Source organism: Pseudomonas sp. HOU2 (assembly GCF_040729435.1).
In the GTDB taxonomy this organism is placed as follows: Bacteria; Pseudomonadota; Gammaproteobacteria; order Pseudomonadales; family Pseudomonadaceae; genus Aquipseudomonas.
In genome coordinates, this window is the sequence record NZ_CP160398.1 from 230,525 (window position 1) to 288,195 (window position 57,671).

47 protein-coding genes (2 of these 47 running past the window's edge) are annotated in these 57,671 nt (G+C 59.3%); 27 read left to right on the top strand and 20 right to left on the bottom strand.

Annotated features, from left to right (window positions below; all coding sequences use genetic code 11):
• Nucleotides 1-1,134, top strand: the 3' portion of a protein-coding gene (locus ABV589_RS01060) for a gamma-glutamyltransferase family protein (RefSeq protein WP_367084517.1). The gene continues 477 nt to the left of window position 1, outside the view; only the last 1,134 of its 1,611 coding nucleotides appear in the window; the start codon falls outside the window, past its left edge; the stop codon is at nucleotides 1,132-1,134.
• Nucleotides 1,135-1,241: 107 nt separating this feature from the next.
• Nucleotides 1,242-3,101: an ABC transporter ATP-binding protein gene (locus ABV589_RS01065; RefSeq protein ID WP_367084518.1), complete on the top strand. Its 1,860-nt coding sequence runs from the start codon at nucleotides 1,242-1,244 to the stop codon at nucleotides 3,099-3,101.
• Here the strand turns inward: ABV589_RS01065 and gabP are convergent.
• A complete protein-coding gene (gene gabP, locus ABV589_RS01070; protein ID WP_367084519.1) occupies nucleotides 3,092-4,498 on the bottom strand; it encodes a GABA permease in 1,407 nt (468 codons plus the stop codon). The genes ABV589_RS01065 and gabP overlap by 10 nt on opposite strands.
• 392 nt (nucleotides 4,499-4,890) lie before the next feature.
• Nucleotides 4,891-5,793 carry a LysR family transcriptional regulator gene (locus tag ABV589_RS01075; RefSeq protein WP_367084520.1) on the bottom strand — a complete coding sequence of 301 codons (903 nt, stop codon included), beginning with the start codon at nucleotides 5,791-5,793 and terminating at the stop codon, nucleotides 4,891-4,893.
• 122 nt (nucleotides 5,794-5,915) lie between these two features.
• Here ABV589_RS01075 and ABV589_RS01080 point away from each other — a divergent pair, with 122 nt between their 5' ends.
• The gene (locus ABV589_RS01080) at nucleotides 5,916-7,346 is read left to right on the top strand and encodes an aldehyde dehydrogenase family protein (RefSeq protein ID WP_367084521.1); all 1,431 of its coding nucleotides are present in this window, start codon (nucleotides 5,916-5,918) and stop codon (nucleotides 7,344-7,346) included.
• Nucleotides 7,347-7,416: 70 nt separating this feature from the next.
• Here ABV589_RS01080 and ABV589_RS01085 read toward each other — a convergent pair whose 3' ends face one another.
• Nucleotides 7,417-8,466, bottom strand: coding sequence for a 3-oxoacyl-[acyl-carrier-protein] synthase III C-terminal domain-containing protein (locus ABV589_RS01085; protein ID WP_095135761.1), 1,050 nt, complete (start codon nucleotides 8,464-8,466; stop codon nucleotides 7,417-7,419).
• 457 nt (nucleotides 8,467-8,923) lie between these two features.
• On the opposite strand from ABV589_RS01085, the gene ABV589_RS01090 reads away from it, so the two are divergent.
• From ABV589_RS01090 to ABV589_RS01105, 4 genes are all read left to right on the top strand, one after another.
• On the top strand, nucleotides 8,924-9,595 hold the full coding sequence (locus ABV589_RS01090) for a lipopolysaccharide kinase InaA family protein (RefSeq protein ID WP_367084522.1): 672 nt from the start codon (nucleotides 8,924-8,926) through the stop codon (nucleotides 9,593-9,595).
• Between the two features lie 398 nt (nucleotides 9,596-9,993).
• A complete protein-coding gene (locus tag ABV589_RS01095; RefSeq protein WP_367084523.1) occupies nucleotides 9,994-11,448 on the top strand; it encodes a DUF1254 domain-containing protein in 1,455 nt (484 codons plus the stop codon).
• Nucleotides 11,449-11,482: 34 nt separating this feature from the next.
• Nucleotides 11,483-12,976, top strand: coding sequence for a DUF1254 domain-containing protein (locus tag ABV589_RS01100; RefSeq protein ID WP_103367087.1), 1,494 nt, complete (start codon nucleotides 11,483-11,485; stop codon nucleotides 12,974-12,976).
• A gap of 83 nt (nucleotides 12,977-13,059) precedes the next feature.
• Nucleotides 13,060-14,094 carry a hypothetical protein gene (locus ABV589_RS01105; protein ID WP_367084524.1) on the top strand — a complete coding sequence of 345 codons (1,035 nt, stop codon included), beginning with the start codon at nucleotides 13,060-13,062 and terminating at the stop codon, nucleotides 14,092-14,094.
• Nucleotides 14,095-14,272: 178 nt separating this feature from the next.
• Here the strand turns inward: ABV589_RS01105 and ABV589_RS01110 are convergent, their stop codons facing one another.
• Entirely contained in the window at nucleotides 14,273-14,542 is a 270-nt protein-coding gene (locus ABV589_RS01110; RefSeq protein ID WP_367084525.1) for a hypothetical protein, read from the bottom strand.
• Nucleotides 14,543-14,863: 321 nt separating this feature from the next.
• On the opposite strand from ABV589_RS01110, the gene ABV589_RS01115 reads away from it, so the two are divergent.
• The 3 genes from ABV589_RS01115 to ABV589_RS01125 all read left to right on the top strand — a co-directional run bounded on the left by ABV589_RS01115 (nucleotide 14,864) and on the right by ABV589_RS01125 (nucleotide 17,167).
• A complete protein-coding gene (locus ABV589_RS01115) occupies nucleotides 14,864-15,838 on the top strand; it encodes a quinone oxidoreductase (protein WP_367084526.1) in 975 nt (324 codons plus the stop codon).
• The gene (locus ABV589_RS01120; RefSeq protein ID WP_367084527.1) at nucleotides 15,835-16,773 is read left to right on the top strand and encodes a LysR family transcriptional regulator; all 939 of its coding nucleotides are present in this window, start codon (nucleotides 15,835-15,837) and stop codon (nucleotides 16,771-16,773) included. Before ABV589_RS01115 ends, ABV589_RS01120 begins: the two co-directional genes overlap by 4 nt.
• Nucleotides 16,774-16,924: 151 nt before the next feature.
• A complete protein-coding gene (locus ABV589_RS01125; RefSeq protein WP_007967139.1) occupies nucleotides 16,925-17,167 on the top strand; it encodes a hypothetical protein in 243 nt (80 codons plus the stop codon).
• Between the two features lie 50 nt (nucleotides 17,168-17,217).
• Here the strand turns inward: ABV589_RS01125 and ABV589_RS01130 are convergent, their stop codons facing one another.
• From ABV589_RS01130 to ABV589_RS01170, 9 genes are all read right to left on the bottom strand, one after another.
• Complete coding sequence (locus ABV589_RS01130; protein ID WP_367084528.1) at nucleotides 17,218-18,120, bottom strand: bestrophin family ion channel; 903 nt, start codon at nucleotides 18,118-18,120, stop codon at nucleotides 17,218-17,220.
• Nucleotides 18,121-18,286: 166 nt separating this feature from the next.
• Nucleotides 18,287-19,573 (bottom strand): carbohydrate porin, encoded by a 1,287-nt coding sequence (locus ABV589_RS01135; protein WP_367084529.1) that lies wholly within the window; start codon nucleotides 19,571-19,573, stop codon nucleotides 18,287-18,289.
• Between the two features lie 105 nt (nucleotides 19,574-19,678).
• Nucleotides 19,679-22,084 (bottom strand): glucose/quinate/shikimate family membrane-bound PQQ-dependent dehydrogenase, encoded by a 2,406-nt coding sequence (locus ABV589_RS01140; RefSeq protein WP_367084530.1) that lies wholly within the window; start codon nucleotides 22,082-22,084, stop codon nucleotides 19,679-19,681.
• A 205-nt stretch (nucleotides 22,085-22,289) separates the two neighbouring features.
• Nucleotides 22,290-22,733 (bottom strand): TspO/MBR family protein, encoded by a 444-nt coding sequence (locus ABV589_RS01145; protein WP_367086239.1) that lies wholly within the window; start codon nucleotides 22,731-22,733, stop codon nucleotides 22,290-22,292.
• A 59-nt stretch (nucleotides 22,734-22,792) separates the two neighbouring features.
• A complete protein-coding gene (locus ABV589_RS01150; RefSeq protein ID WP_367084531.1) occupies nucleotides 22,793-24,982 on the bottom strand; it encodes an ATP-binding protein in 2,190 nt (729 codons plus the stop codon).
• Between the two features lie 160 nt (nucleotides 24,983-25,142).
• A complete protein-coding gene (locus ABV589_RS01155) occupies nucleotides 25,143-26,681 on the bottom strand; it encodes a cryptochrome/photolyase family protein (protein ID WP_367084532.1) in 1,539 nt (512 codons plus the stop codon).
• The gene (locus ABV589_RS01160; protein ID WP_367084533.1) at nucleotides 26,678-27,220 is read right to left on the bottom strand and encodes a DUF3833 domain-containing protein; all 543 of its coding nucleotides are present in this window, start codon (nucleotides 27,218-27,220) and stop codon (nucleotides 26,678-26,680) included. Before ABV589_RS01160 ends, ABV589_RS01155 begins: the two co-directional genes overlap by 4 nt.
• A 386-nt stretch (nucleotides 27,221-27,606) precedes the next feature.
• Entirely contained in the window at nucleotides 27,607-28,731 is a 1,125-nt protein-coding gene (locus tag ABV589_RS01165; protein WP_367084534.1) for an alkene reductase, read from the bottom strand.
• Between the two features lie 95 nt (nucleotides 28,732-28,826).
• Nucleotides 28,827-29,504, bottom strand: a complete 678-nt coding sequence (locus ABV589_RS01170; protein WP_367084535.1) for a type 1 glutamine amidotransferase domain-containing protein — start codon at nucleotides 29,502-29,504, stop codon at nucleotides 28,827-28,829.
• Between the two features lie 196 nt (nucleotides 29,505-29,700).
• On the opposite strand from ABV589_RS01170, the gene ABV589_RS01175 reads away from it, so the two are divergent.
• The gene (locus tag ABV589_RS01175) at nucleotides 29,701-30,285 is read left to right on the top strand and encodes a TetR/AcrR family transcriptional regulator (RefSeq protein WP_367084536.1); all 585 of its coding nucleotides are present in this window, start codon (nucleotides 29,701-29,703) and stop codon (nucleotides 30,283-30,285) included.
• 160 nt (nucleotides 30,286-30,445) lie between these two features.
• The gene (locus ABV589_RS01180) at nucleotides 30,446-30,694 is read left to right on the top strand and encodes a CsbD family protein (protein ID WP_007967156.1); all 249 of its coding nucleotides are present in this window, start codon (nucleotides 30,446-30,448) and stop codon (nucleotides 30,692-30,694) included.
• Between the two features lie 132 nt (nucleotides 30,695-30,826).
• Here ABV589_RS01180 and ABV589_RS01185 read toward each other — a convergent pair whose 3' ends face one another.
• Nucleotides 30,827-31,486, bottom strand: coding sequence for a carbonic anhydrase (locus ABV589_RS01185; protein WP_007967157.1), 660 nt, complete (start codon nucleotides 31,484-31,486; stop codon nucleotides 30,827-30,829).
• Between the two features lie 242 nt (nucleotides 31,487-31,728).
• On the opposite strand from ABV589_RS01185, the gene ABV589_RS01190 reads away from it, so the two are divergent.
• Nucleotides 31,729-32,340, top strand: coding sequence for a dTMP kinase (locus tag ABV589_RS01190; protein WP_367084537.1), 612 nt, complete (start codon nucleotides 31,729-31,731; stop codon nucleotides 32,338-32,340).
• A 184-nt stretch (nucleotides 32,341-32,524) separates the two neighbouring features.
• Here the strand turns inward: ABV589_RS01190 and ABV589_RS01195 are convergent, their stop codons facing one another.
• The 4 genes from ABV589_RS01195 to ABV589_RS01210 all read right to left on the bottom strand — a co-directional run bounded on the left by ABV589_RS01195 (nucleotide 32,525) and on the right by ABV589_RS01210 (nucleotide 36,596).
• Entirely contained in the window at nucleotides 32,525-33,040 is a 516-nt protein-coding gene (locus tag ABV589_RS01195; protein WP_367084538.1) for a cupin domain-containing protein, read from the bottom strand.
• Nucleotides 33,041-33,180: 140 nt separating this feature from the next.
• Nucleotides 33,181-34,290 (bottom strand): alpha-xenorhabdolysin family binary toxin subunit B, encoded by a 1,110-nt coding sequence (locus ABV589_RS01200; RefSeq protein ID WP_367084539.1) that lies wholly within the window; start codon nucleotides 34,288-34,290, stop codon nucleotides 33,181-33,183.
• A complete protein-coding gene (locus ABV589_RS01205) occupies nucleotides 34,253-35,332 on the bottom strand; it encodes an alpha-xenorhabdolysin family binary toxin subunit A (RefSeq protein WP_367084540.1) in 1,080 nt (359 codons plus the stop codon). The genes ABV589_RS01200 and ABV589_RS01205 overlap by 38 nt, the downstream gene beginning before the upstream one ends.
• Nucleotides 35,333-35,675: 343 nt before the next feature.
• Nucleotides 35,676-36,596, bottom strand: a complete 921-nt coding sequence (locus tag ABV589_RS01210) for a helix-turn-helix domain-containing protein (protein WP_367084541.1) — start codon at nucleotides 36,594-36,596, stop codon at nucleotides 35,676-35,678.
• Nucleotides 36,597-36,757: 161 nt separating this feature from the next.
• Between ABV589_RS01210 and ABV589_RS01215 the strand changes: the two genes are divergently transcribed.
• The 5 genes from ABV589_RS01215 (at nucleotide 36,758) to ABV589_RS01235 (ending at nucleotide 43,079) form a co-directional block, all read left to right on the top strand.
• Complete coding sequence (locus ABV589_RS01215) at nucleotides 36,758-38,116, top strand: glutamine synthetase family protein (RefSeq protein ID WP_367084542.1); 1,359 nt, start codon at nucleotides 36,758-36,760, stop codon at nucleotides 38,114-38,116.
• A 156-nt stretch (nucleotides 38,117-38,272) separates the two neighbouring features.
• On the top strand, nucleotides 38,273-39,361 hold the full coding sequence (locus ABV589_RS01220; protein ID WP_041063835.1) for a polyamine ABC transporter substrate-binding protein: 1,089 nt from the start codon (nucleotides 38,273-38,275) through the stop codon (nucleotides 39,359-39,361).
• Nucleotides 39,358-40,659 carry an FAD-binding oxidoreductase gene (locus ABV589_RS01225; RefSeq protein ID WP_367084543.1) on the top strand — a complete coding sequence of 434 codons (1,302 nt, stop codon included), beginning with the start codon at nucleotides 39,358-39,360 and terminating at the stop codon, nucleotides 40,657-40,659. Before ABV589_RS01220 ends, ABV589_RS01225 begins: the two co-directional genes overlap by 4 nt.
• Before the next feature lie 196 nt (nucleotides 40,660-40,855).
• On the top strand, nucleotides 40,856-42,511 hold the full coding sequence (locus ABV589_RS01230; RefSeq protein ID WP_367084544.1) for an MlaD family protein: 1,656 nt from the start codon (nucleotides 40,856-40,858) through the stop codon (nucleotides 42,509-42,511).
• Between the two features lie 16 nt (nucleotides 42,512-42,527).
• Nucleotides 42,528-43,079, top strand: coding sequence for a PqiC family protein (locus tag ABV589_RS01235; protein ID WP_367084545.1), 552 nt, complete (start codon nucleotides 42,528-42,530; stop codon nucleotides 43,077-43,079).
• Here ABV589_RS01235 and ABV589_RS01240 read toward each other — a convergent pair.
• A complete protein-coding gene (locus ABV589_RS01240; RefSeq protein WP_367084546.1) occupies nucleotides 43,037-44,347 on the bottom strand; it encodes a HAMP domain-containing sensor histidine kinase in 1,311 nt (436 codons plus the stop codon). The two genes, ABV589_RS01235 and ABV589_RS01240, sit on opposite strands and share 43 nt — an antisense overlap.
• Before the next feature lie 451 nt (nucleotides 44,348-44,798).
• On the opposite strand from ABV589_RS01240, the gene ABV589_RS01245 reads away from it, so the two are divergent.
• The 6 genes from ABV589_RS01245 (at nucleotide 44,799) to ABV589_RS01270 (ending at nucleotide 52,724) form a co-directional block, all read left to right on the top strand.
• Nucleotides 44,799-45,341 carry a histidine phosphatase family protein gene (locus tag ABV589_RS01245; protein ID WP_367084547.1) on the top strand — a complete coding sequence of 181 codons (543 nt, stop codon included), beginning with the start codon at nucleotides 44,799-44,801 and terminating at the stop codon, nucleotides 45,339-45,341.
• Nucleotides 45,342-45,635: 294 nt separating this feature from the next.
• A complete protein-coding gene (arnT, locus tag ABV589_RS01250) occupies nucleotides 45,636-47,357 on the top strand; it encodes a lipid IV(A) 4-amino-4-deoxy-L-arabinosyltransferase (RefSeq protein WP_367084548.1) in 1,722 nt (573 codons plus the stop codon).
• Nucleotides 47,354-48,877, top strand: a complete 1,524-nt coding sequence (locus tag ABV589_RS01255; protein ID WP_367084549.1) for a glycosyltransferase family 39 protein — start codon at nucleotides 47,354-47,356, stop codon at nucleotides 48,875-48,877. The genes arnT and ABV589_RS01255 overlap by 4 nt, the downstream gene beginning before the upstream one ends.
• Before the next feature lie 179 nt (nucleotides 48,878-49,056).
• Nucleotides 49,057-50,070 (top strand): iron ABC transporter substrate-binding protein, encoded by a 1,014-nt coding sequence (locus tag ABV589_RS01260; RefSeq protein WP_367084550.1) that lies wholly within the window; start codon nucleotides 49,057-49,059, stop codon nucleotides 50,068-50,070.
• A 3-nt stretch (nucleotides 50,071-50,073) separates the two neighbouring features.
• Nucleotides 50,074-51,669 (top strand): iron ABC transporter permease, encoded by a 1,596-nt coding sequence (locus ABV589_RS01265; RefSeq protein ID WP_367084551.1) that lies wholly within the window; start codon nucleotides 50,074-50,076, stop codon nucleotides 51,667-51,669.
• On the top strand, nucleotides 51,666-52,724 hold the full coding sequence (locus ABV589_RS01270; protein WP_367084552.1) for an ABC transporter ATP-binding protein: 1,059 nt from the start codon (nucleotides 51,666-51,668) through the stop codon (nucleotides 52,722-52,724). Before ABV589_RS01265 ends, ABV589_RS01270 begins: the two co-directional genes overlap by 4 nt.
• Here ABV589_RS01270 and ABV589_RS01275 read toward each other — a convergent pair whose 3' ends face one another.
• Nucleotides 52,725-53,615: a tyrosine-type recombinase/integrase gene (locus ABV589_RS01275; protein ID WP_027611947.1), complete on the bottom strand. Its 891-nt coding sequence runs from the start codon at nucleotides 53,613-53,615 to the stop codon at nucleotides 52,725-52,727. It lies immediately after the preceding gene.
• Nucleotides 53,616-54,052: 437 nt separating this feature from the next.
• Between ABV589_RS01275 and arnB the strand changes: the two genes are divergently transcribed.
• The 3 genes in view from arnB to arnA are tightly spaced (each overlapping or abutting the next) and all read left to right on the top strand, a layout consistent with a single transcriptional unit that may run on beyond the window.
• Nucleotides 54,053-55,201, top strand: a complete 1,149-nt coding sequence (arnB, locus tag ABV589_RS01280; protein ID WP_027611948.1) for a UDP-4-amino-4-deoxy-L-arabinose aminotransferase — start codon at nucleotides 54,053-54,055, stop codon at nucleotides 55,199-55,201.
• Nucleotides 55,198-56,229 (top strand): undecaprenyl-phosphate 4-deoxy-4-formamido-L-arabinose transferase, encoded by a 1,032-nt coding sequence (gene arnC / locus ABV589_RS01285; protein WP_123586304.1) that lies wholly within the window; start codon nucleotides 55,198-55,200, stop codon nucleotides 56,227-56,229. The genes arnB and arnC overlap by 4 nt, the downstream gene beginning before the upstream one ends.
• A protein-coding gene (gene arnA, locus ABV589_RS01290; protein ID WP_247267606.1) for a bifunctional UDP-4-amino-4-deoxy-L-arabinose formyltransferase/UDP-glucuronic acid oxidase ArnA crosses the window boundary here: on the top strand, nucleotides 56,226-57,671 show its 5' portion. The gene runs 546 nt beyond the window's last position; 1,446 of the gene's 1,992 nt are visible here — the first part of the coding sequence; it begins with the start codon at nucleotides 56,226-56,228; its stop codon lies off the right edge, out of view. The genes arnC and arnA overlap by 4 nt, the downstream gene beginning before the upstream one ends.

Here is a 57,671-nt window from a genome sequence, read left to right on the forward strand (position 1 = left end):
CAATGGCAAATCGCGCTGGATGAGTTCGGCCCGCATCGTAATGAAGTGCTGCAGGCCTGGTTCGATACGTTCCTGATTGATGGTCGCGCGCCGAAGGCCGGTGAAGTTTTCCGTAACCCGGCACAGGCAAGAACCCTTGAAGAGTTGGCGTCGAGCCGCTGCGAAAGTTTGTATCGCGGCGCACTGGCGCAACGCCTGGATGCGCATTCACAAGCAACGGGCGGCTATCTGCGCGCCACCGATCTTGAGCATTACCGCGCGCAGTGGGTGGAGCCGATCCACGTCAATTACCGGGGCGTGGATGTCTGGGAAATCCCGCCGAGCGGGCAAGGCCTGGTGGCGCTGATGGCGCTGAAGATTCTTGAAGGCTTCGACTTCGATCACCGTGACAGCCAACAGACCTGGCACCGGCAACTGGAGGCGATGAAGCTCGCCTACAGTGATGGGCTGCACTACATCACCGATCCGCTGCACATGCGCGTGGCCGTGGCCGATCTGTTGAGCGACGGCTACAGCGCCCGCCGCCGCACGCAGATCGGCGAACAGGCGCAACCGCCGAAACCGGGCGATCCCCATGCCAGTGGCACGGTGTATCTGGCCACGGCGGACGGGCAGGGCAACATGGTGTCGTTCATTCAGAGCAATTACCACGGTTTCGGCTCAGGCGTGGTGCTGCCGGACAGCGGCATTGCCCTGCAGAATCGCGGCCAGGAATTCAGCCTTGATCCCGAGCACGCCAACGCGTTGGCGCCCGGGAAAAAGACCTTTCACACGATCATTCCCGGCTTCCTCACCAAGGATGGCCAGGCGCTAGGGCCGTTCGGTGTGATGGGCGGCTACATGCAGCCGCAGGGTCATGTGCAGATGGTGATGAATCTGGTGGATTTCGGCCTGAACCCGCAGTCGGCACTGGACGCGCCGCGCTGGCAATGGCTGGGCGGGATGAAGGTTGGCATCGAGCAGGGCGCTTCAAGGGATCTGGCCAACGCGTTGGCGCGTCGCGGGCATGAGGTGCAGATCGCCAGTGACCTGACGGATTACGGACGAGGGCAGATTATTCTGCGTGATCCAGTGACGGGCGTACTGTGTGGCGGGACTGAGCCGCGGGCGGATTCGCATATCGCAGTCTGGTAGAGACGGCAGGCACTCGTCCAGGTCAGGAGCACACACTTTTTCACAAAGACCTCCCGGGATCCGATCGGTGGCAGAATCTCCCTGACTTGTAAGTTCAGGAGAACACCATGCTTCGTCTGTTTGAACGAAGACTCGACCCTTTCCCGCCTGACGAGGTGCCACCGCCACCCAACGGTCTGGCTAAATTTCTCTGGGCCTGTACCCGGGGTGCACGCGGCTACGTGCTGGCGCTGGCGTTGCTCAGTGCCGCTGTGTCGATTTATGAAGCGTGGCTGTTTTCCTTCCTCGGTCAGGTCGTGGATCTGCTCTCGACCTGGCAGGCCGGTGGTGAAGCGGCCGCGCAGGAGCGCCGCGTGTTGTGGGGCATGGGCATCGTCATGGTGCTCAGTGTCGGGCTGGTGGCGTTGCGCACCATGGTTCAACACCAGATTCTGGCGATCAATTTGCCGTTGCGTCTGCGTTGGGATTTCCATCGGCTGATGCTGCGGCAAAGCCTTTCGTTTTTCTCCGACGAGTTCTCCGGCCGGGTCACGACCAAGGTCATGCAGACCGCGCTGGCGGTGCGTGACGTGCTGTTCACCCTGATCGAGATCCTGCCCGGGATCGGCGTGTACTTTATCGCGATCATCGCCCTGGCCGGCGGTTTTGCGCTGAAACTGATGCTGCCGTTCCTCGCCTGGGTTGTGCTGTTCGGTCTGGCCATGTGGTACTTCGTGCCGCGTCTGGGCAAGGTCGGCCAGGAGCAGGCCAATGCGCGGTCGATGATGACCGGGCGTATCGCCGACGCGTACACCAACATCACCACGGTGAAGTTGTTTTCCCATTCCAATCGCGAAGCGCACTTCGCGCGGGCGGCGATGGAAGATTTCAAGCTGACCGGGTTTCGCCAGATGCGTCTGGTCAGTCTGTTCGAGATCGTCAATCAGGCCTTGGTGGTGGCATTGATCATGTCTGCCGGTGGTTATGCCCTGTGGCTGTGGCACCAGGGTGATGTCGGCGCCGGTGCGGTGGCGGCGATCACTGCCATGGCGTTGCGGATCAACGGCATGTCGAACTGGATCATGTGGCAGATGACCTCGCTGTTCGAAAGCATCGGCACCGTTCAGGACGGCATGGCAACGCTGACCCAAGGCACCAAGGTGCAGGACGCACCGGATGCCGGCGTGCTGGTGACCTCTGGCGGCGCGGTGACGTTCGACAAGGTGAAGTTCAATTACGGTGGCGAACGTCAGGTGCTCGATGGCCTGAGCCTGAGCATCCGTCCCGGTGAAAAAATCGGTCTGGTCGGCCGCTCCGGTGCCGGTAAATCGACGCTGATCAACCTGCTGCTGCGTTTTTATGACGTCGACAGCGGCGAGATTCGTATCGACGGTCAGAACATTGCGCACGTGACCCAGGACAGCCTGCGCAGCGCGATCGGCATGGTCACCCAGGACACTTCGCTGCTACACCGCTCGATTCGCGACAACATCGCCTACGGTCGCCCCGATGCCACCGACGCGCAGATCCGCCGCGCCGCTGCCAACGCTCAGGCTGACGAGTTCATCAGCCAACTCAGCGACCGCCAGGGCCATACCGGCTACGACACCCTGGTGGGCGAGCGCGGGATCAAACTGTCCGGCGGCCAGCGCCAACGGGTGGCGATTGCCCGGGTGATGCTGAAGAACGCGCCAATCCTGCTGCTGGACGAAGCCACCAGTGCGCTGGACTCGGAAGTCGAAGTGGCGATTCAGGAAAGCCTCGATGACATGATGCAGGGCAAGACCGTGATTGCGATCGCACATCGACTGTCGACGATCGCAGCGATGGACCGGCTGATTGTCATGGACGACGGGCGCATCATCGAGCAGGGCACTCATTCGGAGTTGCTGGAGAAGAACGGCGTGTATGCGCGGCTGTGGGCGCATCAGAGCGGCGGCTTTCTGGGCGAGGACAAAGGCGTGGTCGAGGCGATGGATCAGGCCTGACCCACCGACGTTGCCTGTGCGGCCGATGCAGGCTGACGCGACGTGATCAGGCCGATAAAGGAGATTGCCAGCGCCAGGCCAATGGTGGTGGTGACTTCGGTGCGATGCTGCGGAGTGATCATCATGACCGCCAGCGCCGCGCAGATGAAGCCGATCACCAGCCACGTCAGCCATGGGAACAGCCACATGCGGAGGGTCAGCTCGACCTTGCGCTGTTGCAATATCCGCCGCATGCGTAGCTGCGACACCGCAATCGCCAGGTACACCAGCAAGGCAATCGCCCCGGAACTGGCCAGCAGGAACTCGAACAGCCCGGCGGGCATGAAGTAGCTCCACACGGTGATCGACGCACCCAGCACGGTGCTGGCGATCACGGCGGCCCGTGGCACACCGGCCGCGGAAGTCGCCTTCAGCGCTTTCGGCGCATCGCCGCGACGACCCAGCGAGTACAACATGCGTGAGGCAATGTAGATCGAGGAGTTCATGCAACTGGCCACGGCGATCAGGACGACGACGTCGACCATGAACTTGGCGTTTGGAATATTCATGATGTCCAGGGCGCGCTGATACGAGCCCACCGAGGCCAGCAACGGATCATTCCACGGCACCACGGAAATGACCACGAAGATCGACAGCAGGTAGAACACGCCGATGCGCCAGATCACCGAGCGGGTGGCCTTGGCAATGTTCTGCGCCGGATTATTCGATTCGGCGGCCGCGATGGTCACCGCTTCCGTACCGATGAAGCTGAACATGATCGTGATGAAAGCGCCGACCACCGCCGACAAACCGTTGGGCGCAAATCCGCCGTGCTCGGCCATCAGACCGCTCAAGCCGCTGACTTCGCGCTCGGGCACCCAGCCCATCAACACGGCAAAACCGACCCCGATGAAACCGATGATCGCCACGACCTTGGCCATGGCGAACCAGAACTCGAATTCACCGTATTTGGACACGCTGAACAGGTTGGTCACCACCAGCCCAATGATCGATCCCAACGCGAACAGCCAGGCATCGACCTGGGGGAACCATTGGTGCAGCACATGCCCGGCCGCCAATGCTTCGATGGGAATCACCAACACCCAGAACCACCAGTACAGCCAACCGATGGTAAAACCGGCCCAGCGGCCGATGGCCTGGTCGGCGTAGGTGGAGAACGAACCGGTGTCCGGATTGGCCACCGCCATCTCGCCGAGCATGCGCATGACCAGCACGACGAGCAAACCTGAAAACAGATAGGCGAGAAGCACCGCCGGCCCTGCAGCGGCAATCGCGTGTCCTGAACCGACGAACAAACCGGCGCCGATAATCCCGGCGATGGACAGCATTGTGACGTGACGAGGCTTAAAGCCCTGCGCCAATTGGCTACTCGAATCCATGGAGTTCGGGCTGATCATTGGTTTTTTTGTTCTCTGCTGATCGACATTTAAGCAATTGAACGGGCACACGATCGGTCACCATCGTTGCCTGCTGAACTCCCGAGAGAAGCCCGTCCAACCGCCGCAGTTCTTATCAATCCCATGATCTGACCGGGATTGTTTTGATAGGAAGACACGGCACCTTAGCCGGCCTTGCAGCAGATTCAATAGCCTGATTGCGCCATGATCGTGTCTGATATCGACATGTGAATACCGTGAGGTCGTATTTGAGACCTGTCGGTCACGCAAGGCTCTGGCAATCAAAATCCGGATTGACCAAGTCATGTACGTTTTTTGAGATGGGGGATTGAATTCGACGGTGAAGCCAAACTGGGCCCCACAAGTCAGGCTATCCAGTGGGCAAAACAGGATCAAACCAAAGTGGGCCGCAACTCCTGCGCCAGTTCAATCAATGCGCGCAACCGCGCGGGCACGAAGCGGTGGCCCGAGTAATAGAGCCTCAGTCCGCCAAATGACGGGCACCACGGCATCAACACCGGCACCAAGGTGCCGCTCGCCAGCTCTTGCTGGATGAACCACTCGGAAATGAAACCAATGCCAAGGCCCGACAACACCGCCTGTTTGATTGCGAGCATTTCGTTGGAGGCGAAGCTCACCGGCAGATCCATTTGCAACTTTTGGCCATCGCGCTCCAATTCCCATTGGTAGAGCCCACCATGGGCCATGCGCATGCCGATGCTTCGGTGGGTGAGTAGATCTCGCGGATGTTCGGGCACGCCGTGGCGTTCGAGGTACTCGGGGGGTGCGACCACAAGCATCCGAATGTCACCTGACAGTGCCACGGCAATCATGTCTTGCGGCACGGACTCCGCCAGACGAATCCCGGCGTCGAAGCCACCGGCGATGATGTCGACCATGCTTGATTCGCTGACGATGTCGATACGTACGTCGGGATAGCGCTGAGCGTACTGCTTCAATAGCGGATCCAACAGCAGGTAGGCCGCGCCATGCGGTGCATTGATGCGCAATGTGCCGCTCGGCTCATCGGGGCCGACGCTGGCTTCTTCGCCGGCACTTTTGATCTGTGCCAACGCAGGTGCGATGCGTGCCACATAGCGTTGGCCGATGTCGGTGAGGGCAACGCTGCGCGTGGAGCGATTGAACAGCCGCACTTTCAGGCGTGCTTCCAGACCGGCCACCGCGCTGCTCACGGCAGTAGTGGACATGCCCAGCTCCTGTGCAGCGCCGCGAAAACTGCTGCGCCGCGCCACGGCCAACACCACTTCCAGCTCGGTCATTCCGGTTCTGTGCATAGATCGTCCTGAATATAAGGATGCTTCATCAGCCAAAGGATGGCTTATCGGAATAATGAACCCTTCTTAGACTTCATCACAGAGGCTCGATTCAGACGAGTCGTTTTGAGCGAGGAGTCGCCATGCAACGCATTGAACATATCTACATCAACGGCGAGTTCGTTCTTCCCCACGGTGAGGAATGGTTTGACCTTCATAACCCGAGCACCGAGGAAGTCATCGGTCAGGTTAGGCTGGGCGATGCACTGGACGCACAGCGTGCGATCGCCGCCGCCAAGGCTGCATTCCCGGCGTGGGCCCGTACTAGCCGGGAGGAGCGCATTGCGGCACTGCACCGCATGCACCGGGCCGTGGCGGCAAAGGAGGAAGAGCTGCTGCAAGCCATCCTCATGGAGTACGGTGCACCTGTGGCTCGCGGGCGCTGGATGGCGACTTATCCGGCCGACGTGATTGCGCAAGCAATCGATGCTCTGGAGGCGTTCGATTTCGAGGAGCAGGTCGGCATCGCCAGAGTCATTCTGACGCCCGTGGGTGTGACCGGTCTGATCACGCCATGGAACAGCAATGCGGGCTTCATCTGCAACAAGCTGGCCACCGCGCTGGCGACCGGCTGCACCGCCGTCATCAAGCCTAGCGAGATGAGCGCGTTGCAGACGCAGGTCGTGGTCAGTGCGTTGCACGAAGCGGGGTTGCCACCGGGTGTATTCAATGTCGTCAACGGACGGGGTGATGTGGTTGGCGAGGAGATCGCCGGTCATCCCGACGTTGCCAAGATCTCGTTTACGGGCTCGTCTGCTGTCGGTAAGCATCTGGTCAGAACCGGTGCCGACACCATGAAGCGTGTGACGCTGGAACTCGGCGGCAAGTCGCCCACCGTGGTGCTGGATGATGCTGATCTGCAGGCGGTCATGCCGATGGTGCTGCAAGCCGGATTTCTCAACAGCGGCCAGGCGTGCATCGCGGGGACTCGCATCCTCGTGCCGCGCCGCCGGCTGACAGAATTCGAGCGGATTGCGCAGGAGAGCGTCTCACAGATCCGATCGGGCGATCCGCGTGACACCGACACCGATATCGGTCCGATGGTGAGTCAGAAACAATGGGAACGGGTGCAGCGCTACATCCGTATCGGCCAGGAAGAAGGCGCAAGGTTGCTGGCGGGTGGCGAAGGTCGCCCGGAAGGCTTGCATGCCGGATGGTTTGTGAAGCCCACGATCTTCACTGATGCCAACAACCGGATGCGCATCGCACGTGAGGAAATCTTCGGGCCCGTATTGACGATCATTCCTTACGAGGATGATGCCGATGCGGTCAGCATTGCCAACGATACAAACTATGGGCTGAGCGCCCTGGTACTGGGAAAAAGCGCTGAACGTTGTATGAACGTAGCCCGTCAGATCGATGCGGGACGCGTGCTCATCAACACCCTGACCCACGAGCCGCGCGCCCCCTTCGGTGGATTCAAGCATTCAGGACTTGGGCGCGAAATGGGCAGGTGGGGAATGAGCGCGTTTTTGGAGCCGAAGACGTTGATCAGCCATGACACGTTGAAATGACTGGGTCAGGTTCCTGTCGTCAACTGGGTCGAACAACTTGCCGCCTCACGGCGGCAAGTTGCTTCCGATCTTACAGGGTGAATGACAACGCAGAGAAAACCATCCCGCCACTGCCTGCCCAACCCATGCAAAACTGGCCGTTTTCGGCTTCGCCCCGACTCATCGCATCGAAGATGCCGTAGGGGATGGACGCGGTAATGATGTTGCCGGTTTTATGTCCGACGTGGTGCAGCTTGTGATCGATACCGATCAGTTGGCCGATGTGCTCCCACATCTTTGGCGAACCGGTATGGATAAACACTTTATGAACATCTGCTGCAGAGATGTTTTGCAGATTGAAAACTTTTATCGCTTCATTGCGGCCATCTTCATGCAAGGCTGCCGCGTAGGAATTGAATTGATACTGCCCACCCGTTGGTGAAATACGAGGAATATCCTCCTCATTGCAGAACAGTTTCCAATCCGGCAGGGAGATGGTCGACAAGTCACTCAAGTCCGGCCGGTTGATGTAAGAGAACTTGAAATTGCCGGGGGCCTCATGACTGAGGATGGTGACGGTGACAGCTTCGCCAATGGTAAAACTCGGGAACTTGTAAGCCAGTTCTGCCGACGACTGCAAAGAGAAGTTCTTGGGCATGACCGGCCCGCCGGCAGACATGCCAAATTCCATATTGACGATCGCCGCGTAGCGAATCTCGCCGGCCTGCATTTTACTGTTGATGACATCCATGGCTGTCACCCAGCCGTTGCAGGCGTCGACCACATCGAAGTTTCTGCAGCTCAGGCCCAGCGCCTTGGCGATGAACGTACTGTTGGCCGGCTCGATGAAGCCGCGGGTGACGTTCGGGTAAATCAACAGATCCAGATCGGCCTTGTCGATATTGGCCTGGGCGAGCGCGGAGTTGAATGCCGTCTCCATCAGTTGCATCGGCGTTTCGTTGGCACCCAGCCAATGACGCGTGCCGCTGCCACTTTTTTCAAGCAACTTGCTGATGGTCTTCAATGTTTTAGGCAAGTCTTCCTGGAAGGTATCTTTAGAGTGTTCCTCGACCAGGTTTATAACGTCCTGATTGCTGACGATGCGTGACGGGAGAATCCCGGACAGCCCAACTATTTTCATATGACTTCCTTGTTGAAAGTGTGCATCCGTGGGCAATGGCTGCGGATGAGCAAACCCTTACTCATCCCTGTAAGGAGCCATTGGCGGCAATACTTTTAGCACAAAGAAAATGCGGATCAAGGACGTTGCTCGTTATTTCCATCAATTGAATTGAATCATGATCTGGGTCAATTTAACGGGCTTTCAAGTTGACCAAAAAAAACAGTCGGGCGGACCCTCGCGACACGGTTGGCATCTGTGTTTCCTGTCGTCGGCTATCGGCGAAAAGGACACACCTGAAGGGATAAACACCCCTCAATAGCCTATTTTCGTCACGTAGTTGCGTAAAAGCCCCAAGCTGGCCCTAAAATCATCGAACATCGAGGGAACTATTAACGTCCACCAACAGACTGAGCTGCTGTTGCGACCCTCATGCAAACGTCGCACGAAACGATTTCTACAATAAATGGAGCGCACAATGGGCAGGGCAGGCGATGAGTTCGATTTCTGGTGGGGTACGTCCGGTTCGTGGGTGGAACCGCCGAATGTGCGCCGCAGCGGCACCAGCGGTGTCCAGTTGATCGTTCAAGGTGACAAGACGTTTTTCGTAAAGCGCCAGACTGGCCATCTGTTCCGCAGCCTCCGTTACCCCACTGGCCGACCCACCGCATTGCGTGAAGGCATTGCCCTTTCTAGACTCCAGCAACTGGGTGTGAATGCGCCGAGACCGGTATTTTATGGCGCGAGAAAAGTCGACGGCGTTTGGCAGGGGGTCTTGGTTACCAATGATCTGGGCGGCTTCATTGATCTGGATACCTGGTATAGCCAGGGCGCTGCAAGCCTGTTGACCACGGAACAACATCTGCGACTTCTTGAACGTTTGGCGCAAATGCTGGCGCGGATGCACTCGGGCAAATGGCAGCACGGTTGCATGCGTTCCAAACACATCTTTATCAAGGCGTCGGTTACCGACACAGACTTCGATTTCGAACTGGCGCTGCTTGATCTGGAGAAATCTCGCGGTCGTGTTACGGCAATGGGCGCGGCGCGTCACGACATTCCGCAACTCAGACGGCATTCTTTCTGGGATGAGTCGCAGTGGCGGCATTTCCTTTCGAGCTATGAGCAAGCCAGTGGTAGAACCCTGTAAGCAGGTGTGCCTGTGGCATTCGGCAGGCGGGCTGATTGTTATCTCTCCTTGGGGCTGCAACAACTTCAAGGAGAAGGTTCACTGGCAAAGGGTTGATGGTTTTTTATTGCAATCGTTGGGGGGTGTAACAAGCGGGGTCTGCGCAGTAAGTGAACAAAAAGCTTACTGCTTATGAATGATTGATTTTCGGCCAATCACGACCCTTCAAAGTCGTACAAGAGCAGGCTTTCATGGATAGACCCCGGTGAGAAGCGGTTATCAGAAATGGAAATATAATCGTAAATTCTCATGCCTTTTTCTGGCTGATCGCTGTTCCTCTGCTAGGTTTTTCTAACGAACAATCTTCCATCAGTAGATTCGTTTGCCGAAAAACCGTCCCAAGCAAGGATGCCTTCCGTATGAACAAAACACCTTTATTCGCCAGCGGCCTGCTCGCTACCGCGGTATTGCTCGGCGCAGTTGCCGTGCAGGCACAGACCTCGCCAGTAGTGCAGGTATCCGGCCCCGAAGCCGATGTGAAGGTGACCGAAACCTACGTACGGATGATGGCGCGGGAGGCGTATTTCTGGGGTTGGCCGATGGCCAATATTTATAATCGCCGCCTGAAGTTCAAGGATCTGCCGCAGGCCGGGTTGATGGGGGGCATCGTGCCCGTGGCGCCGATCAACCATCTGTCGATGCTCACCGACTACATTTCACCGGGGGAACGCCTGGTGGCTTGTCCGAATCAGGATGTGGTCTACGGTGCGGGCAGCATTGCGCTGGATATCGAACCGGTGGTGATTCAGGTGCCGGACTTTGGCGACCGGTTTTGGGTTTATCAGGTGGTTGACCTGCGCTCCGACAGCTTCGCCGAGCTAGGAAAGATGTACGCCACCAAACCGGGCTTCTATCTGTTGGTGGGGCCGGACTGGAACGGCAAGGTGCCTGAGGGCATCACCCAGGTGTTTCGTGCAAAGACCAACACCGGTTTCGTGATTCCGCGGGTCTTCCAGGACGATACGGCCGAAGATCGCAAGGCCATTCAACATTATCTGTCGGGCATCGACATGTACCCGCTGTCCAAATACGACGGCAAACTCAAGCAGCGTGACTGGAGCCAGTCGCCGAAATTCCCCGCCGAGGCCTCGGGTGACGAGGAAACGCGTTGGGTGCTGCCGGAAAAGTTCTTCGATGAGCTGCCGGCGATTCTCAAGGACGCCAAACCGCTACCGGGAGAAGAGGCGCGCTATGCGCAATTGGCGGTGCTGGCACAAATTGCCCAACGTGATCCCGAGCTGAAAAAAGCCATGATCGACGAGGCGCAAAAGTCTGATGCAGACGTGGTCAAGCCGTTGTTGCAGTTCCGCAACTACGGGAAGCAATTGCCCAATCACTGGAGCACCATCGTCAACGGCGCAGCGTTCGGCACGGACTACTTCCTGCGTACGGCAGTTGCCCGGTCGAACATCTTCGTCAACAAACAGATCGAGACCAAGTACTTCTACCAGGATCTCGACGAGTCCGGCACCCGACTCAACGGCGCGCAGCGCTACAGCGTGACCTTCCCCAAAGGCGCGCTGCCGCCGGTCAAGGGTTTCTGGTCGCTGACGCTGTACAACCAGCAGCATTTCTTCGCCGAAAACCCGCTGGGCCGTTATTCCCTCGGCACCAAGAACAAGTCGCTCAAGACCAACGCCGATGGCTCGCTGACGCTCTACGTGCAGAGCGATTCGCCGGGCGCCGACAAGGAAAGCAACTGGCTTCCGGCGCCGAAGGGCGCGGACTTCTCGCTCTATGTTCGCGCCTACTGGCCGGAAGCGGCCGCGATGAATGGCCAGTGGACGCCACCGGCGGTGGTCAAGGTCAACTGAACCGATTTCCCAACTGCGTTCATAAGGACAGCCCATGAACCGTTTGCGCACCTCATTGACGGCCCTGGCCGTAAGCCTCTCCCTAAGCGGCCTCGCCGATGCCGCGACGCGCTATGAAGAACTGGCCAATCAGCCTTTTGAAAAAGGCTTCCCGACCGAAGCGACCGCGCGCAGCCTGATCGATGAGCTGGTGTTCCAGCGCGCCGTGCAGTCGTATCTGTGGGCGCTGCCGGCGATCAATATCTGGTCGATGAAGGAAGCGTCGGAAAAGCAGTTCGGCGCGGGCTACAACATCCTGCCGACCTGGAAAAAACGCATCAACGCCAAGACTCTGGTGACCACGCCAAACTCCGACCTGGTCTACGCCATGAGCTATCTGGATCTGGCGAAGTACGGCCCGTTGGTGGTCGAAGCACCGCCCGGCGTGCAGGGCATGTTCGATGATTTCTTCCAGCGGCCGATTGTCGGGCCGACCATCGACGGCAGAACCTGGCGCGGTGACGTTGGCCTGGCGGGTCCCGACAAGGGCAAGGGCGGCACCTATGTGCTGCTCCCGCCCGATTACAAAGGGCCGGAGCCGACCGAGGGATTCGTCTATCGCTCGCGCACCAACAACGTCTTCCTGTTCTGGCGGACCTTTTTCAAGGACCCGAAAGACCTCAGCGTGCCGGTAGCCGAAGTCGAGCGTACGAAGATTTATCCGCTGGGCAAGAAGGACTCGGCGCTGCCGATGCAATTCCCCGACGCCACCGGCGCACCGATCAACATGCTGTTCCCCGAGGACGGTCGTTACTTCGACATGCTCTCGCGTTTCATCGACGCCGAAGCCGTCGATCCGGCGGACATGGACATGCGCGGCTTCCTGCACACCCTGGGCATCGAGAAGGGCAAGCCCTTCGCCCCGGATGCCGAACGACGCAAGCTGCTGGATGACGCCGCGCGTACCGCGTTCAAGATGAGCAAGGTGGTGACCAGTCACCTGCTGTACAAAGAGCCGGGCGGTCTGTACTACAAGGATCGTCAATACGTGAACACGTTTGCCGGAGAGAACACCGAGTTTCAGTCCAGCGGCAGCTTCACCAATCTTGAGCAGCGCGTGGCGTTCTTCACCTCGGCCTATTCCGACAGCCCCGGCATGGTCATGAACATGGTCGGTGCCGGTGCCAAGTATCCCGCGACTACCCGAGACGCCGAGGGCAAGTTCCTCGACGGCGCCCAGACCTACAAGCTCAACCTCCCGGCCAATGTCCCGGCGGCGTTGTTCTGGTCGGTCACCGCCTACGACAACCTGACCGCGTCAGGTCTGGACAACGGCCAGCCGTTCCCGTCCCTCAATCAAATGGATAAACCGGCGCAAAACAGCGACGGCTCCACCGACATTTACTTCGGGCCGACATCTCCAGGTGAAGGCAAGAACTGGATCAAGACCGTACCGGAGAAAGGCTTCCTGGTGATCGTGCGGTTGTATGGGCCGAAGCAGGCGTTTTTTGACCAGAGCTGGAAGCCAAGCGATCTGATCAAACAATAGAAGCTCCCCGGAAGTGAACACTTGGACCCTGCGCCTTCAGTACGCCTGGTGAAATGGAGGGCAAATCGATGCCATCGATAAGGATGCGATCAAGTCTGACACTCTGCGGGGCGGTGCTCAGTGGCTTGGCCTGTGCCGCCAGCCCTCTGCCGAAACTGGGTTCCCCGTCAGTTGCAGGGGCCAAGGTCGATCCGGAAAAATGCCACCAGCTACGACAGGACTTCGACATTGACCTGAAAGAAGTGGTCAAGGCCGGCTGCGAACCGTCCACCGAACAGATATCCAGACTGATGGACAACCCGGTGGGCAACCTTGTTCTGCTGTTCAACCAGTACGATTACACCGCGCTCAAAGGTCCGCACAGCAACGGCACACGGATGCTCGGCAAATACAGTTTCATGCCGACCTTTCCGATCTCTCTTGGCGAAGACTGGAACCTGATCAACCGCCTGCCGATCAGTTACGTCAGCGCCCCGGTCAACCGCAAGGCCGGTAACCTGATTGGCATGGGCCCCAACGAGATTCTGCACGATCGCGGTGACTTCACCTCGGTCGTGCAGGACCCGTTCGACCGTACCAGCGGTTTCGGCGACCTGGCCTACGTCGGCGTGTTTTCGCCCAAGGAGCCGATCCGCTTTGCCGGGGGTGGCAAGATGGTCTGGGGCTTCGGTCCGACCGCGATGTTTCCGACTGCCGAAGAAGACGTGCTCGGTACGGGAAAATATTCGCTGGGCCCGGCGTTCGTCGCCGCGTACCTCGGCCCGGACTGGACCCTTGGCGTGTTCCCGCAGCACTGGTGGTCGGTTGGCGGTGATAGCAAGCGCAAGGATGTCAGCCTGACCAATGTGCAGTACTTCATTCAGCGGGCGATTCCCGGGCCGGAACAGTGGCGCATCGGCATGACCCCCAACGTCACGGTCAACTGGAAGGCCGAGGGCGGCAACAAAGTCACGTTTCCCATCGGGATCGGCGCTGGGCGAATTTTCAATTTCGGCAAGTTGCCGGTGAGGATCTCCGGGGAAATTCAGTACTCGGCGATTCATCCGGATGACCTGATCAGCAGCCGCTGGAATTTCCGGCTGTCGTTCATTCCGGTCATTCCTACCTTTATGTTTTGAGGATTACCCCAGGCCGGGGCGTGCATGTGCGCGCATCAGAGCGGAGGATTTGTGGGGCGGGGCAGAGACGCGGTTGCGGCAGTGGGTCAATCGGCGGCCGTAAGGTCTGTCGTGTTGGCTCCTACAGGTGCTGGTGCGCGCTCAGCACTCAAGTCACGCACCAGACTCGTTTGAATAATTACCACTGACCGCTTCCGACGCAGGCGATTATTTCCCAGCCACTGAATTCCCACCAGGAATAGCGCTCATCAGAGCAACTTCTGGCCAGGCTGGCCGTCTGGATTTCTCCGGCTTTTCGCTGGGTTGCGAAAGGCGTGTCAATCGAGGCGGTCGCCTGCTTGACCGTCTGTGGAGTAGTGATGGTCGTTGGATGCACGGCAGCGTTTGTGACCGTTGCGGCGAGAGCGAGTGTCGCGGCGATGGCCAGAGTAGTCATGGACTTTTTCATGTTCGAATCCTTTCAGTTAGCTGACAGCGGGCTTAAACATTGGCCCCGACCTGCCTTCTGAACAGATCGGGCATTCGCGTATGTCACGCCAGAAAAGCCTATCACTGCGCTATCTGCGGAACAGTCGCACAACCGTGCTATTGACAATTTTGAACCGTTGGTATTTACAGCGCCGCAACTGATGCAGCGCTCCATTCCATGATGTTATTGCTGCAAATCATGCATTAATGTCGTGCAGTCAGCCCGTCTTGTTCATCGGCAAGTCAGTTCTCACACTAGCGGCATCTGTTTGGAAGACTTCTGATCTTAGAGGAAACGACCATGGTATCCGCTATCCGCTTTAATCAGTTCGGCGCGCCTGATGTATTGAGTCTGGAAACGTTGAGCGAACAATTGCCCGGGCCAGGTGAGGTCTGGATTGAACAGGACGCCATCGGGGTCAATTTCCTCGATGTGACTCAACGCAAGGGTGCGGTGCCTGTTGCGCTGCCATCCGGACTCGGATTGGAGGGGGCCGGGCGAGTCGTCATCGTGGGTGAGGGCGTCAGCAATGTGCGCGTTGGTGATAGGGTCGCTTATGCCACTGGGCCCATTGGCTCATATGCTTCGGCCCGACTTTATCCAGCCGAGCGACTGGTGAAGATACCCGACACCTTGTCGTTCGATGGTGCCGCAGCTGTCATGTTCAAAGGCATCACTGCGCAGTACCTGTTAAAAACCACCTATCCAGTGGCACAGGGCACCACAGTCCTGATCTATGGCGTGGCTGGAGGATTGGGGGAAATCATGGTGCCATGGGCCAAGCACTTGGGGGCGACAGTGATCGGTGTGGTTTCAAAACAGGCCAGCGTCGAAAAAGCGCTGAGATCCGGTTGTGATGAGGTGTTGGTATTCAATGCCGACAACCTGGCGTCTGAGGTCAGCCGTCTTACCCAGGGCAGAAAGGTTGACGTGGTCTACGACCCTATTGGTCGTGCGTCTTTCCAGGCGTCTTTGGATAGTCTCCGGCCACGCGGGCTGATGGTTTCGTTCGGGGCCTCGTCAGGTGCTCCCTCGGCTGTAGAACTGTCGACGCTCAACGCTAAAGGCTCGCTGTTCCTCACACGTCCTTCACTGGCAGCACACACCGCCAGTGCCTGTGAGTACCAGGAACGGGCGCAGGATGTGCTGGCCGCCGTAGGCGCAGGTATTATCAAGCCCAGGATTTGGGCCAGCTACGCTCTGAAAGATGCATCGCAGGCGCATACGGCATTGGAGTCGGGGCAGTCATCGGGGGCGATCATTCTAAAACCATGAATCTTGATGTTCTGAATAGTCAGCACAGTGACGAAATCGCTGCGTTTCTGGCCGTTGCCTCGCAAGGCTCGTTTGTCGCTGCAGGTCGGCTCCTGCAGCGACACCCAACCGTCGTATCGAAACGACTGGCCTCCATGGAAAAGCGCCTCGGTGTGCGTCTCGTCGAGCGTTCAACCCGTCAGGTTCGAATTACGCCAGTAGGTGCCAAGCTTGAGCAGCATCTGCGCTCGGCCATCAACCTGATGAATGAAGCGCAAAAGCAGGCGACGCAAGGTGCCAGCGAAGTTCGAGGAACGTTGCGGCTTGCACTGCCGGCAGCCATGGGACGGCGCTGGCTTGGCCCGATGTTGCCGGAGTTTCTCAAGGAGCATCCGCACGTTTCGATCCTCGCAGACTACAGCGAACGTCTGGTCGACATCATCGACGAAGGATTCGACGCTGCGATCCGAATCGGAGAGCTGGAAGACAACCGACTGATCGCCAAACGGTTAAGTGACCACCGCCGGATCCTCGGCGCTTCGCCCGCTTACATAGAAAAGCATGGCATGCCCGACCATCCACACGATCTGATCAAGCACAATTGCCTTCGCTTTAGTGGCCTTGCGTCTTTTCCGCAATGGAGGCTTTTTCGCGGTAGCGAGTTGCAAACAGTTGCGCCAAAAGGAAACCTCACGGCCAACGACAGCGAATCGTTACTTGCCGCCGCTTGCGCTGATTCAGGGATACTCGGCGCAGGCGAATGGCTGATGCGCCATGACATTGCTGCAGGAAAATTGCTTCACGTTCTTCCGGACTGGCAACTCGACACCGCTGGTGGGGTTTACCTGGTCAGGCCGTCAGCCAAGTTTCCCAGCGCCGTGGTAATAGCCTTCAAACAGTGGATCGAGTCAAAGTTTACCCCTGCGCCTCCATGGGCTATTTGCCGGCCTGATTGAAATCCACCTCAAAAATTGCTGGCCTCTTGGTTAAACGCTCTCCAACTCTAAATAATCTGAACCCCGCCCGAACGCCCACGCCTAACGATCAGCTTGTGTTCATTCGCACAGGCCCGGTGCCAATACCGGCACATTCCGAGAGGTGGTCAACGTGGCTAAAGACGAGAAGAAAAGCAAAAAAGACGATGCTTCGAAAGCCAGCAAGGACTTGAAAGACAAAAAGTCTTCGCCGGAAAAGAAATCAGCGGCAGCTTCGGCGCTTTCCAAGTCTTCCGACAAGAAAGACAAGAAGAAGGACGCCGAACCGAAAAAGTCTGCAAAAAAAGCCGATAGCAAGCCGGAAAAGGCCAAGGATTCAAAGAAGGCTGACAAGCCGGCGAAAAAGAAGAAGTAATCCCTGCGACTCGCCAGGGCTTTACGCCCTGGCGTCCCTCAAATCGATCTTCAAGCCGTTTCTTCAACCCTGCGCGCATCCCCCAACGAATCACGCTGCATCGACTGCAGGTTTTTCTCGATGGTTTCGCACAGGGCTTCCATCTGGATCTGGTGTTCGCTGTGACGAAACGGGCTTTGCAGGTCAGTGCCGATGCGTTCGATCGCCAGCAGCATGAAGCCCACCACCGTCGAGGCCAGCGGCGTGAACCAACCCAGCGATTCCACCAGCCCCACCGGCACAATCAGGCAGAACAGCGAGATAAACAGGCGCGGAAAATACACATAGGGGTAGGGCAGCGGTGTGTTGGCAATTCGCTCCATCCCGCCCTGGCTGTTGGACAGCTCGACCATCGTCGATTCCAGCCGTGCCAGCCGAATGCTGTCGAGGCGCCCGGCCTTGTATTCCCGGGCCAGCAACGCCGCGGAACCGGTGAGGATGTCGTTGGCAAAGTTGTTGGTGGTACCGCTGCGGGCGAACTCATCCGCCGGGATAAACGCGCGGACTTCTTCCGGGCAAGGCTGACCTTGCAGATGCGCGGCGAGGCAATTGACGTAGGCCACATGACGGCGCAACAGCGTCGCTTTCACCGGGTTCACTTCGGTGTCGGGATCATCCAGCAGCGTCAGCACCTGCCGGGCGAAGCTGCGCGAGCTGTTGATCATCATGCCCCACAGGGTTCGCGCTTCCCACCAACGGTTGTAAGCGCTGCTGTTGCGGAAACTGATTAGCACCACCAGCGCTGAACCGAGCAGCGTCAGCGGCATCAGCGGCAGGTTGATCTTGGCGTTGAGGAACAACATGAAGTCGACGGTGACGGCGATGTCCCAGAGCAACAGCCAGAACAGCGACCAGCCCACGTAGCCCATGGTCTTGATGATCAAACGGTATTTTTTGACGATGGCTGCTTTCAAACGGAAACCTCGTGGCGAGCGGTAAGCGTTAACGCCTTAGCTCGGACGCAGGTTTGGGGGTAAAGGTTCGGTGTCGACTGAGCATCTTGGTTACGACAATTTTCAGGCAATAAAAAACCCGGTCATTACGCCGGGTTTTTTATTGCCTGCAGTTCTGCCAGAAGACTCAAAGTGAGGCTTTCACCTGCAAGCCAAACACCAATGCACTGTCGATGTCCTGCCCGGAAAACGCGCCCGGTTCGATGATGTATTGCAGGTTCGGGCGCAGCGTCAGCCAAGGCGTGGCCTGATAGCCGTAGCCAAGTTCGATCAACTGCTCGCCACTGTCCAGATTCGGGAACTGCGTGCCGTTGGCCATGGCGGCGTCCTGCTGTACGTCGCGGCTGCGCGGGTTAGGCACGGCGCGGCCGTAGCCCAGAGCGACGGTGTCGCGTGGGCGACCTTCGAACGGCTTGTACAGCACCAGACCGGTGCCGTACCACTTGCTGAATGGTGAAGCCGCTTCGCTGGCCGCCGAGTATTGGCCGAACGCATGCAGGCTGCGGCCCTCGGACGTTGGCGAACTCCATACGGCTTGATCGATCAGCAAGTAGTGACCGCCACGGCCGGAGACTTCTTTGTCGCTGCCGATGCGTTTCACGTCGGAGCTGTCGTAGTAGTAACCGAGCTTGTATTCGCCGGGCAATTGGCCCGCGTGCTTGTACACCAGCTCGATCGGCACCACGGTGCCGGTGGTGTGTTTCGGGCCCAGATGCCAGGCGCGGCTGGAGTTGCCGTTGCTTTCCGGGTCGACATTGAACGCGGCAACGCGCAGTTGCCATGACGGCGACAGGTCGTATTTCACCCGTACGCCCAGGTGCGCGTTCGGGTAGTTGGTCCAGCCGCTGCCGCCGGACATGTTCAGCGGATGGCCGCAGAAACCGGCGTTCATGAAGTTGCACAGAATTCCGCTGTCGAGGCCGCCGAGGTCGTTGCCCATGGCCATGTAGCCCAGCTTCACGTTGAGCGCCGGGGTGAACAGGCTGCGCTCGTAGCTGAGTTCGGTCAGGCGGGTGTAGAGGCCGCCGTAGTTTTCCTGGATCGGCAGACGGTTGCCAACCAGATCTTCGGAGGCGCTGTTGCCGCGACGGTCGTTGATGGTGAGCTGAACCTTGCCGGCGTTCTCCACGCCATACAACTTGCTCAGGTCGAACTGCGCGCCGAGCTTGATGTTCTGCGAGTAACGGCCGGAGCGGTGCAGACCGCCATCGGCGTTGTAAGCCATTTCGCCGGTGTAATCGCCGGTGAACTTGATCCCGTCTTGTTCCATCTGCTGGCGCAGACCGCCCCAGTCACCGGTCAGGGTGTTACGGGTCAACAGGTTCGAATCAGTATCGGCGAAGGCGGGCAGGGTGGTGCAGGTCAGGCCCAACAGCACGCCGTTGACCCAGCCGTTACGAGTAAAACCAAACATGGAGATCTTCCTGCTCAAAGCTGTAGCGATATCGGAAAGCGGCGCGGCACCCTCAGGTGCCGCGCGCAAAAAGAAAGCGCCCGTGTTCAGCACGGGCGCTGCGGTTTACGGCAAGGCGTAAGCCATCACGTAATCGCCGCGATCGGTCGACTGACGTGCACCGCCGGCGGTGATGACGATGTACTGCTTGCCGGTCTTCGGTGAAACGAAAGTCATCGGGCCGCCCTGACTGCCGACCGGCAGACGCGCTTTCCAGATTTCTTCGCCATTGGCGCTGTTGAAGGCGCGCAGGTAGAAGTCCTGGGTACCGGCGATGAAGATCAGGCCACCTTGGGTCGACAGGGTGCCGCCGAGGGTTGGCAAACCGATCTTGATCGGCAGGTGCATGCGGATGCCCAGTGGACCGGTGTCTTCAACGGTGCCGACCGGAACCTGCCACGCGACTTTCTGGGTCTTCATGTCGATCGCGGTCAGGGTGCCGAACGGCGGAGCCTGGCAAGGAATGCCGGCCACCGACAGGAAGCGGTTTTTGTTCACCGCGTAAGGCGTGCCTTTGAGCGGTACCGCGCCCATGCCGGTGTTCAGCGCTTCACCACCGGACGAGGCTTGAGCCTTGTTCTGCGACGGGATCATCTGAATCCACAGACCCAGGCGCATGTCGTTGACGAAGATGAAGCCGTGCACCGGGTCAGTGGAGATGCTGCCCCAGTTCATGCCGCCCAGCGAACCCGGGAAGCTCAGCGATTTGTCGGTACCCGGCGCGGTGTACAGACCGTCGTAACGCATCGATTTGAAATCGATCCGGCACAGCAACTGGTCGTACGGGGTGGCGCCCCACATGTCCGATTCAGTCAGGTGCTGGGCACCGATCTGCGGCATGCCCACCGATTTCGGCTGGGTTGGCGAGTACGGTTCGTTCGGGATGTTCGCGGCTTTGACCGGGACTTCTTTAACCTCGGTCAACGGTTTGCCGGTGGCACGATCGAGCACGTAGATCTGCCCGGCCTTGGTGCCGATGACCAGCGCCGGAACGCTTTTGCCGTCCTTGCTGAAGTCGATCAGGCTCGGCTGCATCGGCAGGTCGAAGTCCCAGAGATCGTTGTGCACGGTCTGGAACACCCAGCGTTCATCACCGGTGGTGGCGTCCAGCGCGAGGATCGAGGCGCCGTAGGTGTGATCGAGCTTGCTGCGCTCGACACCATAAATGTCGGTGGACGAGCTGCCCATCGGCAGGAACACGGTGTTGGTCGCCGGATCGTAGGACATCGGCGCCCAGCTGTTCGGCGTGCTGCGCACATACGTGCTGCCGTCGGCCGGGGCCTGTTTGTCCTGCGGGTTACCCGGGTCGAAGGCCCAGCGCATGGCGCCAGTCATCACGTCAAAACCACGAATCACGCCGCCCGGCATGTCGGTTTGCACGTTATCGGCTACGCGACCGCCGACCACCACAGTGGTGCCGGCCATCAGCGGAGCGGAGGAGAGCTGGTAGTAGCTGTCCGGTACGTCACCGAGACCGGCCTTCAGATCAACCTGGCCGTTGTTGCCGAAACCCTGGCAAAACTCGCCGGTGTCGGCATCGACCGCGATCAGGCGGGCGTCGATGGTGTTGGTCAGCAGACGGCGCTGGCAATTGGCAGCCGGTGCCGGTTTGGCTTCGATGATGCTCGAATTGCTTGGCTGAGCGATGCTCTTGGTCGCATCGAAATAGGCCATGCCACGGCAACGCTGCCAGACTTTCGATTGGGCGTTGATCGCGTTCTTCCACAGCTCTTTGCCGGTGTCGGCATCCAGTGCGATCAGGTTGTTGTGCGGGGTGCAGATGAACACTTTATTACCGATCTGCAGCGGGGTGAGCTGGTCTTCGGCACCGTTGCCATCGCTCTCGGCGACGTCACCGGTGTGGTAGGTCCACGCCACTTTCAGCTTGTCGACGTTGCTGCGGTTGATCTGGTCCAGCGCAGCAAAGCGGCTGCCGCCTTCGGTATTGCCGTAGTGCGCCCAGTCTTTTTGCGCCTTGTCTGGCTCAACCGGGGTCAGGCCCGGGCCAGTGCCGGTCGCGGCAACAGTCGGGTGTGCCACGAACATATTGCCGGCAGCCACCGCCAGTCCCACGGCCAGCACAGCGGCAACGCCGTAAGCGCCACGACCCGGAACACCACCGTTGGCACGCTTGAGCAGCGGATAGACCAGCGTCACCGCCAGACCCACGGCGCTGAACATGAACAGACGCGAGAACACCGGCCAGAACACCAGCCCGGCATCGCTCACCGCCCAGATCGCTGTCCCGACCAGAAATGCCGCAAACAGCCAGGCGCCGGCCGTCTTGAAGCGAGCGATCAGCAGACCGGAGACGGCCATCACCAGACCACCCACGAGGAAGTACCACGACCCTCCCAGGCTGACCAGCTTCACTCCGCCAGCCGCAAGTGCCAGGCCGAGCAGGGCGATGATCACCCCCAGCCCGACCAGAATGAATTTTGATATGCCCGAGAGGCGTTGACTCTGCTTCACGTTGAATGTCCCGTTGAAATGAGGCGTGCATTATATAGATAGGTAACTACCTAGTTAAATCACTAATTCAGTAATGAACTGTTGTTCATTGCGAAATCCCCGTCCTGAGCGGGGACCTGCGCTTTCAAGGGCCTGGAAAGATATTTGAATGCCTGAAAAAGCACCTTTTTGTCAGAAAAAATGGGAGTTATGACAGCCGTCGCCATCAGCTGCGGTTATTGCGCAGAATCGAGAAATTCAACGCCGCCGCCACACACAACCAGGCCAGATAAGGAAACAGGATCAATCCGGTGATCAAATCCAGGCGCAACGCCATAAACACCATCACCGCGACCACCAGCCACAGCACCACAAGGATCATCATGGCAGCGGCCACCTGATGCGCGCCGAAGAACACCGGCGTCCACAACGTGTTCAAGGCAATTTGCGCGGCCCACAGCGCCAGAACCGTCTGACTGCCAGGAATCAGGCTCAAGCGATAACCGGCCCAGGCCAGCAACAGATAGATGATGGTCCAGGCCACCGGAAACGCCCAATTGGGTGGGGTAAAACCGGGTTTGTTCAGCGCTTCGTACCATGGCCCTGGTTTGAAAATCACCCCGGTAGTCGCTGCAGCGCCGCACGCGATCAGAAAAATCAGAAACGTCACCATTTATCACTCCTTGGCCGCAGCCACTTTCTCTGGGATTACAGCGCCGCAACGGTCGCTCATTCGGATTTCATCGCCAGCAGGTCGCTGACCCGCGCCACCAGCGTGTCGACGGCAAACGGCTTGGTCAGCACCTGCATGTCCGGGCCAAGCTGACCGGCACCAATCACCGCGTTTTCCGCGTACCCGGTGATGAACAGGGTCTTCAGGTTCTGGCGGATTTCCCGGCCGGCATCGGCCAGTTGCCGACCGTTCATGCCACCCGGCAAGCCGACGTCGGTGATCAGCAAGTCGATGTGAATGTCCGAGCGCAACATCTTCAGTCCGACCACACTGTCAGCGGCCTCTATCAAGGTGTAGCCGAGATCGCCGAGCACGTCAGTCAGCAGCGCCCGCACGGTAGGCTCGTCGTCCACCACCAGAATCGTCTCGCCAGCCTTGGGCAAGGCGGCCGGCGTGTTGTCCTTGTGATCCTGATTCGGCACGGGCTCGCCATGGTAGCGCGGCAGGTAAATGCACATCTCCGTGCCTTGGCCGACCTGCGAATGCACGCGCACCTGGCCACCGGACTGCTTGGCGAAACCGTAGATCATCGACAGCCCCAACCCGGTGCCCTGGCCCAACGGTTTGGTGGTGAAGAACGGATCGAAGGCCTTGGCGATGACATCGGCGGTCATCCCGGTGCCGGTATCGGTCACGCACAGGCACAGGTATTCGCCCTCGGGCATGTCCAGAGTGCGCGCCGTCTCGCAGTCCAGCGTGCGGTTGGCTGTCTCGATGGTGATGCGCCCGCCATCCGGCATCGCATCGCGCGCGTTGATGCACAGGTTGAGCAGGGCATTTTCCAACTGGCTGGCATCCACCAGCGTCGGCCAGAGCCCCGGCGCGCCGAGGGTTTCCAGAACGATGCTGGGGCCGACCGTACGCTGGATCAGTTCGGTCATGCCGGTCATCAGCGTGTTGACATCGGTCGGTCGCGGATCGAGGGTCTGGCGCCTGGAGAACGCCAACAGACGGTGGGTCAGGGCGGCGGCTCGCTTGACCGCGCCCTGGGCGGTCACCATGTACTTGTCGACCTCATTCAGCCGGCCCTGGCTGATGCGTGCGCCCATCAACTCAAGTGCGCCGGAAATGCCGGCCAGCAAATTGTTGAAGTCATGCGCCAGACCCCCGGTCAGTTGGCCGACGGCCTCCATTTTCTGCGACTGGCGCAGTTTCTCTTCGGCTTGCATCAACTCTGAAGTGCGCGATGACACGCGCTGCTCCAGCGTATCGTTGAGCGCGCGCAATGCAGCGATGGCGCGGTCGCGCTCCGCTTCGACATTGCGCCGTTCCTCGACATCGATCAGCACGCCGGGAAAGCGCAGCGGCGTTCCATCATCGGCACACTCAACACGGCCGTTGGCCTCAATCCACTGATATTTGCCGTCTGTGCGGCGCACACGGTACTGGTGGGAGTAGGCGCCACCACGGCCGATGGCTTCGTTGATCGCGGTGGTCAGTCCATCCTGGTCTTCGGGATGCACGGTCACCATGACTTGTTCGAGGCCGAGCCCTTCGCGGCCCAATGCCGGGTCGAGGTCAAACACCCGGGCGAATGCTTCGTCCACGGCAAAGCGGTCTGTGAGCAGGTCCCAGTGCCAGGTGCCGATAATGGCCCCGGCGGCGAGCGCCAGTTGCACGCGCTCGACGTTCTCCCGCGCCAGCGCTTCACTGGCACGCAAACGCTCCTCGGCGTCGCGCCGCTGGGTGACGTCGTTGAACAGAATGGCGATCTGCCGGTCAGCCGGATCGCCGACCCGTACCGCGCGCACGTCGAACCAGCGTTCGAAGGTGTTGGCATAATTTTCGAAGTTCGCCGGCTCTCCGGTCTTGGCCACGTGGCCATAGGTTTCGAACCAGAAGCTTTCCAGATTGGGCGCGAACTCGGTCACCCACTTGCCGCGCAAGTTGACCCCGCACTGGTGTTCGAACGCCGGGTTGGCTTCGACGAAGTAGTAATCGACGGGTTTATCCTCGGCGTCGAATTTGACCTTGACGATGGCGAACGCCGATTCGATGGTTTCCAGAATGGTGATGAAGCGTGCCTCGCTGCGGGCGAGCGCATCCCGACTGGCTTGCAGTTGCGCCGCCATGTCGCGATCGAGGTCAACGACCTGTGTGTCGACCTGAGTGCTGTGAAGCGCCGCGCGCAATCGCCTTACCTCTGACTCAAGCGCTTCGCGACTAAGGTGTTCAAGGGTATCCATGTGACCTGCTTGGTTGAATTTTCAGGGTCTGGCTTCATAGCGCGCGTAGGCACAACACGAGCAGTTGAACGTTGCGCTCGCAGGGGACTCGAGCGCCGATCATCCGTTGACCGGGCGCGCTGCGCTTAAGTTTCACCACCCGCGCAAGCGGGCGTTCATTTCAGACCGATTCGCCGTTATCCAGGCGCGCCAACAGGTTCTGCCCGCGTTGCCACAGCGCCTCCTGCTTGGCTGGCGGCATGCGGTCGAGGTTCTTGTACATCATTGCCATGCGCTGATTGCCGCGCAGTTGTTCACCGTGGCGCATCAGAAAATGCCAGTACAACGCATTGAACGGGCAGGCATTGTCCGCGGTACTTTCGCTGACCTTGTAGGCGCACCCACGGCAGTAATCGGACATGCGATTGATGTATTGGCCACTGGCGCAATAGGGTTTGGAACCGAGGTAACCGCCATCGGCATGCATGACCATGCCCAAGGTGTTGGGCAGCTCGACCCAGTCGAAGGCGTCCATGTAGATCGCCAGGTACCACTCACATATCTGGCTCGGCGCGATACCGGCGAGCAGGGCAAAATTGCCGGTGACCATCAGCCGTTGAATGTGGTGCGCGTAGGCGTGCTGCAGACTCTGGCCGATGGCCTGGCGCATGCAGTTCATATGCGTGGCGCCGGTCCAGTAGAACTCGGGCAGTGGCCGGTCGTTGCCGAACACATTGCCCAGTGCGTAGTCCGGCATTTTCAGCCAGTACACGCCGCGCACATATTCCCGCCAGCCAATCAGTTGACGAATGAAGCCTTCGGCGGCGTTCAGCGCAATCCTGCCGGCCCAATAAGCCGACTCGACGTCGCTGCACAACTGCCGCAAATCCAGCAGGCCTATATTGAGCGCAGCGCTGATGCGCGCATGAAACAGGAACGGTTCGTCACTGGCCATGGCGTCCTGATAATCGCCGAAGCCTGCGAGGCCATAATCGAGAAAGTATTCCCACAGCGCCTGCGCGTCGGCGTGGGTGACCGGGTAGTTGAAGTCGTCGAGTGCACCGTAATGCTGACTGAAACGCGCCTTCACCAGATCCAGCACTTCGCCGGTAATGGCGTCGTTGCTGAAGCGGATCGGGTAGGGGGCTTTCACGCCTTTGGGCAGGGCCTTGCGGTTCTCTGCATCGAAATTCCACGCGCCGCCCACCGGCGTGCCGTCGCCATTGAGCAGCAAGCGACTCTTGCGGCGCATCTCGCGATAAAAGAACTCCATGCGCAACTGCTTTTTGCCGGCAGCCCAGTTGGCGAACTCGGCGCGACTGCACAGAAAGCGCGTGTCGGCGTGCCAGTAAACGGGCAAACCACAGTCCTTGATCGATTGCTCCAGACGCCAGTCCCCGCACTCGGTGATGTGCACTTCCTCGGCATTCAAGTGTTTCTGCCAACGCTGTAATTCCCCCGGCACCGAGCCGCTGTTGTGCGGATCATCCAGGGTCACGTATTCGACACGAACGCCCCGGTCTCGCAGTGCCTGGGCGAAATGGCGCATGGCGCTGAAGATCAGGGCAATCTTTTGTGGATGGTGCGGCACATGGCTGGCTTCTTCCATGACCTCGACCAGCAGCACAGTGTCGCGTTCGCTATTGAGCGTCTGCAATGAAGCCAGGTCGAAGGACAACTGATCGCCCAGCACCAGGCACAAACGGCGAGTAACGTTCATTCAGTGTGACCGGCGTCAACGCGACGGAAGAACAAGGTCACCTGGCCAACTTCAACCCCGAGCTTGGACATGCTGGTGCGATTGATCAGCGTGTCCTCGTCCATCTGGTACATCCAGTCGTCCATGCTCATTTCGTAGGTCGAGCCGTCGACCGGCAGATTCAGGCGATAACGCCAGTGCAGCGCATTGCCAGCGACCTGACCTGTGGCAACGCCCACCACATCACCCGCACGCCCGCTCCAGCGCCCCTGGCCCTCGGGCGTCAGGGTCCAGACGCGGCGTTGACGCGTGCCGTCGCTGTACAGGAAGCGCTCATCTAGAATCAGGTTGGCGCCTTCACGATGGCTGGCGATGTTGACCTCGAAGCGCTTGACCACTTCCCCTGAGCGTTTTTGAAACATCCCCCAGGCTTTCACGGGTTTGCTGAAAAAGCGCTGCAGGTCCAGCGCCGGTTGCTGATCGGCATAGTGGCTGACATCCACGCTGCCACAGCTCGCTACGCCGAGTGTCAGCGCCAGTAACAGCAGAAATCGGGTCATGGCCTTACTCCCTGAATGCACTCGTGCTGAAGTGAATTAGCTGCTTGTACGGCGTAAAGTGTCTGTACAGGTTTATGACGCTTGTATGAGAGCAAAACCTAAAGTCTGTGCAGCAAGTCATTGAGGCTGAATACAGCTTGAATGCTGCCGACAGCAAGCCATGCGGTTTTCGCCCCGACCTGAGCATTGACAATAAGTTGTACGCGTATTGATGTGTTGTATAGGTATTATTCAAGATAGGCTGAAAAAAACCACCTGACAATGAGTCGGCAATCTTTTTAGTGCAGATGCGAAAATCTCGCAGCGCAGCGCGCGAGGTTGCGGGTGTGGCGGAGGAGAAGGGGAAGCGCTCCCGGTGAGTGGGAGCGCTGTGCGAATTCGCGGAATTATTCGCTGTAGGTCGGGTAATCCACATAGCCTTCGGCATTGCCGCCGTAGACCGTTGCGGGATTCAGTGGACTGAGTGGCCAGTCATTGGCGATGCGCGCCGGCAGGTCCGGGTTGGCCATGAATGGTCGGCCGAAAGCCACCAGATCAGCCAGTCCCGATTCAAGCAATTGCGCGCCGGATTCAGCGTTGTAACGCCCGGCGTAGATGATCGCGCCACTGAAGGTTTCGCGCACTGCACGGCGAAACGTTGGCGGCATCGCGGGCGCGTCGTCCCAGTCCGCTTCAGCGATGGACAGGTAGGCGATGCCCACATCCTCAAGCACTTTGATCGCTTCGATGTAAGTGGTGTGCGGATCCTCTTCGACCATGCCCAGATAGGTGCGCGCTTCCTCGGTGGTGGTGAACAGCGGCGCGAAACGCACGCCGACTTTCTCTTTACCGATGCACTCGGCGACACCCGACACCACTTCGCGCAGAAAGCGCAGGCGATTGTGCAGCGAGCCACCGTACTGGTCGGTACGCACGTTGCTGTGGGCAGAAATGAACTGGTTCACCAGATAGCCATTGGCGCAGTGCAGTTCGATTCCGTCGAAGCCGGCGTCCATCGCATTGCGCGCGGCCTGTATATAGAGCTGAACCAGTTCCTGGACCTCATCGGTACTCAGCGCTCGCGGCGCGGATGGCGTAACCAGCTCGCCGGCGCCCGGCGCAGTTTCGATGAACACGCTGACCCGCTCGGTGGCGATGGCGGACGCTGAAACCGGGGCCGCGCCACCGGGTTGCAGCGCGGTGTGGGACACACGGCCGACGTGCCAGAGCTGGGCGAATATCACGCCGTCCTGTGCATGCACCGCTTCGGTGACTGTGCGCCATCCGGCAATTTGTTCAGGGGTGTAAATGCCGGGAGTCCAGGCGTAGCCCTGACCGCGAGGTTCGATCTGCGTACCTTCCGTGACCAGCAGACCGGCGCCGGCGCGTTGCTGGTAATACTCGGCCATCAATGCGTTGGCGACATTGCCCGGTTGTGTGCTGCGCTGGCGGGTGAGGGGCGGCAGGACGATGCGGTTTTTCAGGGTGTGCAGGCCCAGTTTGACAGGGGTGAAGTAAGGGCTGTTTTTCATGTGATTCCTGTTTTGGTCTTATTAGACCAGTCGACTATTAATGCGGTAAAAAAAACACCGTGCGGGATGCGCACGGTGTCTGGACGCTGGAGGGCTCAGGCCAACAGCTTCAGCAGTTTTTCGGCGACGGCTGCCGAGCTGGCCGGGTTTTGCCCCGTCGCCAGTTGGCCATCGGTCACAACGTGAACCTGCCAGTCGGCGACCTTGGAGTAGCGGCCGCCGAGACGCTGGAATTCGTCTTCGATCAGGAACGGCACGACATCGGTCAGGCCCACAGCCGCTTCTTCAGCATTGGTGAACCCGGTGACGTCCCGGCCTTGAATCAACGGTTTGCCATCGGCAGCCACCACGTGACGCAGAACGCCCGGCGCGTGGCAGACGAACCCGTGAGGTTTGTTGCTGCGGTCGAAAGCTTCGATCAAGGCGATCGAGTGTTGGTCTTCGGCCAGATCCCACAGCGGGCCATGGCCACCGGGATAAAACACGGCATCGAAATCCTCAGCGCGGGCATCCGCCAGGCGCCCGGTATTGGCCAGCGCCTGCTGAGCGGCGGGGTCCTGGCGGAAGCGGTCGGTTTCAGCGGTTTGTGCATCGGGCTCATCGCTTTTCGGATCGAGCGGTGGCTGACCGCCGGCCGGCGATACCAGAGTGATCTGCGCGCCGGCATCCTTGAAGGCGTAGTAGGGGGCCGCGAACTCTTCGAGCCAGAAGCCGGTTTTCTTGCCGGTGTTGCCAAGCTGATCGTGGGAAGTCAGAACCATCAAGATTTTCATAGAGCGCCCTGTATTGGTCTGGTGTCCTCGACGGGTTCGTCTGCGACACCTCGGAAGGAGTGACGGGCACAGAATAGATTTATATTAGACCGGTCGTCTAGTAAATTTTTACGCCCGTGTTTCCGCGCCATCACTGTGGCAAACTCCTGCTCATCAGAAATATACGACTGGTCTAATGTTTGGTATTTTGCGCCCAATGAAACCGACCTACGACGATACCCGCCAACACCTGCTCGACACCGGCCACCGCATGATGGCCGAAAAGGGCTTCACCAGCGTTGGCCTGAGCGAGATCCTGCAGACCGCCGGTGTGCCCAAGGGCTCGTTCTATCACTACTTCAAATCCAAGGAACTCTACGGCCAGGCGCTGCTGGAGGATTACTTTGTCGGCTACCTGGCGGACATGGAGCGACGCCTGACTCTGCCTGGGCTCAGTGCCTATGAGCGGCTGATGGATTACTGGCAGGGCTGGCAGAACCGCTGCACCCTGGAAGGTCATGGCGATGAATGCCTGGTGGTGAAATTGAGCGCGGAAGTCGCCGACCTGTCCGAGTCGATGCGCCTCACCTTGCGCGACGGCGCTGAGCGCATCGTTGCGCGGATTACGACATGCCTGGAAGAAGGGCAGTTGGATAACAGCGTACCGAAGACCGACGCTCGGCAACTGGCAGAAACCCTTTACCAACTCTGGTTGGGCGCCAGTTTGTTGAACAAACTGCAGCGCACGGGGCAGTCGTTGCAGACGTCGATGGTGATGACCAAACAGCTTTTGCAAAGCTGAGGACACCCACCGGCTTGGCCACTGTTCATCCTCGGCGTCTTCTTGATTTCTTGATTCCTGGCCTCTGGCTTTGTCATTTGATGGAACTCCACCTCACAGCCACCAGTCAATTTTTCTGTCGAGACTCAGAGCTTCCCACTTAAACGAAGGTTTATGAACCATGAAGAGTGAACAGGTAGAAGGCGTAGCGGAAAAGTTGGCTGGCAAGGCGCAGAGCGCGGTCGGGAAACTGATGGGTGATTCGAAGATGGAAGCCGAAGGTGCTGGACATCAAGCAGCTGGACAGCTGACTAAAACCTACGGCGATGCGCTGGATAACGTGTCGACCTTCGTTAAAGAAAAACCGATCGCTGCAATCGCGATAGGTGCTGCGGCATTGATCCTGATAAACCGAATTTTCCGTCGCTGAGTGAGTGGCCAGTTTTTCAGCAGACGTTGAAAAACTGGAAAATTGAATTAAAGGAAAGGGCCCCTCGGGGCCCTTTGTTTTAACCGGTCTTTCATGGACGTTATGGATTCAACGACCGATCGCTCGTCGCCATCACATCTGTCTGCCGTTACGCGCTGCGATCGCAACGGTGGTCGGCGAATCAGCCAGTGAAACGAATTTGCGTGTCGCGCCATCCAGAGCATCGATGCATCCCGCCTCGATGTCGTAGACCCAGCCGTGCAGATTCATCCGCCCCTGTTCAAGCGCCAGGGCCACCGATGGATGCGTCCGCAGATTCGCCAGTTGCGCGATCACGTTTTCACGCACAAGCCCATCCAGCTTGGCGCGAGGCGTGTCGAACTCATGCGCTGCGTTGATCGCTTTCGCGGCGTCCGAGTGACGTAGCCAGTTAGCCACCGCCGGAAGATGATCCAGGCACGTGCAGCGTGAAATCGCGCCCATCGCCCCGCAGTCCGAGTGGCCGCAGATCACGATGTCCTGTACGCCAAGCACGGCGACCGCATATTCGACGGTGGCCGAGACGCCACCCGGTTCAGGGCCGTAAGACGGCACAATGTTGCCGGCGTTGCGAATCACGAACAGTTCGCCCGGTTCGCGTTGCGTAAGGAGTTCCGGCACCACACGGCTGTCCGAGCAGGTGACGAACAACGCCTTCGGATTTTGTTCTGTCGCGAGCTGCTTGAACAGCTCGACACGTTGCGGATAAACCTCGCGCTGAAAGCGCAGAAAGCCGTCAATAATGTCCTGCATGAAGTCCTCCAAACCCAAAAAGCAGATGTGGGCACGAGCACTCGATATGCCTTCGCGCCGCTGTGGTCGGCATTATTGCAGACGTCGCAGGTGTTGGCTGTACTCGATGTCTGCAGCATGAAGCTCATGACAGCGGACGGCCGGGGTGAGGGCAGGGCCATGCCATTGGAAATGACAATTCAGCCATTGGAATGCCAGGAATGCGGTTAGAGTGGCCCTCCACAAACATGGTTATGTGAACAATGAATCATCCGCTGTTTGTTTCTCTGGATGGGCCCAAAGGCACCGGCAAAACCACGCTGTTGGAGGCCGTTACGACGGCACTGAGGGCCGGCAACAAGAAAGTCATCCGGCTGTGCGAGAGAAAAAGCGATCCTTTCCGGGGTGAAACCATGGCCCTGATCAACGCGCTTGCCAGAAATCCTTCCGAGGATCTGGAATGGGCTGTGTGCCAGCGCCTGGCTGAAAGTCGGCGCTGGATTTCCGGAAACGTGCTGACGGAGCAGCCGCTGGACAGCATCATCCTCATCGATCGCTGGTATCCGTCAGATGCCGCGTTTCGCCGAACTATCCCGTTTGCCGAGATTCTCCAGTTGAACCTGGATCGAGACGTGCGAGTGCCGGACCTGTATGTTGGCGTCGTCACCGATCCGGATATTTCATGGACAAGGGCTGCGACACGAGCGCGAGGATTGGGCGGCACTGTGATCCAGAAGTACGCAGAGCATGTGGCGTGTACGGAGATGTTCGAGCAAGCGGTCAAGGAGCACGGTTGGGTTCTGTGCCGTAATGAGGGAACCATCGAAGACGCTACGATGCAGGTGGTTTCTGAGATTTATAGGGTGCTGGGGTGATTGTTGAAGTGAGAGAGACATTGGTGCAGGAAGGCGCGTAGCGTAATACACGGTTTAACATAATATACATTACACGTAACAAGATGTTTCAAGATCAACCCGGTTGCACGCCACATTTCAATCCAGAACCTCACTCTGAAACCTCTCGTTTCACGACCTTCACATTGCTTTGAATTCCTAAACCTCAATCATCATCCCGCGTGAGCTTCTCAATCAGCATCCGGTGCTGTGGAAATCGCGCAATCAGTTTCCGCCGATCACCCATCTCCATGTCCACAAAATCAAATCCCGGCGACACGGCTTCACTGATCAAACCAAATCCATGTTCTCCATTCAGCAGGCGCGAAGCTTTCCAGATTCCGCCAGGCACGTGCATTTGCAGATGTTGTCCCGCCAGAATGTCGTTGCCCATTACCAGCGTTTCCAGCGAGCCGTCAGCGTGGATCATGCTGTACTCGATGGGATCGCCCAGATGGTAGAAATGCAGAATGTCCGATTGATTGAAATGAAACTGGCCCACCGGCGAATCTTCAGTCAGCAAGTAATAGATCGAAGTCATCAGATAACGTGGGCCACCGGCGGTTTGCAACATGGCGCGTTGATCAGCTTGAAAAGTCCGGCGGAAATAGCCACCTTCTACATGAGGCTGCAGGTCCAGCCTGGCAATCACGTCCCTGACATCTGTCTTGTCTCGATTCATCGTCTGCTCCGTTGATTTGCAGGCCAATTCACTGATAGCTCTACTAAACGGCTATTTAGTGGAGTTAAAAGACGATAGCAGCTCAATCGCCGAATTTCGCAACAAGCGCGATCAATCACTCGATTAATCGCGCCCCGTCCTTAACTGATCATCATCGCGTTATAGTCAGCGCTCAATGACTGCAGATGATCACGATACCGCTTGACCATCAAAGACAGATCCCCCGGCGCGTAATCCGTCTCCGTGAGTCGTTCAAGTGCCACGGCAAAACCTCTCCAGATATTAGCCACTGTCATGATTTCCTCACCGGCCACCCTGCGTCGGCGGCTGATTTCGACGACCGCATTGGCATCCGCCAGCACATCTTCAGCCACTTGCAGATCGGTGTTAAGCGCGTCCATTGCTTGGGAAATACTCTGGATCTCCTTGTCCAGATGATCGCGTGACTTCGCCAGTTCGCTGTACTTGATGCCGTCCGACACCACGCCCAAGACCTTGCGCACCAGTTCAATGCCCTGCTTCACCGCTTCCTTTTTCGGGTTTTCCATGTCGAGGCTGTCGAGTTCCTTGTTCGTCGGAATGTAGTTCTTGTACATATCCGCCAGGTTGAATTCGCGAATTACATCCTGGGCCTTGATCAAGGTGTCGCGCTGCTCAACGCACGTTGCCTTGTTATGGCTGTGCTCAGCCAGATGCGTCAGGATCCGCGCCTTGCGCTCCTTGGCGACATTGAGTGGTTCACTGGCTCGCTCGCCTATTTCAACGTTGTAGACACTGCGCACATCCTGTTCCAGGCGCTGCGCACACTCGGCAAATCGCGCCTCGACACGTTCGAGCATCGCTTCGACATTACTTTTCAGGTTGCGCATTTCGCCGTTGACCAGGCTGCGATCTTCGTCAGTCAGATCGTCGCGGCTCAAGGCATCGCGCAATTCATCCAGCGCAGCGAAATAGCTGTCGCCGGATGCATTACTCAGCGCAGTAAGCAGGATCGGAAAAGCTTCGCGCAATGATTGATCAGTGTTGTTCAGGTAAGCGGCGACTTGCTGCGCGCGCTCTTGTAAAACTTCGGACCGAACGTTGCGAAAACGCGCCAGCGTCGAGATATCGCGAATGGTCTGCACAATGTTCTTAACGTCGACCGTCGGGAAATGCGGGGTATTGATAGGTGTCACGCCGTTCATGGCAATAATCCTCACAGCAGATAAGTAATCAGTTGAACGATTTTTTGTATTCGTCCAGCGCTTCATTGAAGGTAGCCACCAACTCACCGGCGGTGCTCTTCACGTCACGCCACGGGTCGATCACCAGCGCGAACTCGGCAACAAACGTGGTCAGGCGCTGGGCATCGTTGATGCGTTCGAATTGCTGCGCCGACGAATCGATTTTGCTGAGCATGGTTTGCCACATGGTGTTGAGGATGTTCAGCGCCGCCTCTGCGCCCGCCATGCGGATGCCGATGTCGCCGAAATTCGACATCGAGCTTTCAATTGCGCTTTGCAGGCTTTCCTTGCCGCTGACACTTTCTTGTAACGCATCGACCTCAGCCTTCAGTGCGTTGCGCTCCTTGCGCGCAGTCTCGGCCTTGGGGCCGAAGATCGAACCGGAAATCGGCCAGAAAATCGGCAGTCCACCAGAAAAAGACATACCGACGTAATAGTCGTAATCCTTGTCCAGCTGGGTGATTCGTTCTTTCTTCTCCTTGATGGTCTGCCTGGTACTGGCGATCGACTCGACCAGGTTGTTGCGCTCCATCAGGTCGTACTTGCCCTTCACTTCCGACTGCAAACCGAACACCCGCTTGCCGCTCGACAAATCGCCACCCGAGAGCTCGATCTTGAAGTTGGAAATACGATCCTTGAGTTCCCGCGTGGCACCTTGCTGGCGTTGAACATCGGTCTTCATCAACTTGATGATTTCAGTCACCGCCGAGGCCACTTCACCATCGTCCGAGGTGTAAGTAATACCGGCCAGATCATTGCCGGTCATTCGCCCCAGCGTAGCCCTGACCCGATCCATGATGGGCATTTCCTTGATCACCGAAATGATTTCCCCGCCACTGCTGACGATGTTTTTCGCCGCCGAGGAAAGATCGATACTTTGCTGAATGATCTTGCTTTCAACCGCATCCCAACTCGAGGCATGAATGCGGATCTTTTTGAACAACACCTGAATGTCGGCCGGCTCCAGCCCCGCTACGTTGATCGTCTTGTACTTCAGATACGACTCGACTTCCGGCAATTCACTGGGCAGTGACAGGCCTTTTTTCACGTACTGCTTGATCTTGATCACGTCTTCTCTGGTCAACAATCCGGCGTCGCGCGCAACGCCTGGGTATTGTCCGGAGATAAGGTGAAGTACCGCCTGCGGGAGGTTGTTACTGCTTTCCGAGTCTTTCAGTGGAACAGCCATCTTGATTGCCTCTATTCATGAAGGCCGATGCAACCGTTGCACCGACCCGCAGAAAGCTAGATGACGTTTTTGCTTGACTCAAAGCATTGGAATGAATCGTTAAACACAGCGCAAATGGCTGATTACACTGCGTTTTATAAAGAATGATGGCTTGTATGAAACATTGCGCTACACATGTCGGAATTGCCTGACAGGCAACGATTACAAATTCATCAGAAAATACTCAACGCAGTGCGTTTGATTTTTCCGAGCGCTTGAGTGTTTCACTCGGCAGCTCTTTGAACAGCGCCCGATAACTGCTGGAAAACCGCCCCAGATGCCAGAATGACCACTGCATCGCCACCTCGGCCACGGTGGTTTCCGTGGGCCGGCGCTTGAGCAATTCGCGGTGTGCACTGTTCAGTCGGCGCAGGCGCAGCCAGTGACTCGGGGTCATCCCGGTATAGGCCTTGAACGCCTGCTGCAATTGTCGCAACGGCACCCCTGCGACCTTCGCAAGTTCGAGCAGATTGACGGTGTCTTCCGGCGAATCCGCCGCCCACTCCCCTACTCGCTTCATGATCGTGCGTTCTTCGCTACGCCGCTGTAATCCGCCGCGATCAAGACGGGTGTGTGCGTTGTCGAGGATGAACAGGCAGTCTTCGAGTAACTGCTGAGTCAGTGAGTCTTTATCAAATGGATCAACAGCTTGCGACAACTTCGTGAGCGTTGAGCTTAACCAGCGACTGAACAAGGCGTTCTGCCCGCAGTTAAGCGGCGCCATGAACAATCCTTCGAGTCTTGCCACCTCCAGACCGTGCTGACGGACGAATTCCGGGCCGAACACCACGGCAATTTCCTGGTAGTTCTCCGGGGTGATCCAGATGTTGCGGCTGTCTTCGTTGAGCAGATACAGCGCGTTGTCGCTGCGATCGAAACAGAACGCCAAGGCCCCCGATGGCGCGCTGAAGGTCTGCTCGACCCGGGTGTTCATCTGCTCTTCGTAGACCTGCACACCCTCCAGGTCCAGATAGCGAATCTGCCCGGCGAAATGCCCGGGAGACATCTGCTGGTAATGCTGGACCCAACCCGGCGTGGCGCGGATTTGTTCGCTGACATCAGCGGTATTGAAAGCCTGAACCTGTAGCGGATTACACGTTGTCATGGGAGACCTTGCGCACTCTTTTGGTGCGCTTTGGTGCTGCTTAAAGTGGATAGATGGAACTGCAAGGCACGCCCAAGATAGTCGTCAACGCGCCACAGGGGAAGGGGCGGAAGATGAAACCCGCCCTCCCCGGCGTCTATAAAACCAATAACGAGGTCTTTATGAATGCCCCTTTCGATCAGCTGTTCACGTGGCTGAAAGATCACAAGATTACCGAAGTTGAATGTGTGGTCAGCGACCTGACCGGCATCGCCCGCGGCAAGATCGCACCGACCAACAAGTTCCTGCATGAGCGAGGCATGCGCCTGCCGGAAAGTGTGCTGCTGCAAACGGTAACCGGGGATTTTGTCGACGACGACATCTACTACGACCTGCTCGACCCGGCCGACATCGACATGGTCTGCAAACCGGTGAGCGACGCCGTGTATGTGATTCCATGGGCGATCGAGCCCACCGCCATCGTCATCCACGACACCTTCGACAAGTTCGGCAACCCGATCGAGCTGTCGCCGCGCAACGTGCTGAAGAAAGTCCTGCAGCTGTACACCGACAAGGGCTGGAAGCCGATCGTGGCGCCGGAAATGGAGTTCTACCTGACCCAGCGCTGCGAAGATCCGGACCTGCCACTCAAGGCACCCCTGGGACGTTCGGGCCGTGCCGAAAGCGGGCGGCAATCGTTCTCGATCGATGCCGCCAACGAATTCGATCCGCTGTTCGAAGACGTCTACGACTGGTGCGAGCTGCAAGGTCTGGATCTGGACACGCTGATCCACGAAGACGGTCCGGCGCAGATGGAAATCAACTTCCGTCACGGCGACGCCCTGGATCTGGCCGACCAGATCACCGTGTTCAAGCGCACCCTGCGTGAAGCGGCGCTCAAGCACAACGTCACCGCGACGTTCATGGCCAAGCCGATTGGCGACGAGCCCGGCAGCGCCATGCACCTGCACCAGAGCGTCGTGGAAATCGCCACCGGCAAGCCGATCTTCGCCGATGCCGACGGCACGATGAGCGAGCTGTTCCGCCATCACATCGGCGGCCTGCAGAAGTACATCCCGAAAGTGCTGCCGATGTTCGCGCCCAACGTCAACTCGTTCCGCCGCTTCCTGCCGGACACCTCGGCACCGGTCAACGTCGAGTGGGGCGAAGAAAACCGCACCGTCGGCCTGCGTGTGCCGACCTCCGGGCCGGAAGCCATGCGCGTGGAAAACCGCCTGCCGGGCGCCGATGCCAACCCGTACCTGGCGATCGCAGCGAGCCTGCTTTGTGGCTACATCGGCATGGTCGAAGGCATCGAACCGAGTGCCGCCGTCGAAGGCCGCGCCTACGAACGCCGCAACCTGCGCCTGCCGATCACTATCGAAGACGCGCTGACGCAAATGGAAGAGTGCGACACCGTTGCGCGTTACCTTGGCAGCAAGTTCGTGCGCGGCTACGTCGCGGTCAAACGCGCCGAGCATGAAAACTTCAAGCGCGTGATCAGTTCGTGGGAGCGCGAGTTCCTGCTGCTGAGCGTCTGACCAACAACCACAAACCCTGTGGGAGCTGGCTTGCCAGCGATTACGTCGGCACAGTCGACATCACTATCGACTGACCCACCGCTATCGCTGGCAAGCCAGCTACCACAAGGGGCCGTGCTCACCCGAAAAACTCCAATAACTCCAAGAGGTGTCGATATGCGTCTATTGAAATCCATGGTTCCCGCCGCGCTGGCGCTGTTGTGCAGCACCGCTGCCCTGGCCCAGCCACAGGTCAGCGTCTACAACTGGACCGACTACATCGGTGAAACCACCCTCGCCGACTTCCAGGCCAAGACCGGGATCAAGGTGATCTACGACGTGTTCGACTCCAACGAAACCCTGGAAGGCAAGCTGCTCGCGGGCCGCACCGGCTACGACGTGGTGGTGCCATCCAACCACTTTCTCGCACGTCAGGTGAAGGCCGGGGCGTTCCTCAAACTCGATCGCGAGCAGTTGCCGAACTGGAAAAATCTCGATCCCAAGTTGCTCGAATTGCTCGAAAAGAACGACCCGGGCAACCAGCACTCGGTGCCGTATCTGTGGGGCACCAACGGCATCGGCTACAACGTCGACAAGGTCAAGGCTGTGCTCGGCATCGATCACATCGACTCCTGGGCCGTGCTGTTCGAGCCGGAGAATCTGAAGAAACTCACCCAGTGCGGCGTGTCGATGATGGACTCGGCGGACGAAGTGTTCCCGGCGATCCTCAACTACATGGGCATGGACCCACGCAGCGAAAACCCGGAAGACTATAAAAAGGCTGAGGCGAAACTGCTGAGCATCCGCCCGTACATCACCTATTTCCATTCCTCGAAATACGTGTCCGACCTGGCCAATGGCGACATCTGCGTAGCCTTCGGCTATTCCGGTGACGTGTTCCAGGCGGCCAACCGCGCCAAGGAAGCCAAGAACGGCGTGAATATCGCCTACGCCATTCCGAAGGAAGGCGCCAACCTGTGGTTCGACCTGCTGGCAATCCCGGCCGACGCCAGCAACACCAAGGAGGCCCACGCCTTCATCAATTACCTGCTCGATCCGCAAGTGATCGCCAAGGTCAGCGCTTCGGTCGGTTACGCCAACCCGAACCCGGCCGCCAAGCAGTACATGGATCAGGCGCTGGTGAACAATCCTGAGGTCTACCCGTCCCAGGCGGTGCTGGACAAGCTCTACATCTCCTCTACCCCGCCCCAGTCGATCATGCGTCTGATGACCCGGTCCTGGAGCAAAGTGAAGTCGAACAAATGAATCAGTACACGCAAGAACACGCCCGCTCCTATTACGCCGCTTCGGCCCGGGTCAGCACGCCCTGGCCGGCACTCGACGCTGACCTCAGCGCCGATGTCTGCGTGATCGGTGGCGGGTTCACCGGGGTCAACACCGCGATTGAGCTGGCGCAGCGCGGGTTGTCGGTGGTGTTGATCGAAGCCCGGCGCATCGGCTGGGGTGCCAGCGGGCGCAATGGCGGTCAGTTGATTCGTGGCATCGGTCATGAGGTCGAGGGCTTTGCCCGCTATGTCGGCAATGACGGCGTGCGTTACTTGCAGCGCGCCGGGATCGACTCGGTGGAACTGGTGCGCCAGCGCATCACCGAGAACGCCATCGAGTGCGACCTGCGCTGGGGCTTCTGCGAGCTGGCCAACACTCCGGCGCAATTCGCGGCGTTCAAGGACGAACAGGTCAGCCTCGACGAACTCGGTTATCAACACCAGACCCGGCTGGTCGGCCCGGAGCAGATCCGCCAGCAAGTGGTCAACGCCGACGGTTACGCGGGTGGTCTGATCGACATGGGTTCCGGTCATCTGCACCCGCTGGATCTGGTGCAAGGCGAAGCGCGGCTGGCGGCGTCCCTCGGGGTACGGATCTTCGAGCAGAGCCCGGTGCTGCAGATCATTCATGGCGAAACCGTTGAAGTGCGCTGCGCCACCGGCAGCGTTCGCGCTGGCAGTCTGGTACTCGGTTGCAACGCACACCTGGATGAACTCGAACAGCAACTCAGCGGCAAGGTCCTGCCCGCCGGCAGTTACATCATCGCCACTGAACCGCTGTCCGAAGCGCGCGCCGCGCAACTGATCCCGCACAACCTCGCGCTGTGCGACCAGAAAGTCGGACTCGATTACTACCGGCTCTCGGCGGACCGGCGCCTGCTGTTTGGCGGCGCCTGTCATTATTCCGGTCGCGACCCGGCAGACATCGCCGCCTACATGCGGCCGAAGATGCTCAAGGTCTTCCCGCAACTGGCGGACGTGCGCATCGACTATCAATGGGGCGGCAAGATCGGCATCACCGCCAACCGTTTCCCGCAGGTTGGCCGACTCAAGCAGCAGCCCAACGTGTTTTACGCTCAGGGTTATTCCGGTCACGGCCTCAACGTCACGCACTGGTGCGCCAAACTGCTGGGCGAGGCAATCCACGCCGGCCACAGTCAGGGCATGGACGTGTTCAGCGCGGTGCCGCACATGACCTTCCCCGGCGGCCCGGCCCTGCGTTCGCCGCTGCTGGCACTGGGCATGTTCTGGTATCGCCTGCGCGAAATCCTCGGATAACCCCCGCCCTGTAGGAGCTGCCGCAGGCTGCGATCTTTTGATCTTGATTTTTAAGGTCAAAAGATCGCAGCCTGCGGCAGCTCGTACACAAATTCACGTAATCCCGTGAATTTGCTCTATCGCCAAGCACTTCTATATTGATGAGGTGCTTTTGCGTTCCTGACGCTCAGCATCCACAAAACCGAGGAGGACATGGATGAAGTCGTCAGCCGCCGATGAGCCACGAGCACCGGGCCAAGCGCCGATCAAGACGCGTCGCTTCAGTATTTCACTGGTGTGGATCGTGCCGATCGTCGCGGTGCTGGTCGGTATTTCGCTGGTGGTGCACAACCTGCTGCAGGAAGGCCCGACCATCGTCGTCAATTTCAAGACCGGCAGCGGCCTGACCGCCAACAAGACCGAAGTCAAATACCGCAACGTGGTGATCGGCCAGGTGACTGACGTCGAGTTGAGCGGCGATCAGAAGAGCGTCGACGCCACGATCAAACTGGCCAAGCAGGCCGAAACCTTCACCCGCGAAGACTCGCACTTCTGGGTCGTGCGTCCGCGCATCGGTGCCGGTGGCGTGTCGGGCATCGACACCCTGCTCTCCGGCGACTACATCGGTGCCGATATCGGCCAATCCGACAGCCGCGCGAAACACTTCAAGGGCCTGGAGAACCCACCGCCGATCACCTACGGCGAACCGGGCAAGCGCTTCATGCTGCACGCGCCGGATCTCGGCTCGCTGGACATTGGTTCGCCGGTTTACTACCGCAAGATTCCCGTTGGCCAAGTGGTTACCTACACCCTTAATCCCGAGGGTAAAGGCGTCGATATCGAGGTGTTCATCCATTCGCCGAACGACGCCTTCGTCACCGAAAACACCCGGTTCTGGAACGCCAGCGGCATTGACATCAATGTCGGCGCCAACGGCTTTGCGGTGAAGACCGAATCGCTGTCGACCATGCTGGTCGGCGGCATCGCCTTCCGTGCGCCGGATTACAGCCCCAACGACGTGGCCGCCGCCGACGACAAGGACTTCGAACTGTTCGCCGATCAGCAAACCGCCCTCGCCCCGCCCAATGGCAAGGCGCAATACATGGTGCTGCGTTTTGACCAGTCGCTGCGCGGGCTCAAGGTCGATGCGCCGGTGGAATTTCTCGGCATGGAGATCGGCCGGGTGGTCGGCATCAATCTCGATTTCGACGCGAAGAAACGCAGCTTCCCGCTGAACGTCGGCATCGTCATTTACCCGCAGCGCCTCGGTCAGGCCTACAAAAAAATGCTCACCGAATTCAAGCACGACCCCGACGACGAAGCGGCCGGCATTCGCCTGCTCGGCACCTTCGTCGACAATGGCCTGCGCGCCCAGGCCCGCAGCGGCAATCTGCTGACCGGACAGTTGTACATCGCGCTGGATTTCTTCCCGAAAGCCGAGAAAGTTGCGTTCGACGCGACGCTCCGTCCGGTGGTCTTGCCAACCGTGCCCGGCAGCCTCGAACAGTTGCAGGAAAAACTCGAAGCCGTGGTCGACAAGCTCAACAAACTGCCGGTCGAACGAATTGCCGGCAACCTCGACAGCAACCTCGTCGAGCTGCGCAAGGGCCTGACCCAGTTCAACGCGAAAACCCTGCCGAGCGTGCAGACCACGCTGGCCGACGTCAGCAAGACCTTGCAGTCCGCCAGTTCGACCCTGGCCGAAGATTCGCCGCAGCGCGAAAAGCTCACCGAGACCCTCGACGAACTCGGGCGCATGTCGCGTTCGCTGCGTGAGCTGTCGGATTATCTCGGTCGCCATCCGGAATCGCTGATTCGCGGTCGCCCCGACAACGCCGCGCCGCTGGATCTGAAAGGACCGCCACGCAATTGAGCACAGGAGCTATCCCATGGCTTTACCGCTGAAGATCACCGTGCTCGCTGCGTTCATGCTGCTTGGCGCCTGCCGCAGCGAGCCGATCAGCTTTCACACCCTGACTCCGGTGCAACTGCCGGCATCCCGGGCCGGCGCGCAGATTCCGATCGAGGCGATCAGCGTGCCGCCGCAAGTCGACCGCCCGCAAATCGTCATCCGTCAGGGCAACAATGGCCTGGCGATTCTGGAAACCCAGTGGTGGGGAGCGAGTCTGGCGGATGAGTTGCGCAGTGCCTTGAACGATCAACTGAGCAATACCGGCAGTCGCGGCAATGTCTCGGTGCGCATCGATGTGCAGCGGTTTGATTCGATCCCCGGCCAGTACGGGCTGATCGACGTCAAGTGGCGCCTGCGCCCCAGCGGTGCGGCGGACAATGCGCTGCTGACCTGCCATTCAACCTTGCAAACAGCGTCCGGCTCGAGCATCGACGACCTGGTGGCCGCGCAACAGAACAACGTCAAACGCCTGGCTGCCCTGATCAATCAGGCGGCGGGCAATTCTCGAGCCTGCCCTTCGGCCTCCTGAGTCGCCAACAGCGTGACGGTGAAACGGCAGCCGTTCGGTTCGCGAGTCACCAACTGAACCTGCCAGCGCTGATGGCTGCAGATCCGCTGCACCAGCGACAACCCCAGCCCGAGGCCTTCACCGCGCTGTTCGTCACCGCGCACGAATGGCTGGAACATCGCGTGACGTTTCTCTTCCGGAATACCGATGCCGCTGTCCTCGACCACGAAACTGTCCTTGAGCAGGGTCAAGCGGACAAAACCCTGATCGGTGTAGTGCCAGGCGTTGCGCAACAGATTGCCCATGACCGACTGCAGAAACGTCAGGTCATAGAGCGTGCTGCCCGCCAGTTGCGGCTCGTAGATGAATTCCAGCCCCTTTTCACGAATCAATCGCCCCCAGATTTCCACCTGGGCATCGGCGATAGATTTGAGTGTGCAGGTCGATTCGGTACCAAGATCTTCCGGCTTGCGCGCCAGCATCAAGAAGGTTTCGACCAGTTGGCGCATTTCAGCGCTGGCCCGGGCGATGCGTGTGACCTGCTGGGTGGAACGCGGATCCAGCGAAGGGTTGGCCAGTAACAGTTCGCAGGAGCTGGCCAGAACCATCAACGGCGTGCGCAGTTCGTGGCTCACGTCACTGGTGAAGAGCTTTTCCCGGTTCAGGGTTTCGCGTAACCGGCCGAGGGTCTGGTCAAAAGACAGCGCCAGCTCTCCTACCTCATCATCGGCGTAATCCGGATGCAGGGCCGGCGCCAGTGCGATCAACTGATCACGATGCCGCACCTGCCCTGCCAGGCGAATCACCGGCGCCATGACCTGCCGCGCCAGCAGCCTGCCGAGCGCGACCGCCAGCATGACACTGAGGATGAACCCGACAATCACCACCACGAACAGCAAGTGCTCGCGCTGTTCCAAGCTTTCCTGATTGCGCAGCAGCACATATTTGCGACCGCCGACCGCCTCGACCATCGCGTAGAAGTCATCGCCGTTGAAGGTGATCTCCTGAAACCCCTGGGGCAATGCTGCCAGTTGTGGCGTCAGCGCCATGGCCCCCGGGCCGTTCTCGAAAAAAAACAGTTCGCTCTTTTCCGGCTCGTGGCGCCACTCGTTGATGTCGTCCATTGCCAACAAGCGGCGCAATCCGCCGCTGAGGGCGGTCATGGTCAACTTGTGCTCGACGACATGCACCGTGGCCACAATGCCCATCGCGAAGACACCGGCCACCACCGCGCTCATCAGGGCGAACACAATCACAATCCGATTGGCGAGGCTTTGCTTGAGGTCCATCCGGTTCAATCACTCCAGGGCTGATGCCAGGGCCGCAAGGGGCGGCGCGACGACGTTGACCAATATTCGCAGCTTCGCCTTGCCCGGCGTTGTTGTTAAGTGTTTAAAACAAACAAAACGTGTATTTGAGTTTGTTTATCAAATAGCCGTTTTAGTTAAAACACGCCGGACCTCGCAAATTTTTCACATGTTCTTCACTGCACTGCCACGACTCTGAACGTAGTGTTCAGCAGCCATTCAAGTAGACCACCGTAAAGTAACTAACCTCCTGGAGCTTACGTTGCACTGTGCGTGTACTGAGTGGAACTCGGGAATGACAAGGGGCAACGTCGTGGTTGAATTAGTACACGTACAATCAGCGTCCAGGCGATGGGATCTGTCTCGTCCGCGCACCTGGGCAATCATTGCTGTCGGTTTGCTGTTGATTACACTGATTTGCGGCTTCGTCTGGATGCAACGCTCGCCCGCCAACCTGCGCTATGCCAGTGCGTCGGCTACCCAGGAGTGGGTGAAGGCCTGGCAGGCCGGTGAGGTTGTCGCACTGGTGCGACATACCGAACGTTGCGACCGCTCGACCAATACTTGTCTGGGGCCGGCGGACGGTATCACCCAGGCTGGCAGCATTGCTGCAGCCCAGGTAGGCCGTGGCTTTACGCAACTGGGCCTGGAAAAGACCCAGTTCTTCAGCAGCCCGTTGACGCGCACCCTGCAGACTGCGCATTACATGCTCGGCCACGATGCCGTGGCCGCGGAATGGCTGGAAACCTGTGGCCCGACGATGCGCGATGAGTTGGTGGCACACAAGACCCCAGGGCAGAACATGATCCTGGTGACCCACAGCGGCTGCATCGCCGATTTCGAACGGCAGACCGGTTACCCACGCGCGGTCGCCGCCGAATATGGCAGCACTGTTTTGGCCCGGATAGATGCGCAAGGAAAACTTGAAGTCATCGGCATCATGAATCCCGAAGGCTGGCAACGATTGGCCAAGTAATCATCAAACTTAGTCGACAACAAACGGCCCGGCCAATGCTCTGGCACAAGGTATTGCCGTGTATGAAATTTGTAATAAGAAATGTTTTTTACTTTCCAGAACTGGAAAAAATTAATTTTAAAGCTTGTCTTCTCAAGGAGAACTTAACGCTGGAAGCAGACCCGTTCTCTGAATGCAGGACACGCCCCTCGGTCGTGCTCGCCTCTGCATTCATTCAACCCAGTGCCGCGCCTGCTACGGAAATCGCCAGGTCGTCACTGAAACGCACACTTTGTACTGCACCAAGGTCCAGTCATGACGTCTGAGAACAAACCGCTGCACCATGCGGCGTTGAATTTGCCGCGCCTCCACCAGAGCAGCCTGATCGAGCGTTTTGCGATCCCCGGGCTGGTGCTGGCATTCGTGGTGTTTTATCTGCTGCCGCTGATGACCCACGGTCTGTGGATTCCCGATGAAACCCGTTACGGCCAGATCAGCCAGGAAATGCTGCAGAGCGGCAACTGGGTGGCGCCGCACTTCATGGGCATTCGCTACTTCGAAAAACCGATTGCCGGCTACTGGATGATCGCCATCGGCCAGGCCATCTTCGGTGAAAACCTGTTCGGCGTGCGCATCGCTTCGGCGCTCAGCTCCGGGGTTAGCGTGTGGCTGGCCTGGCTGCTGGCCCGGCGCCTGTGGAACAACCCGCGAATCAGCGCCGCGTGTGCCCTCCTTTATATGAGCTTCGGCCTGATCGCAGGGCAAGCCGGCTATGCCAACCTCGATCCGCAGTTCACCCTGTGGGTCAACCTGAGTCTGGTGGCGATCTGGTTTGCCATCGACAGCAACACCCCGCGCGCGCGGCTGGGCGGCTGGGCTTTGTTGGGATTCGCCTGTGGCATGGGCCTGATGACCAAAGGTTTCCTCGCCCTGATGCTGCCGGTGCTGATCGCCCTGCCCTACATGATCTGGCAACGGCGCTTCGGTGAACTGGTGCGTTATGGACTGGTTGCCGTGGCGGTGGCCGCGCTGGTCAGCGTGCCATGGGCACTGGCTGTGCATGCCCGTGAACCGGATTTCTGGCGGTTCTTCTTCTGGCACGAACACATCCGCCGCTTCGCCGCCGGTGAAGACGCACAGCACGCACGACCATGGTGGTTCTACCTGCCGCTGCTGTTTGCGTCCACCTTGCCGTGGGCACTGCTCTTGCCTTCGACGCTGCTGCGTACCTGGCGCGAAAAGCGTGATCCGAAAATCGCCTTCCTCGCCTTGTGGTTCCTGCTGCCGCTGGCTTTTTTCAGCGCGAGCAGCGGCAAACTGCCGACTTACATCATGCCGTGCCTGCTGCCATTGGCTCTGTTGATGGGCTACACCGTGATGAACTGGATAGCTGACCAGAACGGTCGCGTCTTGCGCATCAACGGTGTGGTCAACGTAGTGCTGGCCATTGCCGCACTGGTCGCGCTTATCTACCTGCAAGCGACCCGTGAAGTTTACGAACACACCGAAATGTTCAGCCTGTCGCTGGGCTATATCGTGCTGCTCGGCTGGCTGATTGCCGGTTCGCTGCAAGCCTTGCGCCCGCTGGCGCTGTGGGCGATGCCGGCGTTGGGCATCGGCCTGCTCGTCGCATTGCTGCCAGCGGCGATGCCGGCGACCATCGTCAACAGCAAGATGCCGGATCAGTTCATTGCCGAGCATCAGCAGGAACTGAGCGAAACCAGCTCGTTGCTGAGTAACGACCTGGGCGCTGCGTCCGCGCTGTCCTGGCGTTTGCGTCGTCCGCAAGTCGACCTGTTCAACACCGTTGGCGAGCTCAAGTACGGCCTTGATGACCCGGCCATGGCGTCACGCAAGGTCAGCCTCGACGGCGTAGGCGAATGGATGACCGAAGCGCGCAAAAAAGGCTCGGTGGGCGTGGTGATGCGCGTCAACAGCACCTCTGACGAGCAACAACTGGAGCTGTTGCCGATAGACGGCAAGCACTACCGCCGTGGCCAGATCGAAATCCTCATCTTCAGCCAGAGCCAGCCATGACCCGGACCAGGACTGAACGGAGGCAATTGCTGCTTCTGCTGGCGGCGACTGCCCTGCTGTTATTGCTCGGTCTGGGCAGTCGCGAGCTGTGGGGGCCGGAAACCCGCTGGGCCAATATCGCCTTGCAGATGCTGCAAAGCGGCGACTATTTCGACCCCTATCTCAAAGGCAGTCCTTATTACGACAAACCTCTGCTGTCGTACTGGCTGATCACCGCCACTTCGTGGTTCACCGGTGGGCTGGGGCATTGGTCGTTGCGCCTGTCTTCGGTGATTTCCGCGTGGTTCAGCGTGTGGCTGGTGTATCTGCTCGGCGAGCAACTGTTTCGCAAAGGCACCGGGCTGATCGCCGGCTGGATGCTCGCGACCACCTTCTATTTCGTGTTCTGGGCGCGGGTGGCCACCGCCGACATTCTCACTGTCTGCGGTGTGCTGGCGGCCGTCTGGTGGTATTGGCGCGGCCCGGATGACACCCGCTTCTGGCGCTACGTGGTGTTCTTCGGCCTGCTGTCGCTGACATCGCTGTTCAAGGGCCTGATCGGTTTCATCCTGCCGGGGCTGGTGTTGCTGCCACACCTGCTCAGCGAACACCGCTGGAAATGTCACCTGAACTTGCGACTGTTCGGCGCGCTGTTGATCGCCGGGGCGTTTTACATGGCGCCGTTCCTGTTGTCTCACCTCTACGGTGCACCCAACTACGAACAAAGCGGCCTCGGTCTGGTGCTGCGTGAAAACGTCGTGCGGTTTTTCCAGCCGTTCGATCAGTTCGGGCCGATTTACACCTACTTGATCTACCTGCCGGTTTACACCCTGCCCTGGGCACCGTGCTGGTTGATCGCCTTGTGGGTGGCCGCGCGCAACTGGAAGCACATCGAACCGAATACCCGCTGGCTGATTCAAGGGCTCGCGCTGCTGATGCTGTTCTTCACCGCCAGTGGCAGTCGCCGCAGCTATTACGTCTTGCCGCTGGTGCCCTTCGCGCAATTGCTGGGTGCCTGGTGGGTGACCCGGCGCATGGCCGCCCGCAACAGCGAAGGCCGTGGGCTGAAGATCGGCTTCGCTGTCACCACGGTGTTGCTCGCCTCGGTACTGGGTGTGCTCTACCCGTGGACCAACAGCGGCGGCGGTGTCATCCGCTTCGGCGAGCAGGTTCGCGAACAGGCCAGTCAGCAGGCACCATTGAATCAATGGCGCATGGTCATGATCGAAGTCGACAACAAAGTGCCGATGTACCTGCAAACCGGTGGCGCACCGTTCTATTACGTGCCGGAAACGATCGAGGGCTTCCCGCACAATGGCGACACAGCCGCGCTGATCGCCTGGCTGCAACGCAACAGCGGTGAACATTGGGATCCGCAACGCACGATTTTCGTGGCGCAATACCGTTCCGGTGATGCCGTGCCACTCGATGCGTTGAAAGCCGATCACCAAGTCATCACCACCACCCCGACCCGTGGCGAGCAGCTATTCCACGGGCGTGCAGACCAGAGCGTGGCCTACATCCCCACTCCTGAGCAATGACGTTAAGACAAAAGTGGCAAGTCGCGGTAAATTTGAATGGCAATGACAAGTATTAACGGCTTCTTTGACGTTTTTTTCTCATTTGCCACCCTACATTGCCGCGACTCGACACTTGCAAATCGTTCGCATTGTTTCCTGCGAGGGTTTGCTCATAACGTCTAAAAACAGGAGCTGCCCGAATGAATCCACGCCTTCCATCCTTCTTCAAGCGCGCCTTGCTGGCCACCGCATTGCTCGGCACCGGGCAGGCGTTTGCCGCCGACTCGGTGGGTCTGGTGGTCTACAACGCGCAGCATGAAACCCTGACCAAGGCCTGGGTGGCCGGTTTCACCGAGGAAACCGGGATCCCGGTGACCATTCGCAACGGCGATGACACCGAGATGGGCAACCAGCTCGTGCAGGAAGGCGCCGCCTCGCCGGCAGACGTATTCCTCACCGAAAACTCGCCGGCGATGGTGCTGGTGGACAACGCCAAACTGTTCGCCCCTCTGGCGCCCGCTACCCTTGAGCAAGTCGATTCCGCCTACCGTCCGGCCCATGGCAATTGGGTCGGCATCGCCGCCCGTTCCACCGTGTTCGTCTACAACCCGAGCAAACTGACTGAAAAAGACCTGCCCAAATCCCTGCTCGACCTCGCCACCCCGGCCTGGAAAGGCCGTTGGGCCGCCTCCCCGGCTGGCGCCGACTTCCAGGCGATCGTCGCCGCCGTCCTGCAACAGAAAGGCGAAGCCGCCACCCTGGAATGGCTCAAGGGCATGAAGACCAACGCCACCATCTATCGCGGCAACAGCGCGGTACTGAAAGCGGTGAACGCCGGGCAGATCGACAGCGGCGTGATCTACCACTATTACAGCTTCGTCGATCAGTCCAAGACCGGCGAAAACAGCAAAAACACCAAGCTGTACTACTTCAAACATCAGGATCCGGGCGCGTTCGTCAGTACCTCCGGCGCCGGCGTGCTGGCATCGAGCAAGCATCGGGATGAAGCGCAGAAGTTCGTCAAATACATCACCAGCAAGCAAGGTCAGGAAGTTCTCGAAACCGGCACTTCCTTCGAATACGCCGTGGGCAAAGACGCGCCGTCCAATCCGAAGCTGACCCCGCTGAAAACCCTCGACGCGCCGAAAGTCGATGCGTCGACCCTCGACAGCAAAAAAGCCGTCGAGCTGATGACCCAGGCCGGATTGCTCTGAGTGATGCCCGAAACCTTGCCTGCACCGGCCGTTGCGACGGCCGCCGCCAGCCTCCTCCACCCGCCCCGAACGCTGGCCGGGCGTGGCAGTTCGTGGGTGGTGAGCTCGGCGGTGCTGGTGTCGTTGTTGTCCCTGCTGCCGATTGCGTTCGTGATCGGCGTGGCGTGGTACACCGGCTGGGCGACCATCGAAGCCCTGATCTTTCGCCCGCGGGTCGGCGAATTGCTGATCAACACCGTGCTGCTGGTGCTGATCACCCTGCCGCTGTGCATCGTGCTCGGAACCACCCTGGCCTGGCTGACCGAACGCAGTAACCTGCCCGGCCGACGCTGGTGGTCAGTGCTGGCGGTGGCTCCGCTGGCCGTGCCCGCTTTCGTCCACAGTTACGCGTGGGTCAGCCTGGTTCCGTCGATCCACGGTCTGCCGGCCGGTGTGCTGGTGTCGGTGATCGCCTATTTCCCGTTTCTGTATTTGCCGATTGCCGCGACCTTGCGCCGTCTCGATCCGGCAATCGAAGACGTTGCGCAGTCCTTGGGGCTCAAACCGTGGGCAGTGTTCTTTCGGGTGGTGTTGCCGCAACTGCGGCTGGCGATTTGCGGAGGCGCGTTGTTGGTCGGTCTGCATTTGTTGGCCGAGTACGGCTTGTACGCGATGATCCGTTTCGACACCTTCACCACGGCGATCTTCGATCAGTTCAAATCGACCTTCAACGGCCCGGCCGCCAACATGCTCGCCGGGGTTCTGGCGCTGTGCTGTCTGGCGATGCTCACCGCTGAATCCGCTGCCCGTGGCAACGCCCGCTATGCGCGAGTCGGTTCCGGTAGCGCCCGGGACCAGCGCAGCGTGCAACTGGGCCGAGGCGTGACAACCTTGGCTTTATTGCTGCAAACCTTCACCTGCCTGCTGGCACTCGGTGTGCCGTTGCTCACGCTGGGTCGCTGGCTGGTGGCCGGTGGTGTGCAGGTCTGGGAAGGCGACGAGTTGCTGCCGGCGCTGCTGCAAACCTTGTCTTACGGAGTGGCCGGCGCATTGCTGACCAGTGTTGCGGCGATTCCCATCGCGTGGCTGTCGATCCGCTCGCCGGGCAAACTGCAGCGCTTGCTGGAAGGCTGCAATTACATCACCAGCTCCCTGCCCGGCATTGTCGTCGCGTTGGCGTTGGTCACCGTGACCATTCATTTCGCCCGGCCGATTTACCAGACCACCATCACCGTGCTGCTGGCCTACCTGCTGATGTTCTTGCCGCGGGCGCTGGTCAGCCTGCGCGCCGGTTTCGCTCAGGCCCCGGTCGAGCTGGAAAACATTGCGCAAAGCCTTGGCCGCTCGCCGTTGCGCGCATTGTGGCTGATCACCGTGCGCCTGGCGGCCCCCGGCGCGGCGGCAGGTGCAGCGCTGGTGTTCCTGGCAATCACCAATGAGCTGACCGCGACCCTGCTGCTCGCGCCCAACGGCACGCGCACCCTCGCCACCGGTTTCTGGGCCATGACCAGCGAAATCGACTACGCCGCCGCAGCGCCCTACGCGTTCTTGATGATCCTGCTTTCACTGCCGCTGACGGCCATTCTCTATCACCAATCCAGGCGTACCGCTGGCCGATGAACGCTCTCGAACTGCTCAACCTCAGTAAAACCTTCGGCGCGCAGAAGGCGCTCGATGACGTCAGTCTCAACGTGCCGACCGGCAGCCGCACGGTGATCGTCGGCCCCTCCGGTTCCGGCAAGACCACGCTGCTGCGGATGATCGCCGGCTTCGAGTTTCCCGACAGCGGCAGCCTCACCCTCAACGGCCAGACGCTGGTCGATCGCAGCCACGCAGTACCGGCCTATCAACGACAGATCGGCTACGTCCCGCAGGACGGTGCGTTGTTCCCACACATGACGGTGGCGGCGAACATCGGTTTTGGCCTGGCGCTGACCGGTGCCGCGCGCCATCAACGCATTCAGGAATTGATGGACAGCGTCGCCCTCGACGCCAACATGGCCAACCGTTGGCCCCACGAATTGTCCGGTGGCCAGCAACAGCGGGTCTCGCTGGCACGTGCACTGGCGCAACAACCACGGCTGATGCTGCTCGACGAGCCGTTCTCCGCCCTCGACACCGGTTTGCGCAGTGCCATGCGCAAAATGGTCGCGCGCCTGCTCGAAGACGCCGGCGTCACCACCATTCTGGTGACCCACGACCAGAGCGAAGCGTTGTCGTTTGCCGATCAATTGGCGGTGATGCGCAGCGGCCGGCTGGTGCAGTCCGGGCATCCGATGGATCTCTACCGCTATCCGCAGGATGAACAGACCGCGCACTTTCTCGGCGAAGCGGTGGTCCTGCCCGCGCGAATCGAGGCGGGTTGGGCGCATTGCGATCTGGGTCAGGTGGCGGTGAACAGCAACGGCTTCAGCGGCGCCGCGCAGATCATGCTGCGCCCCGAGCAATTGCAGATCGCCGAAGGGGCATCTGACAGTCAAGGCTGCCCTGCGCTGGTCACCGACCGCGACTTTGCCGGCAACACCTGCACCCTGACCGTTGAACTGAGCTCATCCGCGACTCAGGATCCGGCCCGTTCGATTCTGGTGCGCAGCTCCGGCATGCACGCGCCGCCCGCCGGCAGCGCGGTGCAGCTGTCGGTACTCGGTGCGGCGCATGTGTTTGGCCTGAACTGATCAGAGATCGAAGCGATCCACCGCCCGCCGCCGCTCGTTGTCATCGCGCACATCGTAGTTGGCGGTGGTCTGGATGTTGCTGTGATGCGCCAGTTTCTGCGCGATCGACAGGTCGTGCTCCTCGATCACCCGAGTGATGAACGAGCGACGGAAATCGTGGGGCATGATCTTCACCCCGACCTGCGTGCCGCGCTGACGGGCGATGTAGTAAATCGCATGCTTGGTGATGCGCTCACGGGTGATGTGGCTGCCACGGCGAATACGGTTGAACAGGAAGGCATCGTCGCTCTCGCCTTCCTTGAGCTGTGAACGGCGCAGTTCGAGCCACGCATCGAGCTTGCTGAACGCCCATGCCGGTGCGTACTTGATCAACTGTTTGTTGCCCTTGGCGGTGACGCACAGGCTGCGTTCGCTGAAGTCGACCTGATTCAGATCCAGGTCCACCGATTCCGACTTGCGCATGCCGGTGCCGTACAGCAACGCGATGATTGCCGCATCACGCAGGCCCTGCGGGCGTGGATCGGCGGCGCAGACTTCCATCAATTCGTGAATCAGCGTGCGCTTGAGATTGCGCCCCTGGGACAGCCGCGTGCCGGCGATGCCCTTGACCGAACGCATCTTCAACAGATGTTCCTGGCTGATCAGACTCATGCGCCAGGCCTCATTCATGACGCCGCGTACCGCATTCACATACAACGAAGAAGTGTTCGGTGCGTAGTTGTCTGCGCGTAATGCAGCGACCAGCGCTACAACATCTTCCGGTTGCAAGGCATGCCAGGGAATCTCTTCGACATTCATGTCTTCAAAGCCCAGGCGATCGGCCGCATCTTGCAGCACGTAACGCATGGTCAATTGGCTGGAGGGCGCCAAACGCGCGAGGTACAGGCTCATCGGGTTGGTTTTTGGAGCGTCGGGGGTTGCAGCAACTAAATCAATCAAACGTTAAACCTTGAGTAAAAAATGTACAGCACTACAACAACTAACAAATGCAATGTACTTGAAGTAAAGAAGGTACTTGAGCGGCACTGTCCGACAAAAAACTGCGATGGACGGCAGAAGCCTGAACAGCGGCTGTATAAGTGACAGATAAACGATTCGCCAACCGGTTTTTCATGTTCCTTTCACAAAAACCGGCATAACCTTAATTCCCATAGGTTCGGTAGTGGCAATGCCCCAACCTGCCGGGCAAATCGTGAAAAGTCAATCAATCCCCGACGTCATGCTTTTTTGCCAAGTTATTGATGCAGGAGCGCTTTTCTGTGTCTACGCTGTGGTTGGATCCAACAAATGTATGAGTCCATCCTTTTATTTTTTGCAATGAGGTGCCCATGAGTCAGGCGTTTCTCCCCTTCTCCCGCCCGAGTATCGGCGATGAGGAAATTGCCGCTGTCGAGCAGGTGTTGCGCTCGGGCTGGATCACCACGGGGCCGAAAAACCAGGCACTCGAAGAGCAGTTTGCGCAGTACGTGGGTTGCAAGCACGCGGTGGCCTTGTCTTCGGCCACCGGCGGCATGCACATCACCCTGCTCGCGTTGGGCATCGGCCCGGGCGACGAAGTCATCACCCCGTCGCAGACCTGGGTTTCGACCGCCAACATGATCTCCCTGCTGGGCGCCAAACCGGTGTTTGTCGATGTCGACCGGGACACGCTGATGACCGACGCTGCGCGCATCGAAGCGGCCATCACCCCACGGACCAAAGCGATCATTCCGGTGCACTATGCCGGCGCAGCGTTCGATCTCGATCCTCTGTATGCCCTGGCTGACAAGCACGGCATCCCAGTCATCGAAGACGCCGCCCACGCCGCTGGCACCCGCTACAAGGGGCGTCACGTCGGCTCGCAAGGCACGGCGATCTTCTCGTTCCATGCGATCAAGAACATGACCTGTGCCGAAGGCGCGATGTTCGTCACCGACGACGAAGCCCTCGCCAGCCGCGTGCGCATGCTCAAATTCCACGGCTTGGGCGTTGACGCCTATGACCGTCTGACCGGTGGCCGCAAGCCGCAGGCGCAAGTGATGGAACCGGGCTTCAAGTACAACCTGGCCGACATCAACGCCGCGATTGCCCTGGTGCAGCTGCAGCGTCTGGACGAAATCAACGCCCGGCGCACCGAGCTGGCCACCAGCTACCTGCAAAAATTCGAAGGCCTGCCGGTGCAACCGCTGGCCCTGCCCGCCTATGCCCAGCAACACGCCTGGCACCTGTTCATCCTGCGCATCGACAGTGAGCGCTGCGGCATGGACCGCGAAGCTTTCATGAAGGCGTTGCAGGATCAGGGCATCGGCACCGGTATCCATTTCATCGCCACCCACTTGCACACCTGGTATCGCCAGCGTGACCCCGACCTGTACCTGCCCAACACCGAATGGAACTCGGCGCGGCTGTGCTCGATTCCGCTGTTCCCCGACATGACCGGTCAAGACCTTGACCGCGTTGTCGGTGCCATCGCACACATCATGGAAAAACGCCTGTGAAACCTTATCCAATCCGTAGCGTGTCGATCGTCATCCCGGTCTACAACGAACAGGAAAGCCTGCCCGAGCTGTTGCGTCGCACCGAAGCGGCCTGCCGCCAGTTGCATCACGATTTTGAAATCGTGCTGGTCGACGACGGCAGCCGCGACGAGTCGGCCAACATGCTTGAAGAAGCCGCCGGCCGTGAAAACAGCCCGTTCGTGGCGGTCATTCTCAACCGCAACTATGGTCAGCACGCCGCGATCATGGCCGGTTTCGAACAGTGCAAGGGCGACGTGGTGATCACCCTCGACGCCGATCTGCAGAACCCGCCGGAAGAAATCCCACGGCTGGTGGCCGAAGCTGAAAAGGGTTACGACGTGGTCGGCACCGTGCGCGGCAATCGTCAGGATTCGGCGCTGCGTCGCTATCCGTCGAAGCTGATCAACCTCGCCGTGCAACGCTCCACCGGCGTCGCCATGAGCGACTACGGCTGCATGCTGCGCGCCTACCGCCGCACCATCATCGACGCGATGCTCGCCTGCCGTGAACGCAGCACGTTCATCCCGATCCTGGCCAACAGCTTCGCCCGGCACACCACCGAAATCGTCGTGGCCCACGCCGAGCGTGAACACGGCGATTCGAAATACAGCCCGATGCGCCTGATCAACCTGATGTTCGATCTGGTCACCTGCATGACCACCACCCCGCTGCGTCTGCTGAGCATCGTCGGCTTCGCCATGGCCGGGCTGGGCGTGCTGTTCGCTATTGCGTTGATCGTCCTGCGCCTGGCGTTCGGTGCCGGTTGGGCCGGTGACGGCATGTTCGTGCTGTTCGCCGTGCTGTTCGTGTTCACTGGCGGTCAGTTCATCGGCATGGGCCTGCTGGGTGAATACCTCGGCCGCATGTACAGCGATGTGCGCGCCCGCCCACGTTTCTTCATCGAAAAGGTGTTGCGCAGCCAGCCGGCCGCTCCGGCCCCTGCCGTCACCGTTGATGGTCTTTCTTCTACCGCTACTTCTTCCACTTCCGATCAGGTTCTCTCATGAGTGCAAAAACTGTTGTCTTCGCCTACCACGATATTGGCTGCGCCGGCATTGAAGCCCTGCTCAACAGCGGCTATGACATTGCAGCAGTGTTCACTCACGCCGATGATCCGAAAGAAAACGCGTTCTATGCCTCGGTTGCACAACTGTGCGCCAACAAAGGCATCCCGGTACACGCGCCGGAAGACGCCAACCACCCGCTGTGGATCGAGCGCATCGCCAAGCTGGACCCGGAGTACATTTTCTCCTTCTACTACCGCAACCTGCTGAGCGAGCCACTGCTGGCCCTGGCCAAAAAAGGCGCGTTCAACCTGCACGGTTCGCTGCTGCCACGCTATCGCGGTCGCGCACCGGCAAACTGGGTGCTGGTCAATGGCGAAACCGAAACCGGCGTGACCCTGCACCGTATGGTCAAGCGCGCTGATGCCGGCGCCATCGTTGCCCAGCAACGCGTTGCCATCGAGCGCAGCGACACCGGCCTGACCCTGCACGCCAAACTGCGCACCGCCGCCAGCGACCTGCTGCGCGACACCCTGCCGAACATGCTGCAAGGCAAGATCACTGAAACCCCACAGGACGAATCGAAAGCCACTGTGTTCGGTCGCCGTACTCCGGCGGACGGCAAACTGGTCTGGGCCAAACCGGCCGAAGAACTGTTCAATCTGGTGCGCGCCGTCACCCGTCCTTACCCGGGCGCCTTCTGCGCCGTGGGCGAGCACAAACTGATCGTCTGGAGCGCCGACGTCGTCAAGGGCAACGAAGGCCAGGCGCCAGGCCGCGTGATCAGCGTCGATCCGCTGCGCATCGCCTGCGGTCAGGACTCGCTGGTGATCAACGCCGGTCAGCGCAACGACAACGGTCTGTACCTCAGCGGCCCGCAACTGGCAAACGAACTGGGTCTGGTTGACGGTTCGCTGCTTCGCGGTGCCGAATCCGGTCGCGCGCCACGTCGTACCCGCGTGCTGATCCTCGGTGTCAACGGCTTCATCGGTAACCACCTGTCCGAGCGCCTGCTGCGTGACGACCGCTACGAAGTGTACGGTCTGGACATCGGCTCCGACGCCATCGACCGTCTGCGCAGCCACCCGAACTTCCACTTCGTCGAAGGCGACATCAGCATTCACTCCGAGTGGATCGAGTACCACATCAAGAAGTGCGACGTGGTCCTGCCGCTGGTGGCCATCGCCACCCCGATCGAATACACCCGCAACCCGCTGCGCGTATTCGAACTGGACTTCGAGGAAAACCTCAAGCTGGTTCGCTACTGCGTCAAGTACAACAAGCGCGTGATCTTCCCGTCGACCTCCGAAGTCTATGGCATGTGCCAGGACAAGAACTTCGACGAAGACAGCTCGAACCTGATCGTTGGCCCGATCAACAAGCAGCGCTGGATCTACTCGGTCTCCAAGCAACTGCTGGACCGCGTGATCTGGGCTTACGGCGCC

Coding starts and splice junctions, on each gene's coding strand:
- ABV589_RS01065 (WP_367084518.1), top strand. CDS start 1,242: ATGCTTCGTCTGTTTGAACGAAGACTCGACCCTTTCCCGCCTGACGAG.
- gabP (WP_367084519.1), bottom strand. CDS start 4,498: ATGATCAGCCCGAACTCCATGGATTCGAGTAGCCAATTGGCGCAGGGC.
- ABV589_RS01075 (WP_367084520.1), bottom strand. CDS start 5,793: ATGCACAGAACCGGAATGACCGAGCTGGAAGTGGTGTTGGCCGTGGCG.
- ABV589_RS01080 (WP_367084521.1), top strand. CDS start 5,916: ATGCAACGCATTGAACATATCTACATCAACGGCGAGTTCGTTCTTCCC.
- ABV589_RS01085 (WP_095135761.1), bottom strand. CDS start 8,466: ATGAAAATAGTTGGGCTGTCCGGGATTCTCCCGTCACGCATCGTCAGC.
- ABV589_RS01090 (WP_367084522.1), top strand. CDS start 8,924: ATGGGCAGGGCAGGCGATGAGTTCGATTTCTGGTGGGGTACGTCCGGT.
- ABV589_RS01095 (WP_367084523.1), top strand. CDS start 9,994: ATGAACAAAACACCTTTATTCGCCAGCGGCCTGCTCGCTACCGCGGTA.
- ABV589_RS01100 (WP_103367087.1), top strand. CDS start 11,483: ATGAACCGTTTGCGCACCTCATTGACGGCCCTGGCCGTAAGCCTCTCC.
- ABV589_RS01105 (WP_367084524.1), top strand. CDS start 13,060: ATGCGATCAAGTCTGACACTCTGCGGGGCGGTGCTCAGTGGCTTGGCC.
- ABV589_RS01110 (WP_367084525.1), bottom strand. CDS start 14,542: ATGAAAAAGTCCATGACTACTCTGGCCATCGCCGCGACACTCGCTCTC.
- ABV589_RS01115 (WP_367084526.1), top strand. CDS start 14,864: ATGGTATCCGCTATCCGCTTTAATCAGTTCGGCGCGCCTGATGTATTG.
- ABV589_RS01120 (WP_367084527.1), top strand. CDS start 15,835: ATGAATCTTGATGTTCTGAATAGTCAGCACAGTGACGAAATCGCTGCG.
- ABV589_RS01135 (WP_367084529.1), bottom strand. CDS start 19,573: ATGTTTGGTTTTACTCGTAACGGCTGGGTCAACGGCGTGCTGTTGGGC.
- ABV589_RS01150 (WP_367084531.1), bottom strand. CDS start 24,982: ATGGATACCCTTGAACACCTTAGTCGCGAAGCGCTTGAGTCAGAGGTA.
- ABV589_RS01155 (WP_367084532.1), bottom strand. CDS start 26,681: ATGAACGTTACTCGCCGTTTGTGCCTGGTGCTGGGCGATCAGTTGTCC.
- ABV589_RS01160 (WP_367084533.1), bottom strand. CDS start 27,220: ATGACCCGATTTCTGCTGTTACTGGCGCTGACACTCGGCGTAGCGAGC.
- ABV589_RS01165 (WP_367084534.1), bottom strand. CDS start 28,731: ATGAAAAACAGCCCTTACTTCACCCCTGTCAAACTGGGCCTGCACACC.
- ABV589_RS01170 (WP_367084535.1), bottom strand. CDS start 29,504: ATGAAAATCTTGATGGTTCTGACTTCCCACGATCAGCTTGGCAACACC.
- ABV589_RS01175 (WP_367084536.1), top strand. CDS start 29,701: ATGAAACCGACCTACGACGATACCCGCCAACACCTGCTCGACACCGGC.
- ABV589_RS01180 (WP_007967156.1), top strand. CDS start 30,446: ATGAAGAGTGAACAGGTAGAAGGCGTAGCGGAAAAGTTGGCTGGCAAG.
- ABV589_RS01185 (WP_007967157.1), bottom strand. CDS start 31,486: ATGCAGGACATTATTGACGGCTTTCTGCGCTTTCAGCGCGAGGTTTAT.
- ABV589_RS01190 (WP_367084537.1), top strand. CDS start 31,729: ATGAATCATCCGCTGTTTGTTTCTCTGGATGGGCCCAAAGGCACCGGC.
- ABV589_RS01195 (WP_367084538.1), bottom strand. CDS start 33,040: ATGAATCGAGACAAGACAGATGTCAGGGACGTGATTGCCAGGCTGGAC.
- ABV589_RS01200 (WP_367084539.1), bottom strand. CDS start 34,290: ATGAAGCGCTGGACGAATACAAAAAATCGTTCAACTGATTACTTATCT.
- ABV589_RS01210 (WP_367084541.1), bottom strand. CDS start 36,596: ATGACAACGTGTAATCCGCTACAGGTTCAGGCTTTCAATACCGCTGAT.
- ABV589_RS01215 (WP_367084542.1), top strand. CDS start 36,758: ATGAATGCCCCTTTCGATCAGCTGTTCACGTGGCTGAAAGATCACAAG.
- ABV589_RS01220 (WP_041063835.1), top strand. CDS start 38,273: ATGCGTCTATTGAAATCCATGGTTCCCGCCGCGCTGGCGCTGTTGTGC.
- ABV589_RS01225 (WP_367084543.1), top strand. CDS start 39,358: ATGAATCAGTACACGCAAGAACACGCCCGCTCCTATTACGCCGCTTCG.
- ABV589_RS01230 (WP_367084544.1), top strand. CDS start 40,856: ATGAAGTCGTCAGCCGCCGATGAGCCACGAGCACCGGGCCAAGCGCCG.
- ABV589_RS01235 (WP_367084545.1), top strand. CDS start 42,528: ATGGCTTTACCGCTGAAGATCACCGTGCTCGCTGCGTTCATGCTGCTT.
- ABV589_RS01240 (WP_367084546.1), bottom strand. CDS start 44,347: ATGGACCTCAAGCAAAGCCTCGCCAATCGGATTGTGATTGTGTTCGCC.
- ABV589_RS01245 (WP_367084547.1), top strand. CDS start 44,799: ATGCAACGCTCGCCCGCCAACCTGCGCTATGCCAGTGCGTCGGCTACC.
- arnT (WP_367084548.1), top strand. CDS start 45,636: ATGACGTCTGAGAACAAACCGCTGCACCATGCGGCGTTGAATTTGCCG.
- ABV589_RS01255 (WP_367084549.1), top strand. CDS start 47,354: ATGACCCGGACCAGGACTGAACGGAGGCAATTGCTGCTTCTGCTGGCG.
- ABV589_RS01260 (WP_367084550.1), top strand. CDS start 49,057: ATGAATCCACGCCTTCCATCCTTCTTCAAGCGCGCCTTGCTGGCCACC.
- ABV589_RS01265 (WP_367084551.1), top strand. CDS start 50,074: ATGCCCGAAACCTTGCCTGCACCGGCCGTTGCGACGGCCGCCGCCAGC.
- ABV589_RS01270 (WP_367084552.1), top strand. CDS start 51,666: ATGAACGCTCTCGAACTGCTCAACCTCAGTAAAACCTTCGGCGCGCAG.
- ABV589_RS01275 (WP_027611947.1), bottom strand. CDS start 53,615: ATGAGCCTGTACCTCGCGCGTTTGGCGCCCTCCAGCCAATTGACCATG.
- arnB (WP_027611948.1), top strand. CDS start 54,053: ATGAGTCAGGCGTTTCTCCCCTTCTCCCGCCCGAGTATCGGCGATGAG.